Source organism: Clostridium sp. K13 (assembly GCF_019734195.1).
Lineage (GTDB): Bacteria > Bacillota > Clostridia > Clostridiales > Clostridiaceae > Clostridium.
In genome coordinates, this window is record NZ_JAASHM010000022.1 from 1 (window position 1) to 54746 (window position 54746).

The 54746-nt window shown below is 27.1% G+C and carries 47 protein-coding genes and 1 pseudogene; 42 read left to right on the forward strand and 6 right to left on the reverse strand.

All coding sequences use genetic code 11. From position 1 onward, the window contains the following. The first annotated feature begins 100 nt into the window (after positions 1–100). The 21 genes and pseudogenes from HCG76_RS12415 (at position 101) to wecB (ending at position 22597) form a co-directional block, all read left to right on the forward strand. Positions 101–646: a DUF2800 domain-containing protein gene (locus HCG76_RS12415; protein ID WP_221700664.1), complete on the forward strand. Its 546-nt coding sequence runs from the start codon at positions 101–103 to the stop codon at positions 644–646. Between the two features lie 365 nt (positions 647–1011). After that, positions 1012–3381 (forward strand): PAS domain-containing sensor histidine kinase, encoded by a 2370-nt coding sequence (locus tag HCG76_RS12420; protein ID WP_221700663.1) that lies wholly within the window; start codon positions 1012–1014, stop codon positions 3379–3381. Positions 3382–3648: 267 nt separating this feature from the next. Beyond that, positions 3649–4383: a hypothetical protein gene (locus HCG76_RS12425; protein ID WP_221700662.1), complete on the forward strand. Its 735-nt coding sequence runs from the start codon at positions 3649–3651 to the stop codon at positions 4381–4383. A gap of 329 nt (positions 4384–4712) precedes the next feature. Then, a complete protein-coding gene (locus HCG76_RS12430) occupies positions 4713–6599 on the forward strand; it encodes a beta-glucoside-specific PTS transporter subunit IIABC (protein WP_221700661.1) in 1887 nt (628 codons plus the stop codon). Between the two features lie 130 nt (positions 6600–6729). After that, positions 6730–8142: a glycoside hydrolase family 1 protein gene (locus tag HCG76_RS12435; RefSeq protein ID WP_221700660.1), complete on the forward strand. Its 1413-nt coding sequence runs from the start codon at positions 6730–6732 to the stop codon at positions 8140–8142. Positions 8143–8314: 172 nt separating this feature from the next. Continuing rightward, positions 8315–9142, forward strand: a complete 828-nt coding sequence (gene licT, locus HCG76_RS12440) for a BglG family transcription antiterminator LicT (RefSeq protein ID WP_221700659.1) — start codon at positions 8315–8317, stop codon at positions 9140–9142. A 468-nt stretch (positions 9143–9610) separates the two neighbouring features. Continuing rightward, a pseudogene (locus tag HCG76_RS12445) lies at positions 9611–11205 on the forward strand (alpha-glucoside-specific PTS transporter subunit IIBC). 176 nt (positions 11206–11381) lie between these two features. Beyond that, positions 11382–12710, forward strand: a complete 1329-nt coding sequence (locus tag HCG76_RS12450; RefSeq protein ID WP_221700658.1) for a 6-phospho-alpha-glucosidase — start codon at positions 11382–11384, stop codon at positions 12708–12710. A 183-nt stretch (positions 12711–12893) separates the two neighbouring features. Beyond that, positions 12894–13643, forward strand: coding sequence for a MurR/RpiR family transcriptional regulator (locus tag HCG76_RS12455; protein ID WP_221700657.1), 750 nt, complete (start codon positions 12894–12896; stop codon positions 13641–13643). Between the two features lie 358 nt (positions 13644–14001). Beyond that, positions 14002–14553 (forward strand): DUF2800 domain-containing protein, encoded by a 552-nt coding sequence (locus HCG76_RS12460; RefSeq protein ID WP_221700656.1) that lies wholly within the window; start codon positions 14002–14004, stop codon positions 14551–14553. Between the two features lie 160 nt (positions 14554–14713). Next, on the forward strand, positions 14714–15445 hold the full coding sequence (locus HCG76_RS12465; RefSeq protein ID WP_221700655.1) for a ligand-binding sensor domain-containing protein: 732 nt from the start codon (positions 14714–14716) through the stop codon (positions 15443–15445). Next, entirely contained in the window at positions 15411–16163 is a 753-nt protein-coding gene (locus HCG76_RS12470; RefSeq protein ID WP_221700654.1) for a sensor histidine kinase, read from the forward strand. Before HCG76_RS12465 ends, HCG76_RS12470 begins: the two co-directional genes overlap by 35 nt. Positions 16164–16222: 59 nt before the next feature. Next, positions 16223–16762, forward strand: a complete 540-nt coding sequence (locus tag HCG76_RS12475; protein WP_221700653.1) for a hypothetical protein — start codon at positions 16223–16225, stop codon at positions 16760–16762. 310 nt (positions 16763–17072) lie between these two features. After that, a complete protein-coding gene (locus HCG76_RS19555; protein ID WP_221700668.1) occupies positions 17073–17261 on the forward strand; it encodes an LPXTG cell wall anchor domain-containing protein in 189 nt (62 codons plus the stop codon). Between the two features lie 250 nt (positions 17262–17511). After that, entirely contained in the window at positions 17512–18384 is an 873-nt protein-coding gene (gene galU, locus HCG76_RS12485; RefSeq protein ID WP_221700652.1) for a UTP--glucose-1-phosphate uridylyltransferase GalU, read from the forward strand. Positions 18385–18599: 215 nt separating this feature from the next. After that, positions 18600–19040, forward strand: a complete 441-nt coding sequence (locus HCG76_RS12490; RefSeq protein WP_221700651.1) for a VanZ family protein — start codon at positions 18600–18602, stop codon at positions 19038–19040. A gap of 69 nt (positions 19041–19109) precedes the next feature. Further along, on the forward strand, positions 19110–19553 hold the full coding sequence (locus HCG76_RS12495; RefSeq protein WP_221700650.1) for a hypothetical protein: 444 nt from the start codon (positions 19110–19112) through the stop codon (positions 19551–19553). 79 nt (positions 19554–19632) lie between these two features. Next, a complete protein-coding gene (locus HCG76_RS12500) occupies positions 19633–19857 on the forward strand; it encodes a hypothetical protein (RefSeq protein ID WP_221700649.1) in 225 nt (74 codons plus the stop codon). Between the two features lie 209 nt (positions 19858–20066). After that, complete coding sequence (locus tag HCG76_RS12505) at positions 20067–20492, forward strand: TM2 domain-containing protein (protein ID WP_221700648.1); 426 nt, start codon at positions 20067–20069, stop codon at positions 20490–20492. Positions 20493–20627: 135 nt separating this feature from the next. Further along, the gene (locus HCG76_RS12510) at positions 20628–21350 is read left to right on the forward strand and encodes a hypothetical protein (RefSeq protein WP_221700647.1); all 723 of its coding nucleotides are present in this window, start codon (positions 20628–20630) and stop codon (positions 21348–21350) included. Positions 21351–21472: 122 nt separating this feature from the next. Beyond that, positions 21473–22597, forward strand: a complete 1125-nt coding sequence (wecB, locus tag HCG76_RS12515; protein ID WP_221700646.1) for a non-hydrolyzing UDP-N-acetylglucosamine 2-epimerase — start codon at positions 21473–21475, stop codon at positions 22595–22597. A 59-nt stretch (positions 22598–22656) separates the two neighbouring features. On the opposite strand, the gene HCG76_RS12520 is transcribed toward wecB, so the two are convergent. After that, the gene (locus tag HCG76_RS12520; RefSeq protein WP_221700645.1) at positions 22657–23547 is read right to left on the reverse strand and encodes a hemolysin family protein; all 891 of its coding nucleotides are present in this window, start codon (positions 23545–23547) and stop codon (positions 22657–22659) included. Between the two features lie 270 nt (positions 23548–23817). On the opposite strand from HCG76_RS12520, the gene HCG76_RS12525 reads away from it, so the two are divergent. Continuing rightward, on the forward strand, positions 23818–24588 hold the full coding sequence (locus HCG76_RS12525; RefSeq protein WP_221700644.1) for a hypothetical protein: 771 nt from the start codon (positions 23818–23820) through the stop codon (positions 24586–24588). Between the two features lie 47 nt (positions 24589–24635). On the opposite strand, the gene HCG76_RS12530 is transcribed toward HCG76_RS12525, so the two are convergent. After that, positions 24636–25610 carry an LCP family protein gene (locus tag HCG76_RS12530; protein WP_221700643.1) on the reverse strand — a complete coding sequence of 325 codons (975 nt, stop codon included), beginning with the start codon at positions 25608–25610 and terminating at the stop codon, positions 24636–24638. 294 nt (positions 25611–25904) lie between these two features. On the opposite strand from HCG76_RS12530, the gene galE reads away from it, so the two are divergent. Continuing rightward, complete coding sequence (gene galE, locus HCG76_RS12535; protein ID WP_221700642.1) at positions 25905–26915, forward strand: UDP-glucose 4-epimerase GalE; 1011 nt, start codon at positions 25905–25907, stop codon at positions 26913–26915. A gap of 86 nt (positions 26916–27001) precedes the next feature. On the opposite strand, the gene HCG76_RS12540 is transcribed toward galE, so the two are convergent. The 3 genes from HCG76_RS12540 to HCG76_RS12550 form a co-directional block, all read right to left on the reverse strand. Further along, the gene (locus HCG76_RS12540; RefSeq protein WP_221700667.1) at positions 27002–28342 is read right to left on the reverse strand and encodes an LTA synthase family protein; all 1341 of its coding nucleotides are present in this window, start codon (positions 28340–28342) and stop codon (positions 27002–27004) included. 6 nt (positions 28343–28348) lie between these two features. Then, entirely contained in the window at positions 28349–29041 is a 693-nt protein-coding gene (locus tag HCG76_RS12545; RefSeq protein ID WP_221700641.1) for a hypothetical protein, read from the reverse strand. A gap of 246 nt (positions 29042–29287) precedes the next feature. Continuing rightward, positions 29288–31321 (reverse strand): LTA synthase family protein, encoded by a 2034-nt coding sequence (locus tag HCG76_RS12550; RefSeq protein ID WP_221700640.1) that lies wholly within the window; start codon positions 31319–31321, stop codon positions 29288–29290. 253 nt (positions 31322–31574) lie between these two features. On the opposite strand from HCG76_RS12550, the gene HCG76_RS12555 reads away from it, so the two are divergent. The 18 genes from HCG76_RS12555 (at position 31575) to rfbB (ending at position 49688) form a co-directional block, all read left to right on the forward strand. Then, positions 31575–32453 (forward strand): glycosyltransferase family 2 protein, encoded by an 879-nt coding sequence (locus HCG76_RS12555; RefSeq protein ID WP_221700639.1) that lies wholly within the window; start codon positions 31575–31577, stop codon positions 32451–32453. Positions 32454–32476: 23 nt separating this feature from the next. Continuing rightward, complete coding sequence (locus HCG76_RS12560; protein ID WP_221700638.1) at positions 32477–33391, forward strand: glycosyltransferase family 2 protein; 915 nt, start codon at positions 32477–32479, stop codon at positions 33389–33391. A 12-nt stretch (positions 33392–33403) separates the two neighbouring features. After that, positions 33404–34570, forward strand: coding sequence for a glycosyltransferase (locus HCG76_RS12565; RefSeq protein WP_294174529.1), 1167 nt, complete (start codon positions 33404–33406; stop codon positions 34568–34570). A 1-nt stretch (position 34571) separates the two neighbouring features. Beyond that, positions 34572–36011 (forward strand): flippase, encoded by a 1440-nt coding sequence (locus HCG76_RS12570; protein ID WP_221700637.1) that lies wholly within the window; start codon positions 34572–34574, stop codon positions 36009–36011. Between the two features lie 178 nt (positions 36012–36189). Further along, complete coding sequence (locus tag HCG76_RS12575; protein ID WP_260458125.1) at positions 36190–36582, forward strand: GtrA family protein; 393 nt, start codon at positions 36190–36192, stop codon at positions 36580–36582. Positions 36583–36615: 33 nt separating this feature from the next. Next, the gene (locus HCG76_RS12580; RefSeq protein WP_204572129.1) at positions 36616–37086 is read left to right on the forward strand and encodes a hypothetical protein; all 471 of its coding nucleotides are present in this window, start codon (positions 36616–36618) and stop codon (positions 37084–37086) included. Between the two features lie 11 nt (positions 37087–37097). Beyond that, positions 37098–38477 (forward strand): DUF6056 family protein, encoded by a 1380-nt coding sequence (locus HCG76_RS12585; protein WP_221700636.1) that lies wholly within the window; start codon positions 37098–37100, stop codon positions 38475–38477. A gap of 22 nt (positions 38478–38499) precedes the next feature. Next, a complete protein-coding gene (locus tag HCG76_RS12590) occupies positions 38500–39441 on the forward strand; it encodes a glycosyltransferase family 2 protein (RefSeq protein ID WP_221700635.1) in 942 nt (313 codons plus the stop codon). A gap of 29 nt (positions 39442–39470) precedes the next feature. Further along, positions 39471–41018: a glucosyltransferase domain-containing protein gene (locus HCG76_RS12595; RefSeq protein WP_221700634.1), complete on the forward strand. Its 1548-nt coding sequence runs from the start codon at positions 39471–39473 to the stop codon at positions 41016–41018. Positions 41019–41072: 54 nt separating this feature from the next. After that, complete coding sequence (locus tag HCG76_RS12600; protein WP_221700633.1) at positions 41073–42068, forward strand: glycosyltransferase family 2 protein; 996 nt, start codon at positions 41073–41075, stop codon at positions 42066–42068. A gap of 15 nt (positions 42069–42083) precedes the next feature. Then, positions 42084–42965 (forward strand): glycosyltransferase family 2 protein, encoded by an 882-nt coding sequence (locus HCG76_RS12605; protein ID WP_204572120.1) that lies wholly within the window; start codon positions 42084–42086, stop codon positions 42963–42965. 30 nt (positions 42966–42995) lie between these two features. After that, complete coding sequence (locus HCG76_RS12610) at positions 42996–44324, forward strand: O-antigen ligase family protein (RefSeq protein WP_221700632.1); 1329 nt, start codon at positions 42996–42998, stop codon at positions 44322–44324. Positions 44325–44725: 401 nt separating this feature from the next. Then, positions 44726–45340, forward strand: a complete 615-nt coding sequence (locus HCG76_RS12615; protein WP_260458127.1) for a sugar transferase — start codon at positions 44726–44728, stop codon at positions 45338–45340. A gap of 25 nt (positions 45341–45365) precedes the next feature. After that, positions 45366–46211 (forward strand): glycosyltransferase, encoded by an 846-nt coding sequence (locus HCG76_RS12620; RefSeq protein WP_221700631.1) that lies wholly within the window; start codon positions 45366–45368, stop codon positions 46209–46211. A gap of 18 nt (positions 46212–46229) precedes the next feature. After that, positions 46230–47096, forward strand: a complete 867-nt coding sequence (rfbA, locus tag HCG76_RS12625) for a glucose-1-phosphate thymidylyltransferase RfbA (protein ID WP_221700630.1) — start codon at positions 46230–46232, stop codon at positions 47094–47096. 4 nt (positions 47097–47100) lie between these two features. Beyond that, positions 47101–47679: a dTDP-4-dehydrorhamnose 3,5-epimerase gene (gene rfbC, locus HCG76_RS12630; protein WP_204572112.1), complete on the forward strand. Its 579-nt coding sequence runs from the start codon at positions 47101–47103 to the stop codon at positions 47677–47679. Positions 47680–47690: 11 nt separating this feature from the next. Then, on the forward strand, positions 47691–48584 hold the full coding sequence (gene rfbD, locus HCG76_RS12635) for a dTDP-4-dehydrorhamnose reductase (protein WP_221700629.1): 894 nt from the start codon (positions 47691–47693) through the stop codon (positions 48582–48584). A gap of 51 nt (positions 48585–48635) precedes the next feature. Next, positions 48636–49688 carry a dTDP-glucose 4,6-dehydratase gene (rfbB, locus tag HCG76_RS12640; protein ID WP_204572110.1) on the forward strand — a complete coding sequence of 351 codons (1053 nt, stop codon included), beginning with the start codon at positions 48636–48638 and terminating at the stop codon, positions 49686–49688. Positions 49689–49809: 121 nt separating this feature from the next. Here rfbB and HCG76_RS12645 read toward each other — a convergent pair whose 3' ends face one another. Continuing rightward, positions 49810–51072, reverse strand: coding sequence for a hypothetical protein (locus HCG76_RS12645; RefSeq protein WP_221700628.1), 1263 nt, complete (start codon positions 51070–51072; stop codon positions 49810–49812). A 236-nt stretch (positions 51073–51308) separates the two neighbouring features. Here HCG76_RS12645 and HCG76_RS12650 point away from each other — a divergent pair, with 236 nt between their 5' ends. Continuing rightward, entirely contained in the window at positions 51309–54632 is a 3324-nt protein-coding gene (locus HCG76_RS12650) for an N-acetylmuramoyl-L-alanine amidase (protein WP_221700627.1), read from the forward strand. Positions 54633–54746 lie beyond the last annotated feature (114 nt).

The following is a 54746-nucleotide window of genomic DNA, read 5'->3' on the forward strand; positions in this document are numbered from 1 at the left end:
GGGTATTATTTAGTATCGCAAACCTATTGTATTTCCTTGGGCTGAGAAGAGCAATGTTCATATAACTTAACAGATCGTTTAAAAGTAATGGGGGGTATTTATGAATAATAAGAATATATCAATAGAGTTAAATGAGAAGTATATTAAGGATCTAACTATACTTAAATTAAAAAGAAATTATGGATTTATTGAAAGAGAAGAATTTAGAAATGAACTAATTAATTTAGGAATAAATAATGGTATTTCAGATTATGCAGAGATGTTAACATTTATAGCTTTTAATGTAATAGTAGACAGAATAGAAGAAATGCAAGGTGATGATAAGGTAAAATTATTATTTAATGAAATTGTAGAGGTTCCCTATGAAGAAGATTTTGTATCAAAGTCTTGTGATGTAGTTTTGTTAGGAAAAGATGTTATAGAGGTAATTACAATAGTACCAGCAGAAAGTAATGCTATAAGGCTATATGAGGATATGGAAATTAAGCTTTTAGGAATAGGAGTTTTAGATAAATATTTATCTAGAATGGAATGCAATAAAATAAGACTTATAACAATTCAACCTAATTTAGATTTATGTTCTATATATGAAACATCTGTAGAGAGTCTATTGCACGAATATGATTTTTCTCTTATATGGGAATAGTAAACCACTGGTGGTTTTTAAATTTTATAAATTTTCAAGTGGCAAGCTTTATGTGAAAAGCATAAAGACTGTCGCTGTTTTTTTATTATATAGATAAGACTGTAAATAGGTTATTCAAAGGGCAAAGCTATGAATAAAATCATAGTTATTCTAAAAATACTTATGAGTATAATGAAGGAAATAATAACGAATATAATATGATAATATTAATGTCATATTAATATAAAATATTCAACTTGAATTTGAATGTAAATTGATGTAAAGTATTGATTATGTTGTAAAAATGTATGGAAATATAAAACAAGTATTTATTTTATAATATAAATTTAAATTAAAATATAGCTTGAAAATAGAGAGTTGAGAGAATGTTTAGATTATATGAAAAAGAGGAAGAAAATTTAAAAAAGAAAAAGAAAATAAGACTTTTATTAGTAAGTAACTTTATTTTTGCAGTAGGATTACTTATAGTTATAAGTTTTAGAGAAAATATAATTACTAATACTATTAACAATATTATTAATATAAGTAGATTTAGAGATTTATTGATTATTTGTAGTTGTTTGAGCTTTATAGCGTACTTGGGATGTGTAATTTATTATATGAGTACAAAAAAACAAATATATTTTATATTATCCTTACTTTACTTAAATTTATTTGTAAGTATGATTCTTAATCAATTATACCATAAAGATAGTGTTGATATATTTAATACAATATTTAGAATGATTATATTAATAATGGTTGTAAAAAATAAAAATTTAATAAAAAATAAAGCATTATTAATAGTTAACGTGAGTGGGATTACTTTAATTAATTTTATACTAGATTACATATTATTAAATTATTTACCTATTTATAAATATATATATATAGTGCCATTAATTTTATTTATAATAAGTATTTGCTATTTTATATGCACCATATTATTAGCGATTAAAACTTTAAAGGAAGTTGATATAATATATTCTTATGTTATAGGAAGCATATATTTATTAATAGTAAGAGGTTTTTATAGAATATTTCAAATATTTGATACAGGTAAGCTTAATAGTGAATACTCCAATAATATATTTATTTTATTAACTATGATTTCTTTTACATATATAGTTGTTGGAGCTTTTATACAGATTGTGGTTAATAGTAATGAAAGTGATTATTTAGAACAAGAGTTAACTGTTTTCTTTCATATAGCAGAATTTAACTGTAATGATAATATTATATTATTTGATGACTGTGGGAATATGTGTTATGCAAATAAGATATTAAGAGAATTATTATGCAAATCTAATGATATAATAAATCAATATAAGGAATTAATAGAAATAATAAAAGAAAATAAGTATAGATTTGAAGATTTATATGAAGAATTAAAACATGAAGATTATATCAGGAAAAGCAAGGTCATAGATGATTTAGGAATAGTTATTGATTTACATATTCAAAAGGTTGTAACTAGAACTAATAAGGAATATTATATGATTAAATTTAATGATATAACTCAAGAGTATAATAAAAATAAGAGTATAAGAGAAAGTGAAAAAGTATTAACTTATATTTTAAATAGTATGACAGATATTATAGTGGCAATTGATGATTATGGTAATATTATTTATATGAATAAGGTTGCTATTGATATAATTGGCGAATTAGATTTTAATAGTAAGAAGATTAATTATTATGATTTAATAAATGATTCTCATAATAGGAATCTTGTTTTAAATACTATAAATGAAAAGGTAACATATACTATAACAGGTGCTAATGGAGAAGTTAAATTAGAGTCATTTGTTAGTAAAGTAAATAATTTAAAGCTTGGAAAAGTAGGTAAGATGATTATTTCTAGAGATTTAGGGCGAAAGGAAAACTATGATAATTTACTTTTAGAATATGATAATTTTAAAGAATATGAAAAACGTAAAAGCAACTTTTTCATAAATTTATCGCATGAATTTAAAACTCCTATTAATGTTATTTTTTCTGCTATGCAATTATTAGAAGTAGCTGATTTAAATAATGAGAGAGAGCTAGTTAATGCTTATAATAAATATAAAAAAAGTATAAAGTTAAATTGTTTAAGAATGTCTAGGATAGTTACCAATATGATTGATATATTAAGATTTGAATCAGAAGATATGGAAATGCAGTTTTCAAATGTTAATATTGTACAGCTCATAGAGGAAGTTGTTTTATATATTGCTAAATACTCTATAAATAAAAATATTAATATAATTTTTGATACTGAGTTTGAGGAAATGATAATAAGGTGTGATACTAGCAAGATTGTTAGAGTAATTACTAACTTATTATCTAATGCTATTAAGTTTAGCAAGGAAAACAGTGATGTTTATGTAAATGTTAAAAGGGAAGAAGTTTTAGTTGAATGTGGGGAAAATTTATTTGAGAAAAAGGACAGTTTAATTATTGAAATAAGGGATACTGGAATAGGAATAAGCAGTGATATGTGTGAAGCTATTTTTAAACCATTTTCTCAAATTGACACATCTTTAAATAGGAGAAATGAAGGATGTGGAATGGGGTTAAGTATTTCTAAGAAATTAGTAGAATTACATGGTGGTAATATTTTAATAGAAAGTGATATTGGACAAGGTAGTAAGTTTAGTATTGTTATGCCAATAAGTAATTTAACTGTTTTTAATGATGAGAGTGTGGAACAGTATAGTATTGATTTTAAGGAAATAGATACTGAAATATCGGATATTTATGAATTGTATTAGGATGATTTCCTCCGGTGCTAATCCAAAAATTGACTTGTATTTAATGATATGCTAAGATAGCCATGTAGTTAGCATTTAGACATGTTACTGGTAAAGCAGGCAAGATCTAATAAAATGACACATTTATTTGTGTTACTTTTATTGGGTCTTTTTTTTATGCAAATACTAGGGAAATATGTAAATAGCTAATTTTACTTCCTGTGGAATTAATCCGTTTATTGGATTAATTCTGCAGGTAATATTAATTAGGTAGGGGTGGATTTTATTATGAAAAAGCATAATGAAGTAGAAATTAATGAAGTTAATAAACTAAAAGTAGGTGTAGTAATACTTGATTTTGTAGTATCAGTATTTCAACCGTTAGTTCCAGTAGTAGCAGGGGCAGGGATGTTAAAGTCTGTACTTTTATTATTAAATATGATTGGAGTATTAGATAAATCACATAGTATGTATATATTATTTAGTACTATAGCTGATGTAGGATTTTATTTCTTGCCAATATTCATAGCTAGTACAACAGCTGAAAAGTTAAAGTGTAATAAGCTTATGTCAATTGCAGTAGTTGGAGTTTTAATTTTACCTGCTATGAATAGTTTAATGGCAGATGGAATCACCATATTTGCAGCAGCAGTACGTTCAAAGGATGAACAAAGTAATTCTACAGCAATATCAGCTGGGATTTCTGCATTGTTTGGAATAACTGAACCAGCTATTTTTGGTTTAGCATTTCAAAATAAAAAAGTACTAATGAGTGTTATGTCTGGAAGTATTATTGGTGCTATATTTATTGGAGTAGTTGGGATTAGAGGATATGCAGTAGTTCTGCCTGGACTTGCAAGTATTTCTATGTTTATTTCTGATGAGTTACCTAGAAATATTTTATATGCTATAAGTGGCGCAGTTATAGCATTTGGTTCATCTTTTATTATTACATTATTACTTTGGAAAAAAGAAAAAACAGAGTCAAAGATATATACAGAAAAAGTAGAAATGGCAGTATAATAAAAAAATAATATTAACTATTGCGTAATTTAAATAAGTATGATATATTAACAGTAACAAACGTGGTAAACAATTACATACAGCTTTGAGTTTTTATTAAGGCATGTTACTGATAATGCAGGCAAGACCAAGATAGAAATGATTTATTTTTCGTAGATTGAATTCTATAGAAATAGTCATTTTATTTTGGTCTTTTTTTGTATTCTAAAATATATCGAAAGATATTAAAGAGAGATTTTAAGAAATTAAAATCATCAAAAGAAAACGTTTTTTAAAAATTGATTACTTTTAAGTAATTTTCATTAAGAGTAAAAATGGAGGGATAAGAAATGGATTATAAAAAAGTTGGACTAGGTGTTCTTCAATTAGTAGGAGGAGCATCTAACGTAAGCAAATTAACACATTGTGCTACTAGATTAAGATTTGAATTAAAGGATATGTCTAATGTACAGGTTAATAAAATTGAAAAATTAGCAGGTGTAATATCTGTAGTAAATAAGGGTGGACAATTCCAAGTAGTTATAGGTAATGAGGTTCAAACTGCTTATAGAGCAATATTAAATAAATTAGGAAATAAGCCATCAAGTAATAAAGATTCTAACAAGAAGAAGGAAAAGCAAGGATTAGTTTCAGAATTTATCAGTGTTATTTCAACTACATTTACACCAATGATTCCAGCAATCACTGGAGCTGGGATGATAAAAGCCTTACTTGCAATATTAACACTTACAGGTGTTTTAACTAGTGATAGTAATACTTATGTTTTATTAGATACAATATCAGATGCAGCATTTTACTTTATGCCAATATTATTAGCATATGGAGCTGCAATTAAGTTTGAATGTAATCCAATTTTAGCTATTACTATAGCAGGAGTTTTATTACATCCTAACTTAGGTAGTCTTTTAGCATCAGGAGAATCCATAAACTTTATAGGAGTGCCTGTTAGATTAACTGATTATGCAGGATCTGTATTACCAATAATTATTACAGTATGGGCAATGTCTTATATTGAACGTTTTGCAGAAAAGGTATCACCATCAATTATAAAGTTCTTTACAAAACCATTATTAATATTACTTTTAACAGCACCTTTGGCGTTAATAGTAATAGGACCTTTTGGAACTTACTTAAATGATTTAGTTGCTGCAGGAGCAGAATTTATAAATGGAAAAGCAAGCTGGTTAATTCCTTTCTTAATGGGAGCGCTTCAACCATTCCTAGTAGTAACAGGTACAGCTTGGGCAATGACACCAATTGCTACTATGCAATTATCTAATTTAGGATCAGAATCAGTTAACGGACCTGGTATGTTAGCATCTAACATAGCTCAAGGTGGAGCAACATTAGCAGTTGCAATGAAAACTAAGAATAAATCATTAAAACAATTAGCAGCATCTTCAGGGTTCACAGCAGTTTTAGGTATTACTGAGCCATCTCTATATGGTGTAACATTAAAGCTTAAAAAGCCTTTAATTGCAGCAATGATAGGTGGAGGAATAGCAGGTATATATGCAGGTGCAGTAGGACTTGTAAGATATGCATTTGTATCACCAGGATTAGCAGCATTACCAGCATTTATAGGTGAAAATCCAATGAATATAGTTCATGCTATAGTAACTTGTTTAATAGCATTTGGAGTAACATTTGTATTAACTTGGATTATAGGATTTGATGACCCTGTTGAAGAAGAGGAAGAAGTAAGTGAAGAAGAAACAGTAGCTTCAGTAAAAGAAGAAGTTGCAGTAGATAATTTTTCTGAATTAGTTATTAAGAGTCCATTAAAGGGAAAAGTAATACCTTTATCAGAAGTAAATGACGATGTTTTCTCAGCTGAAATTTTAGGAAAAGGTGTAGCAATAATACCAGAAGAAGGTGTAGTTGTTTCACCAGTAGAGGGAACTGTAGAGGTTGTATTAGAATCTAAACATGCAGTTGCATTAAAGAGTAAAGAAGGCGTGGATATTTTAATACATGTTGGAATTGACACTGTAAATTTAGCAGGTAAACATTATAATAGTTTTGTAAATGCTGGACAACAAGTTAAAGTTGGAGACAAATTATTAGAGTTTGAAAAAGATGAAATAATAAAAGCTGGATATGAAGTAGTAACACCAGTATTAATTTGTAACTCAAATGAATTTAAAGATGTTGAAAAGTTAAAAACTAATAAGTCAACTAAGTTCAGTGAAGATATATTAAGAGTAATTAAATAATTAAAATAAATTAGAGAATTAAATGAGGGTACATCGAAATAGAGTATAAAATAATAATATATTAGTTATTATTTTAGAAATATTTTGGTGTAGCCCTAATCTATTATGATTTTAAATTAGGAGGTAACATATGATTTATAAGAATATAAAGGATTTTCCAAAGGACTTTTTATGGGGAGCATCAACATCAGCTTATCAAGTTGAGGGAGCATGGAATGAGGATGGAAAGGGGTTATCTGTAATAGATATGCTTAATCATCCTAAGGATACTTCTGATTTTAAGGTAGCAAGTGATCATTATCATAGATATAAGGAAGATGTAAAGTTATTTGCAGAGCTTGGATTAAAGGCATATAGATTTTCTATAGCTTGGACAAGGGTTATTCCAAATGGAGTCGGGGAAGTTAATGAAAAGGGATTAGAGTTTTATAGTAACTTAATTGATGAACTTAATAAATATAATATAGAACCTATTGTAACTATGTATCATTTTGATTTACCTTATGAGCTAGAAAAACAAGGTGGATGGAATAATAGAACTACTATAGATGCATTTGTAGAGTATTCAAAGGTATTATTTAAAAACTTTGGACATAAGGTAAGATATTGGCTTACTATAAATGAACAAAATACTATGATATTACATCCAGGAGCTATAGGTATACCTAAGGGTGGAAAGTTACCAAGTAAAAAGGAGTTATATCAACAAAATCATAATATGTTATTAGCACAAGCTAAAGTTATGAAATTATGTCATGAAATGTGTCCAAATAGCAAGATAGGACCAGCTTTAAATATTACAACTATGTATGGTGAAACTTGCAATCCTAATGATGTTATTGCGGCTCATAACTGGGAAACTTTAAGAGGATGGAGCTTCTTAGATTTAGCTGTTTATGGCAGATATAATGGGCTTTTCTGGAGTTATTTAGAAGATAGAGAGTTAGCTCCTACAATATTAGAGGGTGATATGGATATTATGAAATCTGGAAATCCTGATTTTATTGCAATGAATTATTACTCTACAGCTACTATTGCAGAAAGTAAGGGTGATGCATCTGATGTATCTCCAAGAGCTGGTGATCAACAAATAATGTTAGGTGAACCAGGGGTATATAGAGCTGCTGAAAATCCATACGTTGATAAATCTAAATATGGATGGGTAGTAGATCCTGTAGGTTTAAGAATGACATTAAGAAAGGTTTCTGAAAAATATAATCTTCCTATATTAATTACTGAAAATGGGTACGGAGATAAGGATATATTAGAAGAAAATGATGTAATTAATGATGATGATAGAATAGACTTTATAAGAAAACATTTAGAGCAATTACAATTAGCAATATCTGATGGAGTTGAAATGATAGGATATTGTCCATGGTCAGCTATTGATGTTGTAAGTACTCATCAAGGTTATGGCAAAAGATATGGATTTATTTATGTAAATAGAGATGAGTTTGACTTAAAGGATTTAAGAAGAATAAAGAAAAAAAGTTTCCATTGGTATAAAGGAATAATTGAAAGTAATGGGAAAAATCTTTAATATATTAATATAAGTATTATATTGGTAGTAATAGAAAGTTAGTATAAGAAGTTAATTTAGATAAGTAACAAGTTTGGATAAGTAGTATATTATGAGCTATAAGTTATAGGATTAGATTTATTTAGAATGAAGACTCAACAATTATTTATTACTCGAGATAAGGATGAATAGTATGGAAATAATAAAAGTTATGAATAATAGCCTTGTTTTTGTAAAGGACAATAATGATAATGAAATAATAGTTATGGGTAAGGGTATTGGGTTTATGAAGAAGGTTGGAGAAAGCATAGATTCAACGAAAATAGAAAAAGTATTTACATTAAAAGATGATGATGCTAAAAAGAAGTATTTTAGATCAATGGAAGATATCAGTAGTGAATATGTTGATATCACAAATGATATAGTAAGGTATGCAACTGATAAATTAAAATGTAAATTAAATGATAATGTATTTATTTCACTTATTGATCATATAGCCTTTGCAATAGAAAGATATAATAATAATGTGAGCTTACAAAATAGACTATTATGGGAAGTTAAAAAGTTTTATCCAGAGGAATTTAAGGTAGGTCTTTATGCAGTTGATAAAATAAATGATGTTTTGAATATTAGTCTGCCGGAAGAGGAAGCAGGAAATATAGCCTTTCATATTGTAAATGCTCAAAGTGAAAATGCTGAAATGGAAAATACAATTTTTATGGTTAAGATGATGAAGGATATCCTTAATATTATTAAATATGATTTAAAGATTACTTTAGATAAGGATTCGTTAAGTTATTCAAGATTTATAACTCATTTACAGTTTTTCTTGCAAAGAGTAATAGAAGGAAAGTTAAGTGATAGTAAAAATGGTTTTATTTTAGAGCAAATACAAACTCAATATCCTGATAAGGTTAATTGTGCTAGAAATATTAAGAGTTATGTAGAAAAGATTTTAGATATAGAAGTTAGTGATGATGAAGTTCTGTATTTATCTATGCATATAATCAGAGTTTCATAGCAGTTCAAATGACAAATTTGTTTGCAGAGGCAAGCTTATGTGAAATCACATAGGACTTGTCTCTGTTTTTTGCAATAAAAAAGACTACAGTGGGGGAACTGCAGTCGCTATATAGGGGGAACGAGGTTTAAGTTAATATCTCTATATTTATAGCTTGACCATATTTGAAATTTTTATACAGTAATTTTAAAAAACTTTTTGAATTTTTGTAAAAACTTTATATTCTAAGTATTCAGATCAAGTAATACAAAGAGCAGTTACTAAGTTTAGTATATAAAATAGAAGAAATCAGTAAGTTAAAGAGTTTTCAGAGTAAAGTCATATGTGAAATATCATATTTTATGTGAAAAGTAACAAAGTACAATACTAATCACTAAACCTTTACAATTTATTGATAACGTTTAGAGTATTTGCTACTATGTTTACAGACGAAATAAATTATAAATTTATATATATGGGGGTATTTACATGTTACAAAAAATTCAGAGACTAGGTGGAGCTATGTTCACACCAGTTTTATTATTTGCCTTTTCAGGAATAATGGTTGGACTTGCAATTTTATTTAAAATCCTGAAATAATGGGAGATTTAGCATAACAATGAAGCACTTGGTATAAGATGTGGACACTTGTTGAAGAAGGTGCATGGACAGTATTTAGACAATTACCTTTATTATTTGTTATCGGATTGCCAATAGGTCTTGCAAAGAAACAACAAGCAAGAGCATGTATGGAAGCTTTAGTAATTTATTTAACATTTAACTATTTCATAAATGCATTATTAACATTATGGGGACCAACATTTGGTGTTGATATAAATGCTGCTGTTGGTGGAGTTAGTGGATTAACTACAATAGCAGGAATAAAGACACTAGATACAGGAATGATAGGAGCAATAATAATTTCTGGAATAGTTGTTTGGTTACATGATAGATACTTTGATGTAGAATTGCCAGAAATCCTAGGTGTATTTAGAGGTTCATCTTTTGTAGTAATGATTGGATTCTTGGTAATGATTCCAGTTGCAATATTAACAGCATTTGTATGGCCGAAGGTTCAAATGATGATAGGGGCATTACAAGATTTCTTAATGTCATCAGGTGGATTTGGAGTATGGATCTATGGATTCTTAGAAAGAGCACTTATTCCAACAGGGTTACATCACTTTATTTATGCACCATTTATATATGACAATATTGTAGTTGACGGTGGTATTGCTGCATATTGGGCAACAAATTTAGGTAATTTTGCAGCTTCAAATAAACCACTAATTGAGTTATTCCCTCAAGGTGGATTTTCATTACATGGATTAACAAAGGTATTTGGTTCTATTGGGGTAGCATTAGCTCTTTATTCAACAGCTAAGCCTAAAAAGAAGAAGGTTATTGCAGGATTATTAATTCCAGCAACATTAACAGCTGTATTAGCAGGTATTACGGAACCATTAGATTTTACTTTCTTATTTATAGCTCCACCATTATTTTTAGTACATTCTATTTTAGCAGCAACATTAACTACAGTATCTTATTCTTTTGGAGTTGTAGGTAACTTCTGTAATGGGTTAATAGATTGGGCAGCTTTAAATTGGATTCCTTTATTTAATAATCATTCAGCTACATTTATAACTCAAATAATAATAGGGTTAATTTTTACAGGTATTTGGTTTGTTGTATTTAGATTTTTAATATTAAAGTTTAATTATAAGACTCCAGGTAGAGAAGATGAGGAAGAGGAAGATATTAAATTATATAGTAAAAATGATTATAAAGAAAAGGGAAAAGAAACTATTTCAGCATCGGAAGAAATTTCAAATAAGGATGTTGTAACTAATGCTAGTAAGGCTGAAAAAGTTCTTGAAGCTTTAGGTGGAAAAGATAATATTGTTGATATCACAAATTGTGCTACTAGATTGAGAGTATCTGTAAAGAATGAATCTTTAGTAAAGAGTGATAGTGTATTTAGAAGTTTTGGAGCTCACGGTTTAGTGAAAAATGGTAAAGCAATACAGGTAGTTATTGGGCTATCAGTGCCTAAATTTAGAGCTGAAGTTGAGTCCTTATTATAGGCTTGTGAAGATTCACAAGAAAAGGTATATGTAACAAAGTAGTGTACTATTCACTAAAGTGCTTACTTATATTGAATAGTGCAACCTTAAAAAGTAATATTAGGGCAGACACAATTTAATTTATGTATAAGAGTAATAAAAAAATAATAATTATATATTAGATGGGGGATATTAAGATGAAGAAATTTTCAATTACAGTAGCAGGTGGAGGAAGTACATTTACTCCAGCAATAGTTCTAATGCTTTTAGACAATTTAGACAGATTTCCAATTAGAAAGATTAAATTTTATGATAATGATGCAGAAAGACAAGACGTTATAGCTAAAGCTTGTGAAATTATCTTAAGAGAAAAGGCTCCAGAAATTGAGTTTTTAGCAACAACAGATCCAGAAACTGCATTTACTGATATAGATTTTGTAATGGCTCATATAAGAGTTGGTAAATATGCAATGAGAGAATTAGATGAAAAAATTCCACTAAAGTATGGAGTAGTAGGACAAGAAACTTGTGGTCCTGGTGGAATGGCTTATGGAATGAGATCAATTGGTGGAATATTAGAATTAGTTGAGTACATGGAAAAATATTCACCAAATGCTTGGATGTTAAATTACTCAAATCCAGCAGCAATAGTAGCGGAAGCAATGAGAGCTTTAAAGCCAGAATCAAGAATATTAAATATTTGTGATATGCCTATTTCAATTGAAAGTCATATGGCTCAAATAGCAGGATTAGAATCTAGAAAAGATTTAACTGTTAGATATTATGGATTAAATCACTTTGGATGGTGGTCAAGCATTAAGGATAAAGAAGGAAATGACTTAATGCCAAAGATTAAAGAACATGTGGCTAAGTATGGTTATGATGTTAAGGTTGAAGATGAACATCAACATACAGATGAAAGCTGGAATGAAACTTTCAGAAAAGCTAGAGATATTTTTGCGGTAGATCCAACACATTTACCAAATACTTATTTAAAATATTACTTATTCTCAGATTATGTTGTAGAACATTCAAATCCAAATCATACTAGAGCTAATGAGGTTATGGAAAGCAGAGAAAAGTTTGTATTTGGAGAATGTAAAAAAGTTGCTGAAAGAGGAACTTCAGAAGGTTGTGAATTATATATTGATGAACACGCTTCATATATAGTTGATTTAGCTAGAGCAATTGCCTACAATACTGGAGAAAGAATGTTATTAATAGTTGAAAATAATGGAACTATTGAAAACTTTGATAAGACTGCTATGGTTGAGGTTCCATGTATAGTTGGAACTAATGGACCAGAACCAATAGTAATGGGAAGTATTCCAAGATTCCAAAAGGGGTTAATGGAACAACAAGTTGCTGTTGAAAAGTTAGTAGTTGAAGCATGGATTGAAGGGTCATATCAAAAGTTATGGCAAGCTATAACTTTATCTAAAACTGTACCAAGTGCAACAGTTGCTAAAAAGATTTTAGATGATTTAATTGAAGCTAATAAGGGGTATTGGCCTGAGCTTAAGTAGTATTAATTAGAAATTAAATAAAGTAGTTTAGTTTTATTAGGTTTATTGTTAGATTTAAGGGGATGTTTCTTAATTAAGAAATATCCCCTTTTTATAATTTATATATATGTAGATAAATTTTTAATAACATATCAAAGCAAATAATTTGTGGTATAATTGACTTTAAAAGTGGGAGGGATAGAAATGAGTATAGATGAGTTAGTTAATATACATTATGATAATCTTAATCAAAATGATTTACATATATGGAAATACATACACGCTAATAAAAAGGTATGTTCTTCATTAACAATTGAAGAATTAGCGAGTAAGTGTAATGTATCTAGAACTACTATTTTAAGGTTTGCACAAAAGCTATCTCTTAAGGGATATAGTGAACTTAAGGTATATTTAAGTTGGGATGTTTCTAATGTTAAGGAAAGTGAAGGAATACATATTGATAGTGCATTTGATTCGTATGAAAAAGCTATTTTTGATCTTAGAAAGAAAGATTTCACAGATATCTGTAAATTAATTCATGATTCAAATAGAGTATTTATATATGGGACAGGTCAAATCCAAAAATCTATAGCAGAAGAGCTAAAGAGAATATTTTTAAATGCAGAAAAATACTTTTATATAATAGGTGGACCAAATGAAATGAATATTATATTAAATACTATAAAGTCTGATGATTTAGTAATATTTATTTCTATGAATGGTGAATCTGATGAAGTAACAGGATTTGCAAAAGTTCTAAAAGTAATTAATGTACCAACTATATCTATGACTAGACTGACAGAAAATAAGTTAGCAAGATTATGTAATGAAAATATATATACTACTACAGCAAATATTAATTTGAATAATGGTTATGTATATGGAACAACTACTATTTTCTTTGTTTTAATAGAAATATTATTTTTAAAGTATTGTACTTTATATTTAAGTTAAAATTAAGTTTTTAACTAAATGAAGCAACTAAATTACTATATAGAATTCAGTGGCAAGCTTATGTGAAATGATAAGTTTGTCACTATTTTTTATGCAAAAAAAAGTAATTATAAAAATTTAAATAGTTTTGTAAAAATTTTATGGTGAAGTATATGTATTAATTGTGAGACAAGAAAATAAATGAAATGGAGGAATTCTCTTTAATTTTGTATAAACTTACAAAAATATAAAATTGTAAAGTAATCTTAAGAATTGAAAATATATATTAAGAGTTTTGTAAATTTTATAGTGTAAAATATTACCATGGTGTAGATGGAATTAAGAACTTAAGAAATATTTAAAAGTAATGGAGGTATTTATGAATAATAAGAATATATCAATAGAGTTAAATGAGAAGTATATTAAGGATCTAACTATACTTAAATTAAAAAGAAATTATGGAGTTATTGAAAGAGAAGAATTTAGAAGTGAACTAATTAATTTAGGAATAAATAATGGTATTTCAGATTATGCAGAGATGTTAACATTTATAGCTTTTAATGTAATAGTAGACAGAATAGAAGAAATGCAAGGTGATGATAAGGTAAAATTATTATTTAATGAAATTGTAGAGGTTCCCTATGAAGAAGATTTTGTATCAAAGTCTTGCGATGTAGTTTTATTAGGAAAAGATATTATAGAGGTAATTACAATAGTACCAGGAGAAAGTAATGCTATAAGGTTATATGAGAATGATGAAATTAAGCTTTTAGGCGTAGGAGTTTTAGATAAATATTTATCTAGAATGGAATGTAATAAGATAAGACTTATAACCATTCAGCCTAATTTAGATTTATGCTCTATATATGAAACAACTGTAGGTAGAATATTACATGAATATGATTTTTCCTTATGTTTTTCAAAGCATTAAGGGTTTGAAAAATTAGAGTCAAGCTTTATGCATAAGTATGGAGCTTGGCTCCTTTTATTTTATAAATTTTAAATTTATCTTTTTTATTAATAAAGCTATTATAAATATCAAAAAATGCAAAAATTTGTTATAATGTTTTTAGGGATATTTAGGAGGAATTATGGTGAAGAAGATAATATTAACTACGATATTTATTATAATGGTTACTTTTGTGGATACTGTCTATGCAGAGCAATACCATACATCTAGTGTTAATTTCAAAAGAATAGGAATATCAGATGGTTTATCACAAGGGGCAGTACAAGATATAGTTCAAGATTCAGATGGGTATATGTGGTTTGCCACAGAAGATGGACTAAATAAATATGATGGAGTTAATTTTAAATTTTACAGATATAGTGAAGATCCTAAAATGGGATTATCATCAAACTGGATAGTTGATATAATTGAAGATAAATCAGAACAGATGTGGGTTGCAACAACAGCTGGAGTAAATGTTATAGATACTTCAACTGAAATCATTAATACATATACAGAAAAAGATGGTTTATCCAATAATAGTATTACAGAGATTTTTATTGATTCGAAAAATAGGATTTTAGTTTGTACAGAAGATGGACTAAATCTTTATAATGAGAAAGAAAAGAAGTTTGAGAGAATACTTTATGATAGTAAAAGTGATATACTTACTAGTCAATATATACTAGGAATACAAGAAGATTCTAATGGTGTATATTGGATTGCTACAGATAAGGGATTAAATAGTTATGATATGTCTACAGGAAAAGTGGATAAATACATAGCTGATAAAAATTATACTAGTATTTCAGATAATTATATAAATGATATATTGTTAGATGATAACGATATTTTATGGATATGTACTATATAGAAAAAGTCTTGAAAATGAAATTAATAAAAATAATTACTTTGTTAATTTATCTCATGAATTAAGGACACCATTGAATTTAATTTTATCAACTCAGCAGCTTATAAGTAATTTAAATAAAGAGAAGGATAATATACCTAAGGAAAAGATAAATTATTATATGGAAGTATTAAAGAATAATTCTAAAAGGTTATTAAATCTTATTAATAATATTATTGATACATCTAAGATTGAATCAGGTGAATATAAGATTAATATAGAGGAACATGATATAGTTTATCATATTGAATCTACTGTCCTTGACATGAAGGATTTTATAGAAAGTAAGGGGATAGAATTTATTGTTGATCCTAATGTAGAGGAATTGATTGTTAAGTGTGATATTAATGATATTGAAAAATGTATAATTAATATTATAGGAAATGCAGTTAAGTTTACTGATGAAGGCGGAAAAATTGAAGTTTTAATTGATGATGTTGATGATAATGTTGAAATAAGAATAAAGGACACTGGAATTGGAATAGATGAAAAAGACTTAGAGGGAATTTTTAATAGATTCGGACAAGCTTATAATAAGAAAAGTGAAGAGTTTGGTGGAAGTGGTATTGGATTAACTTTAACTAAACAATTAATTGAATTGCATAATGGAAAGTTATTAGTTGAAAGTGAAGTTGGAGTAGGAAGTACTTTTATAATAATATTACCAAAGTATAATGGGTAGCCTCTGGGGTATACCGAATAAGGTCGAAAAAGAAAAGTAAGGAGGGTAATTATTAATAGATGGATGAAGAAAAAGAAATACCTAAGATTAAGACAAGTATTATAGAAGATTTACCAGATATGGATATAGGTCATATGATGTTGTTTAAAAGTAACTTCATAGAAGAGGAAGGACCTATAATATATATTAAGGAAAGCTATGCTAATATTCATCATATAATTAGTTTATTGCCTAATTTAAAAATTGAAATTAAGGATTTGATTTATAGGGGAGGTTATGCAATTCCTTTAATCTTAATGATAAGATTAAATTTAAGTGACAACCTAATTTATGGACAATGGTTTAATAAGTATAATGAAAAGGATAGAGAACTAATAAAAGATATAGTATTTCAAGATTATTTAAATTTTTGTATTGTTGATGTTGATAAAAGGGTTCGTATTAGATTTAGATATAGAAATATATATATAAAGGGCATTTGGAATCATTTTAAAATTAATGAAAATGATATTAAGTGGTCTCAAGAGATGTTTGAAAGTGAGGTTATGGCATTAAATTCAATAGTAAGTAGTAAGAAAGATATGTTTAATATGAAATAATAAAATAAAAGTTACAGTGATAAGCTTATATTAAAATTTAGGCTTATCACTGTTTTTTGTTAAATTATTTTAATTAGATTAGTTAGCATCTCCACCAAAGCCATCGCCATTACAGAATAATAAGAATAAGATTATTATCCAAAGAAGATTATTATCATCATCTGAATTAGCTAGTAATAAAATTATTAAAATCCAAATATATGAAGAGCTTTCATAGCCGTTAGTTTTTATAAAAAATAATAATTTTAGTATTTAGACAAACAAATTTTAAAAAGTGTTTTCTTATTAACTAAAAAATAACAAATAATTAATAAAATTACAGTTAAATGGTTCAAATAATGGTGGACAATCTTCTAATAATAAGCCAGGTGTAAATTCAAAACCTGATAAGGATAATGGAAAATTACCTTCTACAGGTGGAAGAGCTGCATTACCAATAGTAGTTGCAGGAATTGTTATGGTTGCTGGTGGGATATATATTTCAAGTAAAAGAAAATAGTTTATTATGTACTACCTCAGGGGAAAGAGTATTATTTCCATTGCCCTCTGAGGTAGTTTTTTTTATTTGATTATAGTTTTAAGAAGAAAAATTCAAAAAATAACCAAAAAATAGTTAAGTTAAATGATATATGTTGAAATATATCGGACGTATATGCATTTAAATTAATAAATATAATGATATAATTACTATATTATTTTGAAAAATAATAGCATAGAAATTTTTAGATATTAAGGGGAAAATAGGAGATATGGAAAAGAAGATAAGAAAAGCAATAATCCCAGCAGCAGGGCTTGGGACTAGATTTTTACCGGCAACAAAGGCACAACCAAAGGAAATGCTTCCAATAGTTGATAAGCCAACATTACAATATATAATAGAAGAATGTGTTGCATCTGGTATAGAAGAAATTCTTATAATAACAGGAAGAAATAAAAAAAGTATAGAAGATCACTTTGATAGAAGTGTTGAGCTTGAAATGGAACTTGAAAAAGCAGGAAAGCAAGAAATGCTTGAAATGGTTAGAGAAATATCTGATATGGTTAATATTCACTTTATAAGACAAAAGGAACCAAGAGGATTAGGACATGCTATACTTTGTGCAAAAACTTTCGTTGGAAATGAGCCTTTTGCAGTACTTCTTGGAGATGATGTTGTTTATAATGATAGAAAACCATGTTTAAAACAACTTATAGATTGTTATGGTGAATATAGAACTTCAGTTTTAGGTGTTCAAACAGTAGCTGAACAAGATGTTAATAAGTATGGAATAGTAGGTGGAATTCATATTGAAGATAGAGTTTATAAGGTTAAAAATTTAGTTGAAAAGCCTTCAATAGAAGAATCACCATCTAATGTTGCAATATTAGGTAGATACATAATAACACCAAAAATATTTGAAATATTAGAAAAGACTGCACCAGGTAAGGGAAATGAAATTCAACTTACAGATGCATTACTTAAGCTTATTGAGGAAGAAGCAATGTACGCATATGATTTCCAAGGAAGAAGATATGATGTAGGGGATAAGCTTGGGTTCCTTGAAGCTACAGTTGAATATGCTCTTAGAAAAGAAGAGTTAAGAGATGGATTTATTGAGTATTTAAGAACTATTATAAAATAAAAATAGTTTTAGTTGTGTAATAAAGCTATACAAAAGTATAGCTTTTTTCCTTATGTTTATATAGGAGAGTGATTCAAATTTTTATTATAACTAGAAGGGAATTTTTTGCATTAGCCACTGTAATAATTTTATATATTAATTTAGAGGTATTACTAGAAATTATAGGTATTCAAAGGAAAATGAGTAATGAGCTATTAAAAAAGAAGTTTATGAGAATGATTTTTAATATATATATTATTCTATTAATTGATATAGTTTATTTTCCAATACCTATAGTATGGGGGGAGTATTTAATACATAAAAATCCATCCATTCATATTATTCCATGGCAAAGTACTATTGAAATGTATAAAAAATATGGGATAGGAGAAGTTATTGAAAATATAGGTGGAAACTTAATGTTATTAGTCCCTATGGTTTTCTTTTTATGTTATTATTTGAAAAGGATATGTTTTAATATAAAAAGCACTTTGTTTATAGCGTTAAGTATATCTTTATTTATAGAATGTAGTCAGGTTACTTTATCAATGATAATTCCTAATTATTCAAGAACTTTTGATACTATGGATTTAATTTGTAATACTATTAGTGGATTAATAGGATATGGATTATACCATATTTATAATAAGATAATTGTAGATTCTATAGAAGCTTAAAAATATATAAGTGATATTATATATTAAGTTAAATTATATTAAATATTTTAGTAAAGTGGGAGAAGTTAAATGAAGAATACAAATATAGAAGAATTAATTATTGATTATATTGATAATAATATTACTGAAAATATTAAGGAAGAGTTTTTAAATGCTGCAATTCACTTTGTTGTTAATGAAGAGTTATGTAGTAGAGAAGATATTATGAGAATAAAATATAGATTTAAGAAGATTAAATCTAATGATGTTATGAATTATGTAAAGATAGGTGTGACATATGGGTATATCCTTTATAGAGCAGTTTTATTTGATTTAGTTGCTGAAGAACTTAAATCTAAATGTTGTGAGGTACTTATAAAAATTAGTAGTGAAATAACTAAATTTGTTACTATGGAAAGTGATGAAGAAGAGCTATTTATGAATGTAAGGATAATCATAAGTAATTTATACATTAGTGATAAGTGTAATAACAAAGTATTATCAAAATTTGATGGATGTAAGATTTTATATTAGATATATATTTACTTAATGAATATATTTAAATAGAGTGGACAGACTTATAATAAATTTGTTTATTATGAGAGGTGATTATTTGATTAAATATATTTTAATTGGTATATTTGTACTTATTGTATGCATAGTTATTTTTGCATTATTAAAGGTAGCAAGTGATTTTGATGGTGAAGCTGAAGAGCTTTATAATGAGTTTTATGATGATGATGATGGGTTAGATGAAGACTATGATTATTATGAAAATAGATATAAAGAAATAGTAGAAGGAAATAAATCAATACAGGAAGAAAATGAAGGACTTTAGGGATTTAAGAAAAAATTGTTTTTATGAATTCTTATGAAGTTTAGATAAAGCGTCTAATAGGAGCAAATTCTATTAGACGTTTTTTTATAAAAATTTTAAGTGATTAAGTATAAAATTTCCTTTTAATCATGAAGCTATTATTATATTTCAATATATGGTAAAATTATATAGAATTAAATATAAAACATTTATGAAAGGATGAAATAATTATGAATTGTAGTTATCATTCAGATAGAGAAGTAGTAGCAGCTTGCACTGAGTGTGGAAGATTTATTTGTGAAGAGTGTAAGGTAAATATAAATGGAAAAGCCGTATGTAAAACCTGTATAGAAAATGGAGTATTTGAGGCTAATAAAGGGTATCAATATAAAGAGTCAAAACATAATACAGAAGCACAACATGGTTATAATAATTATGATGTAAATAAATCAACACAAAAGAGCTGGTTAGTAACATTATTATTATGTCTTTTTGTTGGAACTATAGGAGTTCATAGATTTTATGTTGGTAAGATAGGAACTGGAATTTTACAGTTAATAACTTTTGGTGGATTTGGAATATGGACTTTAATAGATTTTATATTAATTGCTTGTAAAAAGTTTACAGATTCAAATGGAGATCTAATTATAGATTAATATATAACATTACAATTAAAATCTTATAAAGTTATAGAAGTATCTTTATATAATTTAAGTTGTTTTAAGGCTAAAGTTATATAACTTATATAGGATATAAAATATATATAAATTAGATAGGAGTTGAAGTAAATTATGAACTGTTCTAAGCACAGTGATAGAGAAGCAGTTGGAATGTGTGTAAGATGTCATCATCTTATATGTGAAGAATGTAAAGTAAAAATAAATAATAAGTATTATTGTAAAGAATGTGTATCAGAAATTTATTCTGATAATGGTACTAATAATTCTGATAATAGAAGCAATATAAACACAGAAAAAGTAAAAGAATATGCTGATAAGGCAGTAAATGCTACAGTTGATGCTACAAATGATGCATTAAATTTAGTAAAAGATTTTTCGGATTCTGAAGAGTTTAAAGATACTATAAATAAGGCAAGAGAACACAAAAAAACAATTAATTATGTTCTTGGAATAATTGCTATAGTATTATTAATACCTAAAGTTGTTGAGAGTTTTAATAGTATGCCATATTTTATTGATGAGCTTGTATTCTCATTTAGATATTATGGATTATTTAGGGGAATATTCTATTTAATAAATATTATTGCAGGAGTAATTGAACCATTAGTAATTATAGCATTAGCAGTATCATTATTTAATAATTTTATGAAGCTAAAAAGAAATATTAGAATGTTAGCTCCAGTAATTATTGTTGCTGTATTTACATTAATTAGATTTGTTAGTGCTAATATAGCATTTAGTTATTTTAATTTCCATGTAATATGGAATATGTTCTCTTATTTTATTCCTGTAATATTAATAGTTATAGGAAGTTACTTAGATAAAGAAGAATAAAAGGTTAGTAGTTTTTCGTTAGTAATTTAAGATGAAACTCCTAATGGAGTTTCTAATAATATAGTAAACACTAATTACTAACTAATAACTGCTATATTAAAAAATATTAGGAGGTAAGGATATTGAGTAAAATAAAGGTTTTAAGTGTATTTGGAACAAGACCTGAAGCAATAAAGATGTGTCCTTTAGTTAAAGTGTTAGAAAAGGATGAAAGAATAGAGTCAATTGTATGTGCTACAGCTCAACATAGAGAAATGCTTGATACAGTCCTTGAAATTTTTGATGTTAAACCACAATATGATTTAAATGTAATGTCTCATGGCCAAACAATAGTTGATGTATCTAATAAAGTTTTAAAGGGAGTAGATGAAGTTATTAAAGCTTGTAATCCTGATATAGTTCTAGTACATGGAGATACTTCAACAACATTAAATGGAGCATTAGCAGCATTCTATAATCAAAAGCCTATAGGTCATGTTGAAGCAGGTCTTAGAACTGGAGATATTTACTCACCATTTCCAGAAGAGGCTAATAGAAAATTAACAGGAGCAATTGCGACTTTACATTTTTCAGCTACAGAAAGTAATAAGGCTAATTTAGAAAAAGAAAATATACATAAAAATATATACATAACAGGTAATACTGTAATTGATGCTTTACTTAGTGTTGTAGATAAAAATCATAAATTTGATGATAAAAGTTTAAATAATATAGATTTTGAAAATAAAAAAATCGTTTTATTAACTGCACATAGAAGAGAAAATTGGGGAGAACCAATGAAAGACATATTTGCAGCAGTTAGGGAGCTTGTTACAAAAAACGAAGATGTAGATGTAATATTCCCAATGCATAAGAATCCTTTAATAAGAGAACTTGCAAATGAAAGTTTTAAGGGAATAGAAGATAAAATACATTTAATTGAACCATTAGAATATGTTGATTTTGCAAATCTTATGGCTAAATGTTATCTTATAATGACAGATTCAGGTGGAATACAAGAAGAAGCACCAGCTCTTGGTAAGCCAGTTATTGTTTTAAGAACAGAAACAGAAAGACCGGAAGCTGTTGAAGCTGGAACTGTAAAGTTAGCGGGAATTAATAAAGAAGATATATTTAATATTGCTGATGAACTTATAAATAATGAAGAAGCTTATAATAAAATGGCTCATGCAGTAAATCCTTATGGAGACGGAAAGGCTTGTTCAAGGATTGTTGAATATATAGTAGAATATTTTAAAGATAAATAGATATAAATAAAAAATACCGTATAACCAATTTAGGATATACGGTATTGTAATTTTTAATATTATAATATTGATATTTGTACTTTATTTATTCTTTTGCCTGTTACAGACAAAATCTTAAACTTTACTGAATCAATAGTAATTTCTTTATTAATATACTTATTAGGTACAGTATTTATATTTTCAATTATTAACCCACCTAAAGTATCTATAGAATCTGATTTAAAATCTAAATTTAAATGCTTATTTAAATTTAAAATGCTAACTAATCCAGTAGCTATATAAGTGTTAGCATCAATTTTTTCGATATAATCAATTTTTTCATCATATTCGTCTTGAATATCGCCAACTACTTCTTCAAGTAAGTCTTCTAAGGTAACTATTCCTGAAAATCCACCATACTCGTCTATAAGTATTGCTATATGGTTTTTAGAATCCTGTAATTCTTTAAGAAGTATGTCTATAGACTTAGTTTCTGGAACTACATATGGTTTTCTAATAATACTTTTAATATTAACATTTTCGATTCCTTTTTTTATTATCTCTGAAAATATATCTTTCATATAAATGACACCAATAATATTATCAATATCATTTTCATAAACAGGAATTCTTGAATAGTTTTCTTGCAATATTAAATTTATATTTTCTTTAACATTAGAATTAGCTTCAATACAAAATGTTTCAGTTCTTGGAGTCATTATTTCACGAGCTAAGATGTCATCAAACTTAATTATACCATCTATCATGGTTCTTTCAGTTTGGTTGATTGCACCTTGTTCTTCACCAAGTTCAACTAAACTTCTGATTTCCTCTCTTGATATTTTTTCCTCACCAGATTTATCTTTTATTCCAAATAATCTTAAAATAGAGTTAGTTGAAATAGAGAGAAACCATACGAAAGGTTTTGTAATTTTGGAAATAAATGACGTACTTCCCGAGCTATCTTCCATTAAAAAAATCCCCCCTAAAGATATGATGAAAATATTATATCATGTACAAAAATTATTAACAAATTAAGGAACAACAGTTAATTTAATGTGAAATGATGATAATTTAACTGATAAATAAATAATCTATATAAACAGATAAATTTATGAAAACATAGAGGAAAATAAGCAAATTTGAAGTGTGATATTAAAAATTTTTATAAATGTAATAATTAATCAATGAGTGGCAATAATTAAAATAAATTAATTTATCTACAAAGGAGATAAACAAATATGAAGAAGTTTTTTAAAATATTTATACTTACTTTTTCCATTTTAAATATGTCAGTTATATATGCTAATTGCGAGACTTTAAGTTTGATAGAAGAAAAATTACAAGAGGTAGGGGTTCCAGAGGAATATAAGGATAATATCATAAATTATATAGATAATTTAAAACTTAGTGATAAAGAGGCTAAGGATATAGTAAATGAAGCAAATGCCATTATTTCAAGTGTTAAGGAAAAAGGAAATTATAGCGATTTTTCATTTTCTGAATTACTTAATATTTATGGAGAAACGTTAAACTTAGCAAAAGAATTAAATATTAATATTGATCTTGATTTATCAAATAAGGAAGTTGTATTAAAGGATAAAGGTAGTAAAGAAACATTAATTAAATGTGATATAAGTGATGCTAAAAAATATTATGAAAATTATAAGGAATCACCGCTTACATCTAATGATTATGAAGAGTTGAAAAACTATATAACTGAAAATAATATTGTGAATAGTGATAATAGCAATAATTCTACTAAATTATATGAAAGTGATAATTATAATGACAGTATTAAAAATCAAGAAGTTGAAAATTTAGATGAAAATAATGAATTAGCTGATAGTAGTTATAATAATAAAGAGAGTAGTAGTGAAAATTTAAATAGTGCTAGTGCAATAAAGGATAAAAATATGAATAGGGTCATGAGTATAGTGTTTTTAATTTTATTTGCATGTGTAGTAGTTTCACTTTTAATAGATTCACTATTTTTTAATAAAGATAACTAATAAAGATAAAAATGAGATGCAACATAAGTGAGCATCTCATTTTTTATTTAATCTAAAGAATATAAGAAGTTATGAATATCTTTAGTAGTTTCATCTATATCAGTTGTTAAGTGAAGCATATCAGTGGCAATCATTTCAGATTTACCATCAAGTGGGAATCTTGATTGTTCAATTGATGGAACTCCCATACTTAAAACTTTAGTTGCTATTGACATTATTTCTGAATTGGTAAGATTAGTTGAAACTAATGGTAAAATATCATTCATCATTACTGCTAAATCAGTAATTGAAGCTGTTTTGAATTTTTCAAACAATGAAGCTAAAACATCTCTTTGTCTTTCAGTTCTTTTAAAATCTCTACCTTCTGTATATCTTATTCTACAATAAGCTGCAGCTTGAGTACCATTTAAAGTTTGAAGTCCAGGACTAGTTAGCTTTTCAGTGCTTGTACCATTTTCACTATCAATACCATTTATGTAGCCATTAATATAATTTAATTCATCATTTGTTATATTTAATTCAACACCACCAAGTTTATCTATTATAGTTGGTAGAGTATGTAAGCTTACATGAATAAACTTATCAACTGTTAAATTAAAGTTGTAATTAATAGTCTTTAATATAAGTTCAGGTCCACCATATGCCATAGTGTAATTAAGATTTTGTTTATCTCCACTTCCATCAGGTAAATCTAAGTAAAGATCTCGCATAAATGAGAATAATTTAAGTCTATTATTTTTTGTATCAATTCCTAATATCATAGTAGCATCAGCTGCACCGTATAGATTTCCGTATTGTTCATTTTCTGTAAAATCGGTACCAAATAATGCAATAGAAATAACATCTTCATCTTCTTTCACTGGTTCTTTACCAGTTGCAGTAACAACACTTCTATCAATTTCAACTCTTTCAATTTTAGAGCTAAAATGATTAATTGCAAAAGCTAATGAAGCAATCAATAGTAAAAATACTAAAAAAATGCTTATTATAACCTTTTTTGTTGTAGATAGTTTTTTCGACATAATATACCCCCTAATTGTGTTAAACATAATAGTCGTCATTTACAGAGTAATTATACTATAAAAATATATATTAATACAGAAAATAATATATTATCCATAAAATTACATAGAACTTTTAAAGGTAAATAGAAATTATTATAAAGGAATTGAAAAAGTTAAATATTTGGAGTAAATTAGGTACAATAATGTAGATAAAACTTTGTTAATTAATTTAAAAAAGTGGTTTTAAATTGTTTTCAATTGTTATATAATATTAATGAGGAAAATAAAACTTTAGTTGGGAGGAAATTGTATATGGCAGTTTTAGTATCAGGTGGAATGGGATATATCGGAAGCCATACAACAGTAGAACTTTTAAATGCAGGTTATGATGTTGTAATTGCTGATGATTTAAGTAATAGTAAGGAGCTTGTTAGAGATAGAGTTAGAGAAATAACAGGCAAAGATGTTAAGTTTTATAATGTTGATTTAACAGATGTAGAAAAGACAGAAGAAATATTTAGAGATAATAAAATAGATTCAGTTATTCACTTTGCAGCTTTTAAAGCAGTTGGTGAATCAGTAGAAAAGCCATTAGAATATTACTACAATAACTTAACAAGTGCATTAGTAGTATTAAAGGCTATGAAGAAATATGGATGCAGAAACTTTGTATTTAGTTCATCTGCAACAGTTTATGGAGATGCAAAGGTTGTTCCAATAACAGAAGATTCTCCATTATCAACTACTAATCCATATGGAAGCACTAAGCTTATGATTGAAGATATGTTAAGAGATATTGCTAAGGCAGAACCACAATTTAACATAGCAATACTTAGATACTTTAATCCAGTAGGAGCTCATAAGAGTGGAACAATAGGGGAAGATCCAAATGGAATTCCAAATAATTTAATGCCATACATTACTAAGGTTGCTATCGGTGAATTAAAGCAATTAAGAGTGTTTGGTAATGACTATCCAACTCATGATGGTACAGGAGTAAGAGATTACATCCATGTTGTAGATTTAGCTTCAGGACATGTAAAAGCATTAGAAAAGCTTGCTACTAATCCAGGATTAGTAACTTACAACTTAGGTACAGGTAATGGATATTCAGTATTAGATGTTGTTAAGGCATTTAGTGAAGCATCTGGAAGAGAAATTCCTTATGAAATAGTTGAAAGAAGAGCTGGAGATATAGCAACATGCTATGCAGATCCTAAGAAAGCTAATGAAGAATTAGGATGGAAAGCTGAAAGAGGAATTAAGGAAATGTGTGAAGACTCTTGGAGATGGCAAAGCAATAATCCAAAGGGATATAACTAAAATTAGTTTTAAATAAAAAGTAGAGGGCTTTAGATTAATTACTATGTATACATAATAAAATCAAAGTCCTCTATTTTTTATTATCTTTATTTAAATGTTATTTCATTTGAATAAGAAAATACAGTTGAGCCAGTTGCAGAAGGTTGACGAACTTGAATAGTATTGCCAGCTTTGCATGAGTCTTTAGGAATAGCTAAAGTATTGCTATCTATAAGGGTTTTCTCAGCATATTTATCAGCCACATAAACATTACTATAATTATTGAAGTTTTGGCCTTTAATAATTATACTATTTTCATCATAAGCTTCAATACTATCAATACTTATATCTTTAAAACCAATCTTATAGTCATCAGATGGAGTAAGCTCTTCATAATCAGAAGTATAGTTTTTTCCATAAATTAAGTCATACTCTAATTGATTAAGATATTTATGCTTTGTTTCATCATCAAGATTACTATTGTGAAGCATACTTAATGTTGTATTTGTTAATGAAAGCTTATCTAGTATTAAAGAAGTAAGGTCATAAGCTTCGATGTTTTTATCTGTTTTAGGTAGGTTCATATTATCCCATATTACATAAGGTGTAGATTTAAGGGTTTTAATAGAAACCTCGTGATTTTCTATTCCTACTGCAGGGAAATGATCTCCATAAAAAGCAATTACAGTAGGTTCATTTAAGTTATTTACTGCTTCAATTAAATTACCAACAAACTGATCCATTTCATAAATTTGATTTATAAAATACTCTAGACTATTTTTATTACTCTTAGTGTACTTGTTAGTAATATAGATTTCTTTATCATCCACTTCATCATTAGGATAATTACCATGTCCTTGAACTGAAATTCCAAATACTAAATCTGGATTATCTGTAGATGTAATTATATTGCAGATTTCGTCTATTAAAACGCTATCTTTTGCCCAACCTACAGGAGTTCTTTCAGGAACATCCATACACTCAATTGGAGTAAAGCTATCAAAGCCTAAATTTTTATATACTACGTTTCTTGAATAGAATTTACCTTCATGATTATGAAGTGAATTTGCACTATAGCCTAAATCCTTTAAGGTATAAGCTAGTGATGGTATAGCCTTTTTAGAAGCTATAGTATTAAAAGGAAATTCACCAGCTCCAAAAAAGTCTGTAGACATTCCTGTAATAACTTCAAATTCTGTATTTGCAGTACCACCGCCAAGTGCTGGAACTGCTAATAATCCGGAAGTAAACTCTTCTGATAATGCTTCAAAGTTGCTAACTGGATTTTTATTTAAAGTAATATCAGTTATCCAATTAGGATTTATAAATGACTCTAATTGAACTATTACTATATTAGGTTTAATTTCTGAATTGTTATTGTCTACTTCAGAATTTTCTAAAGATATAGTATCTATATTTTTAGCTATTGAATTTGCGTTTACAGCAATAGAATTTTAAGAATCTAACATAGCTAATTCATTTTTTATATCCGATATAGTATTTTTTGAGTAGCCTGTAGGTTTGTGTATTCCAGTATTAATAGCACTATTAAAGAAGGAATAAGAAAACCCATAAGTATTATACCCACCTGTTATATCCCAAAAGTTTTTTGTAATTATATTTGATTTTAACCCATAATTTAATAAAAATGAGAACGTTAACAAATATAGGAATAAACATAAAATATTTGTAAGATATCTAAATTTAACTTTTTTACTTTTAATAAATATAAAAATTAATAGTCCAAATATTATTATAAATAATGAAGCAATTAATATCATAGCACCTTTTGAAAGATATTGATCACTAAGTTCAATAGCATTTTTCATCATTCCTAAATCAGCGAAGGTTAAAGGTGTTTCTCTAAATTTAATTAAAAAGTTATTTGCAATACCTAAGACAATCCAAACTAATGAGACTAAACTAAATGCAAATAATCTTCTTTTAAATAAGAAGCATGGACTTAAAGTTACTGAAACAATTAGTGTATTGTATAGAAAGATTTTAAAAAAGTGTCTAAAGAAACTATATGCAGCTTCAATACTACCACGAGAAAACCATTCTATTACAAATACTAAAAGCAAAGAGTATACTGCAAAAAGTAATACATTTAAAACACTTTGTTTATTAATAAATTTTTTAATCATTTTTCCACCCATTATAAATATATTGTAATTATATTATAAGGTTAAAAAACAAGAGATACAATGTAAAATATTATGAGGAAATGTTAATAATATATAAATAAAAGGGGGGAGAGGGGAGAGGAAATAATAGATAAATTCAGCAGATATGTATTCTTTAAATGTTATATTTTATTATAAAGTAAGTTAGAATTTTGTTATAAAATAAAAATTATTAATAAAAAAATTGCGCTTTATTGCGCAATTTTTTTATGGTGTTATTGAAAGTGTTTGAGTGGCTGATAAAACTTGGGCTCCACCAGACATTTGCCCTATGAAAGCAGTAGAACCTTCAGTTTTTACAGAACTAGCATCACAACTTATTTTATTAGGAGATATAAACTCTGTAGTAACAAAGTTTCCATCAACTAAGAAGATTGAGTTATAAGTAAAATTCTCACCTTCAGCAATAAGCTTTCCGTTTTCAATATATATGTTAGATAAGACTATATCTTTTGCTCCAAACTTAAGATTTGTAGCAATTGGTTTATCTAGATAATTATATATATATTTTTTACCTGAAAGTATATCATACTCTATAGATTTTAATGCATTTAAATAGGAATCTTCATCTTTGTAAGGAGAATCATTATCAAAAAGATAACTTTGATGTAATTTAGTTACTATACCATTATTAATTCCTAAATCATATAAGATTTTTGATGTTAATTGATATGCTTCTAAATTCAAATCATTTTTCTCTAAAGAAAGGTTGTCCCAAATTACATATTCAGTTTCGTATAAATTTTTATTTGCTAAATCTTCGTTTGAAAGATTTAAGTTAGGTAAATGATCACCATAAAAAACAATTACACTTGGCTCATTTAATGAATTTACTGAATTAATTAGTTCAGCTATAAACATATCTATTTCATATAGCTGATTAGCATAATATTCAAGTGAGTTTTTTAATGATTTATTATCGCAGCTAATAATGTTTACATACTTATCGCCTTTTATTTTATCATTAGGATAGCTTCCATGACCTTGAACTGATATTGTATAGATGAAATCTTGACTTTCAGTTGAATTTAATAAATCTAAAATTGGTTCGATTAAAAATTTATCTTTTGCCCATCCTAAATTAGTTCTTTCATTAATAAGCATATATTCTGCTGATGTAAAAGTATCAAAACCTAAGTTTGAAAACACTGTATTACGATTATAAAAATTACCTTCATGATTATGAATTGCATGAGTAGAGTAATTTAATTCTTTTAAAGCATAATTTATAGATTCTGAAGTATCGTTATTTATAGTTGTATTATAAGGATATTCTCCAGGCGCAAAAAAGTCTAAATTAAGTCCTGTTAAAACCTCAAATTCAGTATTAGCAGTTCCACCACCTATAGTTGAAACTGAAAAAGTACCGGTACTATAATTTTCTTGTAATTTTCTAAAATTAGGTATTGGATCTATAGCGAATTCAACACCTTCAATTAAAAGTGGGTCAAAGAAAGATTCTAATTGAAGCATAATAATATTAGGAAGTTTTTCGTCTGTAGAATATGAAGTAACTAAAGATATATCATTAGCACTAGCTGTTTCATAATATTCTAATGAGTAAACTATTGATTCAATAGAATTTTCAGTGTAAACATCAGGTGAACTAACACCATTATTAACAAGTGTTTTACTAAAGCAATATATAAACCCATTTTCTTTATAGACAGCATCTAAGTCCCAAAAATTATCTGAAATTATAGAGCTTTTCATAGCTAAGCCATTAATACCTTTGAAAGATATAAAAATTAAAGCAATTATTCCTAATGATAAAAAATAATTAATTTTAAACTTTGTTTTTGGAGCAAAGATAAAAATAAAAATTAACATTAGTAATATAAAGAATAAAACTGTAAGTATAGCTACAATTTCTTTTTTTGACATATAATTGTTTATTAGTGTAAGTCCGCTTTTAATTAATTTTAAATCACTTCCAGTAAGAGGTGTTCCTCGTAAGTGTATTAATACGTTATTACCTATTGCAGCAATTATCCATATAAAAGATATCAAACAATAAGAGAACGTTTTCTTTTTAAAAAGAAGAGTTATAGATAGTGTTAAAAATATAATTAAAGCATTGAATAAAAAAGTATTTCCTTTGCTTGAAATAAAGTTTAAACTTTGAGAAATAGATCCTCTACTAATACTGTCAACTACAAATGTTAATAATAATGATACAACTGATAATATTAAAAGTGGATAACCTAAATATTCTAAAAGCTTTTTTTGTGTATTATTCATTTTTGTCCCCCTAAATAGAATATGTATATTAATTATACAAGAGGAAGGCACAAAAAAAAATAATAAAATATGAATTAAATGTGAGGAATTTATAAAAAAATTCAAATAGATTTCATTATATGCTATAATTACTAGGATTAGACAAAATATTACTATGCTAAAGGGGAGTTTATGAAGAATTGGTATGATAATTGCAAGTTTTTGATAAGTCCGTTTAGATGGAGAATAATTATGTTAGTAAGGAGAAGGTGTTATGTGTAAAGTTGTAGCTATTATAATTTCATATAATCCAGATAATAATTTACTAGATAGTGTAAATTTATTAGAAAATCAAGTTGAAAAAATAATAATTGTAGACAATGGATCTAAAAAGGAAAAAGTAAAAGAGATAAATTTAATTAGGGATATAAATAAAGAAAAGATTGAAGTTATATTTAATGAAGAGAATCTAGGAATTGCCACTGCCTTAAATATAGGAGTTAAGGAAGGATTAAGACAAGGATATAATTGGATATTAACTATGGACCAAGATAGTAAATGTAGCAAGGACATGGTTGAAAAGATGTTTGAGGTATATAACGGAATAGAAGAGAAAGAGAGAAGAGACATATTAAGTATTTTCCCTAACTTTGTAGATGAAAGAATTCAATCTATTGAAGAAAATTCAGATATGGATGCTTATGAATATGTTGATGCTGATATAACATCAGGAAACTTGCTAAAAGCAGAAGTTTTTGATAAAGTAGGATTCTTTGATGATAGTTTATTTATAGATTTAGTGGATACTGATTTTTGTATGAGATTAAATGAAAAAAATATAAAAATGATAAAGGTAAGGGATGCAATTCTTTATCATAGCTTAGGAGAAAGCCAATCAGTAAAAAGTATTTTTGGAAAGTTTAATACGTCAAATCATTCAGCTTTAAGAAGATATTATATGACAAGAAATAGATTTTATACTTGGGAAAAGTATAAGGACTTAAATAGTTTTACTTTAAATAGAGATAAAAGCTTATTTAAAAAGGAATTTATAAAAATAGTTTTAGGTGAAAAGGATAAAATTAATAAAATAAAAATGGTTTTCAAGGGATACAAGGATTATAAAAAAGGTATTAGAGGCAAACTAAAATAGAGTAATTAGAAGGAGAAGTAAATATGCTTGGTATAGTAATTGCTAATTGGAATGGTGAAAAGCTAATTGATAAATGTCTTGAAAGCTTAGAGAATCAAAGCTTTAAGGATTTTAAGGTATATATAATTGACAATGATTCTAAGGATAATTCTAAAGAAGTCATTAGAAATTATGATAATAAACTTAAAATAGATTTAACTGAAATGAATTATAATAGTGGCTTTGCACCAGCTAATAATATTGGAATAAAAAAAGCAATTAAGGATGGCTGTAATTACATCTTAACATTAAATAATGATGTTGATGTTCCAAAGGATTCTTTAGAAAATGCCATGAAAGCTATAGAAAACAATAAAAATTTTGATGTATTTCAATTATTTATGATAAATTATTTTGATAAAGATGTTTGCGATGCAGCAGGCTTAAATTTTAAGGAAGATTTAATTCCATTACAAGTAGGATTTAAGGAAAGTGTATCAGATATATTAAGTAAGAATGATATAAAAATAGAGGGGGTTTGTGCAGGAGCAGCCATATATTCTACTAAAGCATTAGAAGCAGTAAAGTTAGATGATGAAAATTATTTTGATAGTAATTTCTTTGCATACTTTGAAGATGTTGATTTATCATTAAGACTTAAGGATGCAGGCTTTAAAGCTAAGTTGTTAAAGGATAGTATTGTATATCATATGCATTCAGCAACTGGTGGGAAGACAACTGGTTTTAAGGAATATTATTTAACAAGAAACTTATTTATGTACACTAAGAGAAATCAGACTATAGAACAATATAATAAACATAAGAAGGAATATTATATAAGATTTTTAAAAACTGTTGTTAAAAATATTAGTAATTTTAATGCTGTAAAATCTGCAGTTAAGGGATTAAATGACGGTTTAAAAGAAAGTAAAAAAATTGAATATTGGAAGATCCAATAAGGAGGCATTATTGTGAAGAGAATAGTAAAAGCAATGAGAAAAGTTATTTATTTAAGGGATCAAAGTAATTTTAAAAGATATATAAATAGCTTATTAGAGGAAGTAGATTTTACTCCAATTGTAAATTTAGTACCAAATGAGATAAAAAGTATAACATTTGTTATACCAGGAATGCCAGCCTTTAGTGGAGGTCATACATCTATATTAAGATTAGGAACAGAATTAAGTAAAAGAGGCTATGATGTAGGCTATGTATCTTTTGCACCTCAAAATATAGAAGATATGAAGAAAAATGCAGAAATAAATTTATCTAATTATAAAGGAAAGATTCTTGGAGATGATATTACGAAAGTTAAAAGCGATATAGTAATAGCAACATCTTGGGAATCTGTTTATTATTCTAGAAAAATGAGTGGATATAAGATGTACTTCATTCAAGATTATGAACCATATTTCAATTTATATGGTGAAAGTTACATAATGGCTCAAAAAAGTTATGAAGTTGGATATCATATGGTTAGCTTAGGAAAGTGGAATAAACATATGATAGAAAAAGAATGTAGAATAAATTCTGAATTAGATTATATTACTTTCCCTTATGAAGGAAAGGAATACTTTGCACAAGAGAGAAATTTTGATTCTTATAATAATAAAAAAGAATTTAACTTTGCTGTTTATATTAAGGATGTTGGTAAGAGAGCTCCATATTTAATTCAATATTTACTTACAAAATTAAAGAACGATTTTAGTAAAGAGGGAATTACATTAAATATTAAATATTATGGTGAAGACAAAAACTTCAAATGTGAAGGTGGAGAAAATATAGGGAAATTAAATAAAAGTGAATTATTAAATTTATATAATACTTCAGATTTTGGACTAGTTGCATCATTAACTAATATTTCACTAGTACCATATGAAATGTTAGCAACAGGATTACCTGTAATAGAATTTAAAGAAGGAACTTTTGAATACTTCTTCCCAGATAATACAGCAATAGTAACTACATTTGATTATAATGATTTTTATAAGCAAGTTAAGGAAGCTATAAATAATCCTAATAAGTTAAAAGAAATGAATAAAAACTCAATGAAATATTTAAGTGAGTTAAGCTGGGAAAAAACTACTGATGAATTTGTTGGAATTTTAGATAGAATAAGTTCAAGAAAAGGAGAATAGTATGGCTAGAAGTGTTAAAACAAATTATTTATATAATTTGATATATCAAATTACTGCTATTTTACTACCATTAATAACTATGCCATATGTATCTAGAGTTTTAGGACCACATGGTGTTGGAACTAATAGTTTAACTAATGCAAATACTCAGTATTTTATGTTAATTGGAACATTAGGAATAACTATGTATGCAACCAAGAAAATTGCAACAGTTAGAGAGAATAGAAGAAAGCTAAGACAAACTTTTTGGGAAATTTTTGCTATACAGTTTATTGGATGTATGATTTCTTATGTTGTTTTTGTTATAATTTTAGGAATAAATAGTTCATTAGGCGTATATTACATGCTACAAGGTTTCTTTATTTTATCAAGTGCTATTGATATATCTTGGTATTTTATTGGAATAGAAGATTTTAAAAATGCATCAATAAGAAGCTTTTTTGTTAAGGTAATATCAGTAGTTTTAATATTTATATTTGTAAAAGATAGTGGTGATTTATGGCAATATATACTTATAAATAGTTTAACTATGTTTGTTGGTCAATGCGTAATGTGGATATACGTGGATAAGAGTACCTTCTCATTTAAGACTTTAGGAAAGCTAAAGTTAAAGAGACATATGTTACCTATTTTAGCTCTTTTTATACCACAAGTGGCAACACAAATTTATACTGTTTTAGATAAAACAATGTTAGGGGTATTTTCAGCTACTGTAGAAGTTGGATATTATGATCAATCTCAAAAGATAGTTAGAATATTACTTACAATAATTACTTCTCTAGGTATGGTAATGATGCCTAGAATAGCTAGTTTAACTAGTAAAAATCAACATGATTTAGTAAAAGATACGTTAAAAAAATCTTTTACAGTAATAAGCTTTTTAGCAGTGCCAATTGCTTTTGGAATTATGGGGGTAAGTGACAGATTTATTCCTATGTTCTTTGGATATGAATATCTTAGTGTAATTCCTCTATTAAAAATATCTTCAGTTTTAATAATAATAATAGGATTAGGGAATGTTTTTGGAACACAGTATATGATAGCGGTAGGTAAAAATAAGCAATATACTATTTCAGTTTGTGTTGGAGCTGCTGTTAACTTTGTTCTTAATTTAATATTAATACCAAAATATTCGGCTTTGGGAGCAGTAATTGCAACAGTATCAGCAGAACTTTCAATTGCATTAATTCAATTATGGTATTCTAGAGAGATATTAGATATATCTTGGATTAAGGAAACATATAAGTATTGGATTTCTGGAATAGCTATGTTAGTTGTAGTTTCTCTTTTAGGTGAAGGAGTTCATAGAAATGTATTAATATTAGCAAGACAAATAATAATTGGTGTAGTAGTATACTTCGGAATATTAATAATATTAAGAGATAAGATGCTTAAGAATTCTTTTAATTTAGTAAAAGGTAAGCTGAAAAAATCTAATTAGTAATATTATTGGCTTTTTATTTAAGATTTACTCTAAAAAAAGTGGATTTACCACTTTTTTTAGAGTAAATTATGTTTTAATACAAAAATTTGATAGTTTATGTAATCTACATGTATAATAATTACTTAGTAGAGATAAAGTTTAAATAATCTAAAATGGAAAAAGGAGTAGTGATTAAATGGACTTTACAGATAGTGGAATAGGTAAGTTTATAAAATTTGGATTGGTAGGAGTTTTAAATACTTTAATAAATTGGATAATATTCGCTGTGCTAAATTTCGTAGGAGTATATTATATAATTGCTAACGTTATTGCCTATGTTATAGCAACTATAAATAGTTACATTTGGAATTCGAGATGGGTATTCAAATATAAAGGAGAAGATAAAAAAGAAACTACAACTAAATTTATATTATTGAATTTAGCAGGACTAGCCTTAAATACTATGATTCTATATTTATTAGTAGATTTAATTGGACTTAATAAATTAATAGCATTGGTTATTACTACAGTTATTGTTATGGTTATTAACTATATAGTAAATAAAATTTGGGTGTTTAAAGAAAAATAATATAAAAATGGGTAAATAAGGAGAATGTTGTTAATGGAAAAGAAAATAGTAGTATCATCTCTAGTAGTTATTTTAATTGCTAGTTTTAGTAGTTATTTTCTCTTAGAAAAAGATTTTTCTAAGGTTAAAAAGATTGAAAATACAGTGAATAGCTATAATACAGATTTAGAGTATGACATAGAAGATATTACTTATCTAGATAAAGATGTTCTTATTAAAGGATGGTTAGCAGAGATTAATAGTACTAATCAATATATTAATAGAGCTATCCTACTAAAAGATGAAGGCGGAAATATTATTGCTATAAAAACAGAAGCAGAAAATAGACCTGATTTAAATGAAAAAAATACAGATACCACTAATTATAATAGATGTGGACTTATAGGAAGAGTAAGGAATAGTGAATTAATATCTAATAAAAAGTATGAAATTGGTTTTAAGGTTATTAGTCAAGATGAGAAAGAACAAGTGATTTTTACAGGAGAGTTTATTGAGATTAGTTAGGATGATGAAAAATGAAAAAAATATTTAAAAAAGTTTTTAAAATAGAAAATATTCCATATTTAATATTAGCTTTAATGATGTTTTGGATTTTTACAAAAGTAACAATAACTTCTGGAGATGATGAATGGTTTTCTGCAATTTTAGATAAGAGTTTTAATGGAAGTTTACTAGCTTATTTAAAAGAAAGATATACTGGGTGGACTGGTAGAATTGTTATAGAATCAATAATGGTTCCTATGTTTGCTTATAACATTTGGATATGGCGTATTTTAAATACTATAATGACTATTATTTTAGCTCTAGGAATATATAAGTTAATTCCAGATAAATATATTAAGCAATTATCAAGTAGTAAAAAATTATTAATTAAAAGTATAATTTGTATTTCAATATTTTCTTTACCTGATGATGTGTTTTCATCAGCTATATCCTGGATTACTGGTTCTTATAATTATTTATGGACAATGGCTTGTGGAATTTTATCAATATTACCATTTAAATATGCTTTATTTAATGAAAAATTTGATAAAAGGTGGTATGTGCTATTAGTATTTACAGTTATTTTAGGTTGTAATATGGAACAAGTATCTTTAGTGGTACTATGTTTTGCCTTAATAACTAATATGTATGTTTTTATTAGAGATAAAAAGATAAATGTAGGTTTAGTTATATTTAATATATTTATATTGATAAATACAGCTATATTATTTTTAGCGCCAGGTAATTATGAAAGAGCAAATAAAGAAATTGTAAGTTGGTTTGGACAATGGGATATGATATCTTTGCCTGTTAAATTAATGATGGGAACTAATTTGTTTTTACAGCATATTTTTGATAAAAACATAATTTTAATAGCTTTATTAGTTATTTTACTTAATATAGCTATTTGGAAAAAGTATAAGAGTATGGCTATTAGATTATTAGCATTTATACCTATGGGAGCTGTAATTATAAAATTTATTGAAATACAATTAAATAGTCATAATATCAATACAGATTTCTTTATGTTTAAGTTACTTAATATTCAAAATTTAAATATATTAAATTATAATGAAATTAAAATATTTTTACCGACCTCTATTTTACTATGTGTAATATTAATAATTCCAGTAATATTTATACTTGTATTTGATAAAGTTGAAATGAAGTATTTTTCAATAATATTATACTTAGCAGCAATATGTTCAGCATTATCTATAAGTATATCACCAACCATATATGCATCTGGTGAAAGAGTGTTTTTTGTTACAGATATATTATTAATTATATCAAGTGTATTATTATTAAATGAAGTTTTAAGAAAATGGAAAATGAATATTTATGTAATATTAACTTTTGTTTTTATTTCTTATAATAGTTTTATTTTATATTTAAAGAATATTTTAGAATAAGTTTAAAGGAGCATATAAGAGTATGAAGGAATTAATATCTATTATAATACCTATGTATAATGAAGAAGAGTCTTTGCCTTATCTTTATGAGAGATTAGTAAAATTAGCGGAGAAAATTGATAAATATAATATGGAATTTTTATTTGTCAATGATGGTAGTAAAGATAGCTCTTTAAATATAGTTAAGGCATATAAGAAAAATGATGATAGAGTTTGTTATTTAAATTTATCAAGGAATTTTGGAAAAGAAATTGCTATGGCTGCAGCTCTTGATTATGTAAGAGGTGATGTAGTTGCAATTATAGATGCAGATTTACAAGATCCACCTGAATTAATAATTGATATGTTAAAGTATTATGAAGAGGGCTACGATGATGTTTATGCAAAACGTAGAAGTAGAAAAGGTGAAACGATAATAAAAAAATTCACATCTCACACTTTTTATAGAGTATTAAGAAGTGTTTCTAATGTTCCAATTCAAGAAGATACAGGTGATTTTAGACTTTTAAGTAGAAGAGCAGTAGAGGCATTAAAGGCATTTCCAGAGAAACAAAGATATACCAAAGGAATGTTTAGTTTAATTGGATTTAAGAAGAAGGCAATAGAGTTTGATAGAGACCCAAGAATTGCTGGTAAAACAAAATGGAATTATTTCAAATTATTTGATTTAGCTATAGAAGGAATTACATCTTTTACAGTGGCGCCATTAAGAATTGCTACTATACTAGGAATAGTAAGTGCAATTGGTTCATTAATATATATGGTCTTTATATTCTTTAAAACTATAATTAGAGGAATTGATGTTCCAGGGTATGCAAGCTTAGTTTGTATAATGTTATTACTAGGAGGTATTCAGTTAGTTTCTCTAGGAATAATAGGAGAATATCTAGGAAGGATATTTATAGAAGTGAAAAATAGACCGTTATATTTTATTGATGAATATAGTGAAGAGAATGAAGTTTAATTTTAATTATGTAAGGTAGTGTGATTTTTATGAGCAAATATCAAATGAAAAGTAATGCTTTAGAACTGAAAAATGATATTAAAGACTTTCTTCAGTTTAGTAAGGCAAATACAAAAAGTATAATTTTAATAGTAATATTTACTATAATGACATATGGAATAAAAATATTTAATTATAGTATTTCTATAGATACTGAAAAATTAATAAATGAATATAATTGGCAACTTGATACTTGGGCATCATTTGGAAGATTTGGACTAGTATTTACTAAAAAGTTGTTTGGTCTTAATCCTTTTAATGTATATATATCATGTTTTCTGATGGTTATTGCTATGATTATATTTGGAATAACTTGGAGCTATGTAATAAGCTATTTTTCCTTTGAGAAAAATAAAAAATCAATAATTACAGCTGTATTTCCAATAATATTTATTACAGCACCGTTATTTACAGAGCAATTTAACTTTATCTTACAAAGTTTTGAGGTAGCCTTTGCTATAATATTATGCTCAATTGCAGTGTTTTTTATTTCAAAGTGGACTATTAATAGTAAAAATACTATATATCTTATTATTTCATTAATAAGTATGATTTGGGGATTTGGAACTTATCAGGCAATTGTTTTCTTATATATATCAGGAGTTCTAGGATGTTATATTTTAATTTATATTGCAAATAAAAAAGGTAATATAAAATTAGAGAAAAATTATTTTTTAATATCTGTTTTTAAATATTTAGGTACTTTTATTTTAGGATATGTAGGTTACGTTATAGTAGATAAAATTGTAAGAAGCTTTTATGGTGCGTCAGCGTATGTGGATGGCATGATTAAATGGGGGACAGAGCCTGCTATTGAAAGTATAAAAAATATTTTAAGATATATAAGATATGGATTATTTGGAGATGGATTATTTTATAGTAAGGTATTTTTAGTTTGTATAGTATTTTTAGCTATTTATGCTATAGCTAATATGTTTACAAAAAATAAAGATAAATTTTTATTCTTAGCTGCTGTAGGGGTATTTATTGCATCACCATTTTTACTTGCTGTGTACATAGGAAATGGATTAATTCCTAGAATGCAGTTTAATTATCAATTTGTAATTGCATTTATTTTATATATTTTAGTATGGATATTTAAAGATAAAAGAGTTAAATCTATAATTATAGTTATTATTTTATGTATTGCCATGAATCAAAGTTATACAGTAGTAAAATTATTTACAAGTGAACAATTAAAATATGAAGATGATGTTAAACTTGCTAATCAAATTTCAGATAGAATTGAAAGCTTAGGATTAGGAGAATATCCAGAGTATCCAGTAGTTTTAGTTGGTAGTCATACAAGTAATATACCTAATAAAGTAGTTGGAGAATTTATAGGAAGATCTTGGTTTGAGTTTGGTGGAAATAGTTTAAGAGCTATAGGGTTCATGAATACATTAGGATATAATTATATAGAACCAAATCAAGAACAAACTAGCGAAGGTTATGAACTTGCAAAAGATATGGATTCGTGGCCAAGCACAAATAGTGTACAATTTAAGAATGGACTTATAATAGTTAAGTTTAATTAGAAAAATTAAAGTAATTATAAAATAAATAATTAATTGTAGAAAGTGTAGAGTTATATGAAAGAATTAGTTTCTGTAGCAATAGTTAATTGGAATGGAGAAAAATACTTATATAAATGTATAAAATCATTATTAAATCAAAAATATAAAAATATAGAAGTAATAATTATAGATAATGATTCTACTGATAATTCAGTAAAGATAATTGAAGATAACTTTAAAAATGATGTTATCTTATGTAGGAATAAAAATACAGGATATGCTGGTGGGGCTAATAAGGGGATCGAGTTAGCTAAAGGTGACTATGTAATAATAGCAAATCCAGATATAGTATTTGGAGATAATTATATAGAAAACTGTATTAAGAAGTTTAAAGAAGATCCTACTATAGGGGCAGTAACTGGTAAGTTACTAAAATATGATTTTGATACAGATGAAAAATTAAATGTAATTGATTCTGTAGGAATAGCTTTCAATCATTATAGACAAGGAATTGATATAGGTCAAAATGAAGTTGATGAAGGTAAATACGAAGAAGATAAAAGAGTCTTTGGAGTTTGCGGAGCTGCTGCAGTTTTCAAGAGAGATGTATTAGAAAAAATAAAGATTAGTGGAGAATACTTTGATAATGACTTCTTTGCATATAAGGAAGACATAGATATATGTTGGAGATTAAATCTTTATGGATTTAAATGTTATTATGTTCATGATGCTATTGCATATCATGGAAGAGGTATGAATAGCAGTAAGGGTGTAATAAATACAATAAAGAACAGAAGAAGTCAATCAGAATTCTTAAAGGGAATTTCCTTTAGAAACCACTATTTAATGATTATGAAAAATGAAACAAGTTACGCATTTAAAAAGGATAAAAGCAAGATATATATAGGAGCAATGAAGTATCTTGTATTCTTTATGGCATTTGATTGGAAATGCTTAAAATATGTTAAAGAAGTAAAGAGTAAAAAGGCTCTAATGGAAACAAAGAGAAAACAAATTTTAAAGAATATAAATATATCAGATGAAGAGATATATAAATTATTTGATTTGTAACATGGAGGGATAACATTGAATAGTGTTGCAGCGGTTATTATAACATATAATGTAGAAAATGATTTTAAGGAGCGTATTAATAAGCTTAAGGGTAAAGTTGATGAAATTATAGTAGTTGATAATGGTTCTAAAGCTGAAACAATTAATATGCTAAAGGAATTAGAAAAGGAAGTAACTGTTATATACTTAGAAGATAATAAGGGAATTGCAAGTGCTTTAAATAAAGGAATAAAATATTCAATTGAAAAGGGATATAATTGGATATTAACTTTAGACCATGATAGCATAATAACAGATAATATGATTAAAAATATGTTAACTTGCTATGAGGGACTTAATAATGAATTAAAAGAAAAAGTGGCAATGCTTGTGCCAGTTCATGTTGAGGAAAAAGAGTATCAAAATGGTTCTAATATTAATGAAGAAAAAGATTCAAATTCTTATATAGAAGTGTTAACAGAAATTACTTCGGGAGCATTAACAAAAGCTGAAATATATAAAAATGTTGGAATGTATGATGAAAAATTATTTATTGATTTAGTCGATCATGATTATTGTTTATCTTTAAATAAAAAGGGATTTAAAATAATACAAGTTAATAATGCTACATTAATACATAATCTTGGTGAAAGTGTTAAGAAGAGCGTTTTAGGATTAAAAATGATTCCTACCAATCATAGTCCTTTAAGAAGATATTATATGAGTAGAAATAGACATTATATTTGGGATAAATATAAAGAAGATTTTCCGTCATGGGTATTAACTGATAAGAGAAGATTCATTACTGAAAATTTGAAAATTGTTCTATTTGAAGATAATAAAATTGAGAAATTTAAATATATTAAAAAAGGTATAAAGGATTATAGAAATAATATTTTTGGTAAGTTTAATAATTAATTAATAATATAGTAGAGTGGGAGAAAAAAGATGGAAAATAAGAAGGACACTATAAGAAATATTTTTAATATAGTTACAGCTTTAATTTTTATTGAATTCGTATTAGGGGGTCTTGGCCATATATTAGGACTTCCAATTAGAAAAGGATTATTTGCTGTAGGAATAGTTTTTTCAGTATATATGATTTTTAGAGAAAGAATAAGAGTTGAAAAGAAATTTTTAATTCCAATTATTGTAGTATGTATTTATATAGCATATGGTAGTGTAATTGGCTTAATAAATGGAAATAGTCTTGGGGATATATTTTCAGATGTAAACTCATTTTTAGGGATATTATACATATTACTTTTAATTGCTTATATAAAAGGTAGAAGTGAAAACATTAATAAGCTATTAAATATCTTTGTAAATTGTGCAACTATAGTTTCAATAATTACTATTATATTATTTGTTGTAAGTAGAATTTATTTACCTAATAACTTAGAAATAATAGTGGCATACAATAATTTAAATACTAAATTACAATATGGATTAATAAGTGGATTAGTATTATCGAATAACTATGCTAGAGTATATTTATATAATGGTATTTTCATGCAACTTGCAGTAGCGATTATGTTTATTAAATTATTTAATAAAGAGAAAAATATATTCGGAATAGTTAAATTAGCAATACTTTTAATTGGAATATATGTTTCAAATACAAGAGGTTTCTGGCTAGGAACTGTAGGAGTTGTAGTATTATCATTTGCATATTATTTATGGAGAGTTAAAAAGTATAGATTAACTATAAAGAATGTTTTAATTTCTATAATTCCTTTAATTTTAGTTGCTGTAATAATTCCTAAAACTATTGTTGCTGTTTCACCTGAGCAAAACTTACCAGATTCAGCAGGAAGTATAAAAGATAGAATAGAATCTATTGGGGATTTTGAAAATGATGAATCTAATAAGGTTAGAGCTATTCAACTTAGATTTTTAGTTGATAAGATAAAAGAAAAGCCAGTTTTAGGTTGGGGATTTGGATCTCATATTTATGAATATCCTCAATACATGAAGGAAAATGGGCTTCAAGGTGTTAATAGTAGTAGCTTTGAGCTATATTATGTTGAATTAGTATTTAAAACTGGAATAATTGGAGTATTAATATTCTTTGGATATTTAATTTATAACTTTGTTAAACTAATGTTAATTCTATTTAAGAAAGGATTAAGAGAAAGAGATGAGCAAATGCTAGTAGGATGGACTATAGGAACTATGTCGATTTTAGCATCATCAATTACTAATCCTTATATTGCAGGTTTATCAGTATTCTTTGTATTAGTTATGGAAGTTTATTTAATACAATTATATGATTAAAAGAATTAAAATTTAATATATAAATTATTAAGATTTACTTAAGGTGCACTGTATAGTGCACCTTTTATATTGACATTGATATTATTAAATAGTAAGATTTACTTTATGTATGACTATAATTAGAAATTAATCTAAATTTAAGGTATAATAAAATCGAAAAACTTGAAAATTGTAGAAAAATATAAACCTATATGGAATAATATAGAGAGTGATTTTGAGAAATTAAATATATTTTAAGGGGGTTTAGATAAAATATACTTATATTAAATTTAAATATTAATTTTAATTATAGTAATTATAATCGATTTTGATAATAATAAATATAGGGAGTATTAACGGAGATTCATATGGAGTGTGATAATATGACTGATTTTAGAGTTAATGATATAGGGGATGAGAAAATGGGATTAAGATTCTATTTATTTTTCAAAAGAGCAATGGATATAGTTGGTTCTCTAATTGGATTAATACTATTGAGTCCGATTTTTCTTATTGTTGCAATAGCTGTAAAGTTAGATTCGAAAGGCCCAATAATATTTGGCCATACTAGAAAAGGAATGGGTGGCAAAGACATAAAAGTCTATAAGTTTAGAACTATGTATCAAAATTCTCAGGAGATATTTGATAACTTTACGGAAGAGCAAAAAGAAGAGTTTTATAAGAATTTTAAATTGGAAAATGACCCTAGAGTTACTAAAGTTGGGGATTTTTTAAGAAGAACTAGTTTAGACGAATTGCCGCAATTAATAAACATATTAAATGGTACAATGAGCATAGTTGGACCTAGACCAATAGTTGAAAAAGAAGTTGCACTTTATGCAGAATATGCGCCAAAGTTATTTTCAGTTGTTCCAGGACTTACAGGATATTGGCAAGCTCATGGAAGAAGTGATACTACATATGAGGAAAGAATAAAAATGGATATGTATTATATAGATAATAGAAGCTTATGGCTAGATTTAAAAATAATTTTTAAAACATTTGGCTCTGTAATTAGAGGTGAAGGTGCAATTTAACACATTGAAATTGGAGGAAGAGTAGATGAAAATATCCATAATATGTCCTCTTTATAATGCTGAAGGTTATATAGAAGATTTATATTTGAATATACAAAAGCAAAAGGATGTTTGCATTGCTGGAATAAAGTTTATTTTAACTGAATCAAGTGATAATACAGAAGAGAAATTAAAAAAATTAAAATGTAATTATAAAAAGATTTCAAAAAAAGAATTTTCACATAGTTTAGTTAGAGAAAAAGCGGCATTTGAGGCTGAAGGTGATATACTAGTATTTATAACTCAAGATATAAAAATAGCAGATGAATATTGGTTATATTATTTAACTAAAGATATAATTGATGGTAAGTGTGAAGCTGCCTTTAGTAGACAAATAGGTTATGAGAATCATAAGGTTGAAAGATATACAAGAGAAATAAATTATCCAAGTGAAACTAGAATAGTAAGTAAGGATGATATTGATAAGTTGGGACTTATGACTTTCTTCTTTTCAGATGCATCAAGTGCCATTTCTAAGAAGATATTTGTAGAGTTAAATGGATATGACAATAAAAATTTACCTACAAATGAAGATATGTATTTTGCATACAAACTTATTATGAATGGATATAGAATTGAATATGCAGCAGACTCTAAGATAATTCATTCTCATGATTTATCCTTTAAAGAAACATTAAAAAGATATGGTGACATAGGAAAATTCTTTGAAGAAAATCCATATTTAAAAGAGTATAGTGCAGGAGAACGTGGGTTCACTGTTCTTAAATATATAGCAAAAAGAAGTATAGAAGATAAAAAGCCATTAATTATTGCAGATGCAATAATTAATTTTGGTGCACGTTTTATAGGGATGAAATTTTATAAAAAATAAAAAGTGAGGTATTTTGTTATGAAAGGTATTATTTTAGCAGGTGGATCAGGAACTAGACTATATCCAGTAACAAAGGCAATGTCAAAACAAATGGTTCCAATATATGATAAGCCAATGATTTATTATCCAATGTCAGTATTAATGTTAGCAGGTATAAGAGATATTCTTATAATCTCAACACCAAGAGATATAGTTAACTTTAAAGAGTTATTTAAAGATGGATCTGAATATGGTTTAAACATTGAATATGCAATTCAAGAACAACCAAATGGATTAGCAGAAGCATTTATTATTGGTGAAGAGTTCATTGGTGATGATAATGTAGCTATGATATTAGGAGATAATATATTCTATGGTCAAAGCTTTAGTGCTCATTTAAAAGAAGCAGCACAATTAGAAAAAGGAGCAATGGTATTTGGATATTATGTTCAAGATCCAAGAGCCTTTGGAGTAGTTGGATTTGATGAAAGTGGAAAGGTAACTTCTTTAGAAGAAAAGCCAGAAAAACCAAAATCAAAGTATGCTGTACCAGGACTTTATTTCTATGATAATTCAGTAGTTGAAAAAGCAAAATCTTTAAAACCATCACCAAGAGGTGAATTAGAAATAACTGATTTAAATAAGGTTTATATGGAAGAAGGAACTTTAAAAGTTGATTTATTAGGTAGAGGTATGGCTTGGCTTGATACAGGAACTCATGTATCAATGTTAAAGGCGTCTAACTTTGTTGAGGCGGTACAAACTACTCAAGGAACATTTATTGCTTGTTTAGAAGAAATTGCTTATAGACAAGGCTGGATTTCAAAAGAGCAAGTTAGAGAATTAGCTGGACCTTTAATGAAGACTGAATATGGAAAATATTTAATAGATATAATTGAGGAGTAGAGAGATGGTTGAAGTAGGAAATTTTAAATTTATAGAAACTAAAATACCTGACTTATACATAGTTGAGCCAAAGGTATTTGGAGATGCTAGAGGATATTTTATGGAAAGTTATAATAAAGAGCATTTTGATAAAGCTGGATTAACTATGACTTTCGTACAAGATAATGAATCAAGATCTAAAAAAGGTGTTTTAAGAGGATTACACTTCCAAACTCAACATACACAAGGTAAACTTGTAAGATGTACAGAAGGAGAAGTGTGGGATGTTGCTGTTGACTTAAGAAAGGGTTCACCTACATATGGACAATGGGAAGGTGTATACTTAAGTTCAGAAAATAAGAGACAATTCTATGTACCAGAAGGTTTTGCACATGGATTTGTAGTTTTATCTGAAACTGCAACATTTAACTATAAATGTACAGATTTCTATTCACCAGAACATGATGGCGGACTTTTATGGAATGATGAAGACGTTGCTGTAGAATGGCCATTAGATGGAATTGAAGAAGTTTTATTATCTGAAAAGGATAAGAAGCAAAAGAAATTTAAAGAATTAGATTTACCTTTTGTGTACGAAGGCTAGGAGGTAATTAAATGAAAATTTTAATAACTGGTTCAAATGGGCAACTAGGAAATGAACTTCAAAAAATAATAACTACAGGAAAAGCAGAAATAGGAGCAGTTTCAGAAGAAATTAAAAACAGTGAAGTTTTTGCTGTAGATGTAGATAAATTAGATATAACTAACTTACAACAAGTTAAAACTGTTTTAAAGGAAGTAAATCCAGATGTAGTTATAAACTGTGCAGCAGCAACAAATGTTGATGGATGTGAAGCAAATAAGGATTTAGCTTTTAAAATTAATGCTTTAGGTGCTAGAAATTTAGCTATGGTTTGTGAAGAAATAGGAGCTAAAATAGTTCAAGTTTCAACTGATTATGTATTTAGAGGTGTTGGTGATACACCATTAAATGAAGCAGATATAGTTGCACCAGTAAGTTCTTATGGAAAAACTAAGCTTTTAGGTGAAGAATTTGTAAGAGAATTCTCATCAAAGTATTATATAGTTAGAACAGCTTGGCTTTATGGATATGTAGGACATAACTTTGTTTATACAATGATGAAGCTAGGAAAAGATAGAGATACTTTAAGTGTAGTAAATGACCAACTTGGAAATCCTACACATGCTAATGACTTAGCATATCACATATTAAAACTTATTGAAACAGAAGAGTATGGAGTATACCACTGTACTGGAAAAGGTGAATGCAGTTGGTATGACTTTGCATCAGAAATAATGAAGCTTTCAGGAAGAGATTGTAAGGTAAATCCATGTACTTCAGCAGAATATAAAGCAATGTATCCTAATTCAGCTGACAGACCAGCATATTCATCACTTGATAATATGATGCTTAGATGTACTGTTGGTGATGAAATGAGAGATTGGAAGGATGCTTTAAAGACTTTCATGGATAATGTTGAAAAATAATTAGTAATTATCGATAAACTTAAAATTTGGAGATATAAGGAGAATTTAATTATGAAAACTTATTTAGTAACTGGTGGGGCTGGATTTATAGGCTCAAACTTTGTATTATACATGTTAAATAAATATGAGGATATAAGAATAATAAACTTAGATAAGTTAACTTATGCAGGAAACTTAGAAAACTTAAAGTCAATTCAAGATGATCCAAGACATATATTTGTACACGGAGATATCTGTGACAATGCATTAGTTAATTCTTTATTCGAAAAATATGAAATAGACTACGTTGCTCACTTTGCAGCAGAATCTCATGTTGATAGAAGTATAAGAGAACCAGAAGTATTTGCTAAGACAAATGTTATGGGAACAGTAAATCTTTTAAACTGTGCAAAGGCTGCATGGGAAAATGAAGATGGAACATGGAAAGAAGGAGTTAAGTTCTTACACGTTTCAACAGATGAAGTTTACGGTTCATTAGGAGAAACAGGATACTTCATGGAAACTACTCCATTAGATCCTCATAGCCCATACTCATCAAGTAAAGCTGGATCAGATTTAATGGTTAAGGCATACCATGATACATATAAAATGCCAATGAACATAACAAGATGTTCAAATAACTACGGACCATTCCAATTCCCAGAAAAGTTAATACCATTACTAATCAACAACTGCTTAGATCATAAAGATTTACCAGTTTACGGTGATGGAATGAATATAAGAGACTGGTTATTTGTTGAAGACCACGCTAAAGCTATCGATATGGTTATAAACAATGGTAGAAATGGAGAAGTTTACAACGTTGGTGGACATAATGAAAGAACTAACATAACAATAGTTAAGACGGTAATTGCTTACTTAAATGAAAATGTAGATAAAGAAGTTACTGAAAACTTAATTAAATATGTTGAAGATAGAAAAGGTCATGATAGAAGATACGGAATCGACCCAACTAAGATTAAAGAAGAATTAGGATGGTATCCTGAAACTACATTTGAAGTTGGAATTAAGAAGACTATTCAATGGTACTTAGATAACCAAGAATGGATGAAAAACGTTACTTCAGGTGAATACATGAACTACTACAATGAAATGTATAAGTAATTTCTGATTGCTTTAAGAAAGCTGGCTTTATGCCAGCTTTTATTTTTAATAACATATTAAGATTAGAAAAGAGCCTATATTGAAAGTAATTATGCTTTCAATATAGGCTTATTTTTTTTATTTAATGTTTTGATGGTTTATTTATAAATGCGTTTAAACTATAAAGTAATATTATTATAAATAAAGGTAACCACATAAGAGCTATCCTATTTATAATAAATAAGTCCTTAGCTAACACGACTAAACCAGTTAGTATTGTATAATAAGCTGTAAACTTAAATAATAATATTGCTTTTTTATCTTTAACTTTTATTGTAAAGTATACAAATGCTAAACAAGAAACAACACTTAAGATTACTCCTAAAATATTACCTAAAGAATATAGAATTAAATATACTAATCCTGTTGTTAAGAAATTAAATAGTGGTGGATCATATATAACATGTATCACTAATTGAGCAAATAAATTAAGTATCATTTTAGGTCCATTTCCAAATTGAGCGGTAAAGATATCTTGTAAGTGTGTAATTTGGAAGAAGGAGAAAAATGTGTTTGAATGTTGTAATTGAAAATTAAAGTTTACAAAAAAGTAAATGGTAGCAATTATTGCAATAAAGTAAATTATATCCTTAAAGCTAAAAATACGTTTATTATTTTTAAAAGTAAAAATAATGCATGCAATAAGAACTAATAATGAATAAGATCTAAACTCTAATAGTAGTACTGCTAAAAGTAGAATTAAAATAATTGATTTATAATTTACTTTTTGAGAAAGTATATAATAAATTAATATTATAGTTATTCCAATTATTATATTATCCCTCATAAGTAATGAATTACATAATATGTATCCTGGCAATATACTGAAAATTCCTACGCTTATTAAAGAAAGCTTTTCATTTAAATATAATTTAGATGTTTTATATAAAAATATTGCTGTTGGTATGTATACAAATAGTTTTATTAATATTAAGTCTAAAGTAGACTTAATTCCTATACCTTTAAGGAAGCTTAAGAATATTACGAATATATTATAGTTTCCATAACTAGCATGCCCTTCTGGATCAACAAACTCATATATAGGTAATTCTTTATGTAACCATGCACTAACATCTCCATTTTTTAAATGATTTAATAATATATCAGAATCTATGTAATATTTATATTCATCACAAAAGTGATTATTAGCTACATTTCCAAATAATATTCCATGTTCGAAGCCATGGGATAAATTATTGTAATAAATAATTATAGAAAATAAAGCGTAAATTATTAAAAAACCACTAGATATCAAAAAGAAACTTTTTGAATATGAATTTCTTTTATATAAATAATAATTTAATAATAATATAAAAATAATTATTAAAGGTGTAAAGATACTCATGATAATCTCCTTTTACATATTTTCTTTCCTTATATTAGTATATATGATTAAGCAAGATATAACAATAATGTACAAGTTATTTCAAGTAAGAGATATTTAATAAGAAATAATGAGACTTTTATCCATAATATAACTTTAAATATCCATTTAATAATAAATGTGACATCTGTTTACAAGGATATTTATAATATGTTACTATTAAATTAGTATATTATGAATAAAAATGGGGGAATGAAATGAAAAAAAATAAATCATTTTTACTATTAGTATGTTTAATATTTATGCTTAATTCATTTACATTTAATGTTTATGCATTAAATAGCGGGACAAGCAGTAGAGCAATTGGAAATGTTAATATTATTTCAACTGTAGACACTTCTTTAGAGCGTGTTGAGGCTTGGGCAAGAAGTAAGAATGCTACTGAAACTTTTGTTGGTTTAGCAAAGTTATATAAAAAATATGCTGAGTTAAGAGGCGGAGTAAACTGGGTAGTAGCGTATGTACAAGCTGCAAAAGAAACTGGTTATGGAAAATTTGGTGGAGTATTAGATGAATCATATCATAATCCATGTGGGTTAAAAAATCCAGAGGCTGGAGATGATTATGATGCAGGTGCTCATAAGAAATTTGATAATTGGGAGCAAGGAGTATTAGCCCATTTAGATCATTTAGCATTATATGCAGCAGCGGATGGATTTCCTAAAACAAGCTATCTTAAGAATTGGAAAGATGAACCCTTAGCTGAAAATGAAACTTATGATCCAAGACATGTAGGATGGTTTGGAACTACTGGTGGAATTTTAGGTAAGGCAAAAGATGTTCTAGGTTTAACTGGAAGTTGGGCATCAGATCCAAACTATGGAATAGAACTATTTAGATTATATTGCGATGCAACTAATTCTGAATATTTACCGGCAAAAAGTAATTTAGAATCACCTTCTAATTCAGAGGTTATTACTAATGGTAAACTAAGAATTAAGGGATGGGCACTACATGCATTTGGAATTAAGGAGATTAAGGTTTTAGTTGATAAGTCTCAAGTTGCTACTATAAGCACAGGACTTAGTAGACCAGATGTTAATTCAACATATCCAGGGTATTTCAATGGAGATGTTTCTGGTTTTGATCAGACTATAGACATAAGCGGACTTGGAACAGGAGATAAAACTGTTGAAGTAATTATTGTTGCTAGAAATGGTGAAACTCAAAGTTATAAAAGAAATATAGTTATAAAAGAACAAAATGTTAATTTACCTAAATTGAACAATTTAGAGGAACCAAGCAATAATAAAATTATAACAAACGGAAAACTTACTATTAAAGGATGGGCATTAGATCAATCTGGAGTTAAAGAAGTAAGAGTATCTGTAGATGGAAAAGATTTTGGAAATGTTAATTATGGAACTACAAGAACAGATGTAAATAAGGTATATCCAGGATACCCAAGTGGAAACAATGCTGGATTTGAAGGAACAATTGATATATCAAATTTAACATCTGGTAATAAGAAAGTAGTTGTACAAATAACGTCTAATGATGGATCAATTCAAAAAATTGAAAGAACAATAAAGGTAGAAAAGTTAGAATCAAAGAGTTGGTTAGATAATCCAAATAATAATTCAATATCATCAGGAACCTTAAGGGTAAGTGGATGGGCATTAGCATCAAGTGGAGTTAAAGAAGTAAGAGTATATGTAGATGGAAAAGACTTAGGTACTGTTAACTATGGAACTACAAGAACAGATGTAAACAATGCATATCCAGGATATCCAAGTGGAAATAATGCAGGATTTGAAGGTTCTGTTAATCTATCAAATATATCAGCAGGAACTAAAAGGGTAATCGTAAAGATAACAGCAAATGATGGAACATCTCAAAGTATTGAAAGAACAATAAAGGTAGAGAGATTAGAATCAAAGAGCTGGTTAGATAATCCAAATAATAATTCAATATCATCAGGAACATTAAAAGTAAGTGGATGGGCATTAGCATCAAGTGGAGTTAAAGAAGTAAGAGTATATGTAGATGGAAAAGATTTAGGTACTGTTAACTATGGAACTACAAGAACAGATGTAAACAATGCATATCCAGGATATCCAAGTGGAAATAATGCAGGATTTGAAGGTTCTGTTAATCTATCAAATATATCAGCAGGAACTAAAAGGGTAATCGTAAAGATAACAGCAAATGATGGAACATCTCAAAGTATTGAAAGAACAATAAAGGTAGAGAGATTAGAATCAAAGAGCTGGTTAGATAATCCAAATAATAATTCAATATCATCAGGAACATTAAGAGTAAGTGGATGGGCATTAGCATCAAGTGGAGTTAAAGAAGTAAGAGTATATGTAGATGGAAAAGATTTAGGTACTGTTAACTATGGAACTACAAGAACAGATGTAAACAATGCACATCCTGGATATCCAAGTGGAAATAATGCTGGATTTGAAGGTTCTGTTAATCTATCAAATATATCAGCAGGAACTAAAAAGGTAATTGTAAAAATAACAGCAAATGATGGAACATCTCAAAGTATTGAAAGAACAATAAAGGTAGAGAAGTTAGAATCAAAGAGTTGGTTAGATAATCCAAGTAATAATCATGTATCATCAGAAAGCTTAATGCTTAGAGGATGGGCTTTAGCATCAAGTGGAGTTAAAGAAGTAAGAGTATATATAGATGGAAAAGATTTAGGTACTGTTAACTATGGAACTACAAGAACAGATGTAAATAATGCGTATCCAGGATATCCAAGTGGAAATAATGCAGGATTTGAAGGTACTGTTAACTTAGGTGGAATGGCTACTGGAGATAAGAAGTTAAAAGTAAAAATAACAGCAAATGACGGAACTACTCAAACTATAGAAAGAAATTTTGTTTATAGAAAAGCTAAGTTAGTTGTAGTAGATCCAGGACATGAAATTGAATCAGTAGATCCAGGGGCATCAGCTACTCATAATGGAATTAGATATGTAGAAGGAAATTTAAACTTACAAATTGCTGTTAAGTTAAAGGCTCAATTAGAAGCCATGGGAATAGAAGTTTATATGACAAGATATGATGGTCTAATAATAGATAAAGACTCAACTGAAAGCTTAAAGAAAAGAGTTAAGGTTGCAAATGAAATGGATGCTGACTTATTTGTTTCAATACATCATAATTCATATACTAGTCCTTCAGCAAATGGATTTGAAGTATATTATAGTACAGGAACTCCAGTTTCTGATAATATGATAGCAAGAAGTTTAATAACTGAAGATGGAAGAGATTTAACTTTAGAAAGAAAATCATATAGAACTAGAAATATTGAAGAAAAAGTTAAGGTAAGTAAGGAATTAGCAACAGTTATAACTAATACAGCCTCAACTGAGTTAGGTTTATATAATAGAGGAGCTAAGGATAGCAACTTATACGTTTGTAAAAATACTTTAATGCCTTCTATATTAATAGAAAATGGATTTATAACTAATCCAACAGAGGCTACAAAGGTAAGTAAAGATAGCCATCAGCAGAAATTAGCTGAAATAACAGCTCAAAAAATCAATGAAGCATTAAAATAAAAGTAAAAAAGTATTTTCTCTTAATGAGAAAATACTTTTTTTCAGACTGTTGACAAAGTGTCAACAGTCTTTAATTTTATACAAATATGTAATATAATATAAAATATATTAATT

Coding starts and splice junctions, on each gene's coding strand:
- HCG76_RS12415 (WP_221700664.1), top strand. CDS start 101: ATGAATAATAAGAATATATCAATAGAGTTAAATGAGAAGTATATTAAG.
- HCG76_RS12420 (WP_221700663.1), top strand. CDS start 1,012: ATGTTTAGATTATATGAAAAAGAGGAAGAAAATTTAAAAAAGAAAAAG.
- HCG76_RS12425 (WP_221700662.1), top strand. CDS start 3,649: ATGAAAAAGCATAATGAAGTAGAAATTAATGAAGTTAATAAACTAAAA.
- HCG76_RS12430 (WP_221700661.1), top strand. CDS start 4,713: ATGGATTATAAAAAAGTTGGACTAGGTGTTCTTCAATTAGTAGGAGGA.
- HCG76_RS12435 (WP_221700660.1), top strand. CDS start 6,730: ATGATTTATAAGAATATAAAGGATTTTCCAAAGGACTTTTTATGGGGA.
- licT (WP_221700659.1), top strand. CDS start 8,315: ATGGAAATAATAAAAGTTATGAATAATAGCCTTGTTTTTGTAAAGGAC.
- HCG76_RS12450 (WP_221700658.1), top strand. CDS start 11,382: ATGAAGAAATTTTCAATTACAGTAGCAGGTGGAGGAAGTACATTTACT.
- HCG76_RS12455 (WP_221700657.1), top strand. CDS start 12,894: ATGAGTATAGATGAGTTAGTTAATATACATTATGATAATCTTAATCAA.
- HCG76_RS12460 (WP_221700656.1), top strand. CDS start 14,002: ATGAATAATAAGAATATATCAATAGAGTTAAATGAGAAGTATATTAAG.
- HCG76_RS12465 (WP_221700655.1), top strand. CDS start 14,714: ATGGTGAAGAAGATAATATTAACTACGATATTTATTATAATGGTTACT.
- HCG76_RS12470 (WP_221700654.1), top strand. CDS start 15,411: ATGATAACGATATTTTATGGATATGTACTATATAGAAAAAGTCTTGAA.
- HCG76_RS12475 (WP_221700653.1), top strand. CDS start 16,223: ATGGATGAAGAAAAAGAAATACCTAAGATTAAGACAAGTATTATAGAA.
- galU (WP_221700652.1), top strand. CDS start 17,512: ATGGAAAAGAAGATAAGAAAAGCAATAATCCCAGCAGCAGGGCTTGGG.
- HCG76_RS12490 (WP_221700651.1), top strand. CDS start 18,600: ATGATTTTTAATATATATATTATTCTATTAATTGATATAGTTTATTTT.
- HCG76_RS12495 (WP_221700650.1), top strand. CDS start 19,110: ATGAAGAATACAAATATAGAAGAATTAATTATTGATTATATTGATAAT.
- HCG76_RS12505 (WP_221700648.1), top strand. CDS start 20,067: ATGAATTGTAGTTATCATTCAGATAGAGAAGTAGTAGCAGCTTGCACT.
- HCG76_RS12510 (WP_221700647.1), top strand. CDS start 20,628: ATGAACTGTTCTAAGCACAGTGATAGAGAAGCAGTTGGAATGTGTGTA.
- HCG76_RS12520 (WP_221700645.1), bottom strand. CDS start 23,547: ATGGAAGATAGCTCGGGAAGTACGTCATTTATTTCCAAAATTACAAAA.
- HCG76_RS12525 (WP_221700644.1), top strand. CDS start 23,818: ATGAAGAAGTTTTTTAAAATATTTATACTTACTTTTTCCATTTTAAAT.
- HCG76_RS12530 (WP_221700643.1), bottom strand. CDS start 25,610: ATGTCGAAAAAACTATCTACAACAAAAAAGGTTATAATAAGCATTTTT.
- galE (WP_221700642.1), top strand. CDS start 25,905: ATGGCAGTTTTAGTATCAGGTGGAATGGGATATATCGGAAGCCATACA.
- HCG76_RS12545 (WP_221700641.1), bottom strand. CDS start 29,041: ATGATTAAAAAATTTATTAATAAACAAAGTGTTTTAAATGTATTACTT.
- HCG76_RS12550 (WP_221700640.1), bottom strand. CDS start 31,321: ATGAATAATACACAAAAAAAGCTTTTAGAATATTTAGGTTATCCACTT.
- HCG76_RS12555 (WP_221700639.1), top strand. CDS start 31,575: ATGTGTAAAGTTGTAGCTATTATAATTTCATATAATCCAGATAATAAT.
- HCG76_RS12560 (WP_221700638.1), top strand. CDS start 32,477: ATGCTTGGTATAGTAATTGCTAATTGGAATGGTGAAAAGCTAATTGAT.
- HCG76_RS12570 (WP_221700637.1), top strand. CDS start 34,572: ATGGCTAGAAGTGTTAAAACAAATTATTTATATAATTTGATATATCAA.
- HCG76_RS12575 (WP_260458125.1), top strand. CDS start 36,190: ATGGACTTTACAGATAGTGGAATAGGTAAGTTTATAAAATTTGGATTG.
- HCG76_RS12580 (WP_204572129.1), top strand. CDS start 36,616: ATGGAAAAGAAAATAGTAGTATCATCTCTAGTAGTTATTTTAATTGCT.
- HCG76_RS12585 (WP_221700636.1), top strand. CDS start 37,098: ATGAAAAAAATATTTAAAAAAGTTTTTAAAATAGAAAATATTCCATAT.
- HCG76_RS12590 (WP_221700635.1), top strand. CDS start 38,500: ATGAAGGAATTAATATCTATTATAATACCTATGTATAATGAAGAAGAG.
- HCG76_RS12595 (WP_221700634.1), top strand. CDS start 39,471: ATGAGCAAATATCAAATGAAAAGTAATGCTTTAGAACTGAAAAATGAT.
- HCG76_RS12600 (WP_221700633.1), top strand. CDS start 41,073: ATGAAAGAATTAGTTTCTGTAGCAATAGTTAATTGGAATGGAGAAAAA.
- HCG76_RS12610 (WP_221700632.1), top strand. CDS start 42,996: ATGGAAAATAAGAAGGACACTATAAGAAATATTTTTAATATAGTTACA.
- HCG76_RS12615 (WP_260458127.1), top strand. CDS start 44,726: ATGGGATTAAGATTCTATTTATTTTTCAAAAGAGCAATGGATATAGTT.
- HCG76_RS12620 (WP_221700631.1), top strand. CDS start 45,366: ATGAAAATATCCATAATATGTCCTCTTTATAATGCTGAAGGTTATATA.
- rfbA (WP_221700630.1), top strand. CDS start 46,230: ATGAAAGGTATTATTTTAGCAGGTGGATCAGGAACTAGACTATATCCA.
- rfbC (WP_204572112.1), top strand. CDS start 47,101: ATGGTTGAAGTAGGAAATTTTAAATTTATAGAAACTAAAATACCTGAC.
- rfbD (WP_221700629.1), top strand. CDS start 47,691: ATGAAAATTTTAATAACTGGTTCAAATGGGCAACTAGGAAATGAACTT.
- rfbB (WP_204572110.1), top strand. CDS start 48,636: ATGAAAACTTATTTAGTAACTGGTGGGGCTGGATTTATAGGCTCAAAC.
- HCG76_RS12645 (WP_221700628.1), bottom strand. CDS start 51,072: ATGAGTATCTTTACACCTTTAATAATTATTTTTATATTATTATTAAAT.
- HCG76_RS12650 (WP_221700627.1), top strand. CDS start 51,309: ATGAAAAAAAATAAATCATTTTTACTATTAGTATGTTTAATATTTATG.